This window comes from Cedecea sp. (assembly GCF_036500665.1).
GTDB lineage: Bacteria > Pseudomonadota > Gammaproteobacteria > Enterobacterales > Enterobacteriaceae > Cedecea.
This window is the reverse complement of sequence record NZ_DASYBS010000138.1, coordinates 114,656-161,556: the sequence shown is the minus strand read 5'-3', so window position 1 is coordinate 161,556 and position 46,901 is coordinate 114,656. Positions and strand designations below refer to the sequence as shown.

Below are 46,901 nucleotides of genomic sequence, written 5' to 3'. Positions count from 1 at the left end.
GCGATCGTCGGGAACGAATCGCGAACGACCCCGAATGTTTGGGTGATAGCCGGTGGGTTTACCGCTTCAGCGGCGATGAGCTCGCCGGGCGCCGGGGCTGTTCGGGGGATGGCGTTATCCCCCGGACACGTTCACCGTGCTGCGAACGTGCAGGGGAAAACAGATCTACGGGTGAACGGAATAACTGCGGATCGAAAGACATATCCCGGAATATTTTAAAGGCAAATTTGTATAAGAGAGCCCAAAGGAGAGAGGGTGAGGGGCATTCCTTCCGTCATATTTCTGTCATTTAGTTACCTTACTCTCACTTTCGGTTTAATCATTTGATCTATCTACGCGCGTAGATACACTGAGTGAAATGATTAAAAAATGGCATCTTCGCCGACGGATAACGTTCGATCTCTGTGAGAACCCTAATGACGACAAGCACTTTCCCCCCACCTCAGGCTGACGCGCAGCACGCTGCGGAGGAACGCCTGGCGACCCCTGAAGGTAAACGTGATTTTATTCGAGCCACCTTCTCCTGCTGGCTTGGCACCACCATGGAATATGCCGACTTCGCGCTTTACGGCCTGGCGGCCGGTATCATCTTCGGTGACGTCTTCTTCCCGGATGCCACGCCGGTCATGGCGTTGCTCTCAAGCTTTGCCGCCTACTCCGTCGGGTTCATCGCCCGCCCGATTGGCGCGTTGCTGTTTGGCAGGCTGGGAGACCGCTACGGCAGAAAAATAGTGATGGTCATTACCATCGCGTTGATGGGCTGCTCCACGACTTTAATCGGGCTTATCCCGAGCTACGCGCAAATTGGCGTCTGGGCACCGACCTGTCTTGTGATCCTGCGCTTTGCTCAAGGGTTGGGCGCGGGCGCGGAGCTGTCCGGCGGCACCGTGATGCTGGGTGAGTATGCTCCGGTAAAACGCCGTGGGCTGATATCGTCGATTATCGGGCTGGGCTCGAACAGCGGTACGCTGCTGGCCTCTTTGACCTGGCTGTTGGTGCTGCAAATGGATAAAGACGCGCTGCTTTCCTGGGGCTGGCGCATTCCGTTCCTGTGCAGCATGCTGATTGCCGTTGTCGCCCTGATCATCCGTCAGCATCTGCGCGAGACGCCGGTATTTGAACGTCAGAAAGCGCTGCTGGAAGCCGAGCGCAAACAGGTCCTGGAAAAGGGGCTGGCCCAGCAGCAGAAAGACCCGCGCAGCTTCTGGCGACGCACTCGCGCTTTCTGGACCATGGTCGGGCTACGCATTGGCGAAAACGGTCCGTCTTATCTCGCTCAGGGGTTTATCATCGGCTACGTCGCCAAAGTACTGGCGGTAGATAAATCCGTCCCCACGCTGGCCGTGCTTATCGCCTCGGTGCTGGGCTTCGCGATCATTCCTTTTGCCGGCTGGCTCTCCGACCGCTTTGGCCGCCGTATTGTTTACCGCTGGTTCTGCCTGCTGCTGATTATCTACGCTTTCCCGGCCTTTATGCTGCTGGACTCACGTGAGCCGATGATCGTTATTCCCACCATCGTCGTCGGCATGGGACTGGCTTCGCTGGGGATTTTCGGCGTGCAGGCGGCCTGGGGCGTAGAGTTGTTCGGCGTGACTAACCGCTACACCAAAATGGCGTTTGCTAAAGAACTCGGCTCTATGCTTTCCGGCGGAACCGCACCGCTGGTTGCTGCCGCGCTGCTCTCCTGGACCGGGCACTGGTGGCCAATCGCGCTCTATTTTGCGGTCATGGCAGGAATCGGTCTGGTCACAACCTTCTTTGCCCCGGAAACACGAGGCCGCGACCTGAACCTGCCGGAAGACGCTATTTGATTTGTCACAGAGTTGACGGCGATTTTTACGGAGCAAAGCTTTATGCTGTGGCTCTGTTTACACTCTAAATAATTCGAGTTACAGGCAGGCGGCAAGACCGTAAATCCTCAGGAGCATAGCTCACTATGTGACTGAGGTGAGCGGGTGCAGCCAACGCACCTGTGGCTTGAAGTATGACGAGTATAGCGCCAGCCAAATAAAGCAGGTATTCAGTGACTAAGCCTCATGTACACCGCGTTACCCGCGCTGAAGTCGCCAAAGAAGCAGGCACTTCCGTTGCGGTCGTCAGCTACGTGATTAACAACGGCCCGCGCCCGGTTGCGCAGGCCACCCGCGAGCGCGTGCTCGCCGCTATCAAGAAAACCGGCTATCGCCCGAACGGCATCGCCCGGGCTTTAGCCAGCGGCACCACGCGCACCTACGGTTTAGTCGTGCCCAATATCGCCAATCCGTTTATCTCGTCCATGGCGCACGCTCTCCAGCAGGAGGCCTTTGCCGATGGCCGGGTGCTGCTGCTGGGCGATTCGGGTGATGACCGCGCCCGCGAGCTGGAGCTTATCAACAACCTGCTGCATCGCCAGGTTGACGGGCTGATTTATACCAGCGTCGACAGGCACCCTTATATCGATCTTATCCAGGCCAGCGGCACGCCTTGCGTGATGCTGGACAGGGTCGAACCGGAGCTGAACGTCTGCTCGATTCAGGTAAACGAACAGCACGCGGCCCGGCGGGCAACCCGCCACCTGATTGAGCATGGCTATCGCGATATCGCCATTATTTGCGGGCCGCAGGAGATGCTGAACACTCAGGATCGTATCCGCGGCTGGCGACTGGCGCTGGAAGAGGCAGGTTTGACGCTGCGCCCGGAATGGATTTTTCCAACGGATTACACCCGCCAGGGCGGCTACGACGCAACAAAGCAAATGCTGGCGGGCGAACTGCCTCGCGCGCTGTTTGCCACCAATGAACAACAGGCCTTTGGCTGCCTGAGAGCGCTGTCTGAACACGGGCTTTCGGTGCCAGAGGACCTGGCGTTGGTGTGCTTTAACGGCACCCTTGAGTCGGCCTTTAACGTCCCTTCTTTAACCACCGTGCGCCAGCCGGTCACGCAAATGGCGAAGAAGGCCATCGAAATGCTGAAGACGTGGGACGGGCAGCCGCATAAATATGAATTTGATTTTGAGCTGGAGATTGGCGAGTCCTGCGGCTGCCGATCCCTCACCACAAGCAGGAAGTCATAAGTAACATGAAGCGTTTAATTATCGATTGCGATCCGGGTAACGGCGTTGCCGGGGCTAACGTAGATGATGGCCTGGCCTTGGCCCTGGCGATTGCGGCCCAGGAGATTTCTCTGGAGCTTATCACCACCGTATCCGGCAATACGCCAAGCGAAGTGGGCTACGCCGTCGCGTCTGATTTAGTCGCCCGACTCGGCATGTCCGTTGAGGTCGCCAGAGGCGCCTCGCGCGCGCTGATTGAGCCTTCAGCACCGTGGCGTGAACACCTGGATCATAAGGTCGATAAAGTGGGCCTGCGTCATCTCTGGAAGGACGTGATTGCCCCGCAGATGCTGGCTGAAGTGTCTCCGCTGGCGGTGCATAAAATGGGCGAGCTTATCTGCGCGAATCCTGGCGAAATCTCGCTGATTGCTATCGGTCCGTTGACCAACGTGGCGCTGGCTTTGCAGCTGTATCCGCAGATGGCGAACGCGGTGAAAGAGATAGTGATTATGGGCGGCGTGTTTAACGTTGACGGTTACCTGAAAGACACCAATTTTGGCGTTGATCCGGAGGCCGCACACGCCGTGCTGACCAGCGGCGCAAACATCGTTCTGGTGCCGATGGACGTCACCACCCAAACCATGATGACCCACCGGGATTTGGACACGCTGGCCACCTGCGATAACCGCCTGAGCCGTTTTCTCGTCGAGACCATTCGTCCGTGGATGGATTTTTCCATGCAGACGCGCCAGCTCCCCGGCTGCTGGATCCACGATGTGCTGACCGTCGCCTGGCTGTTAGAGCCCGAACTGGTAAGCTGGACGCAGGATTATGTGGACGTTTCGCTGAGCGGGCTGAGCCGCGGCAGAACGCTACGCTATGGCCCGGAACACCTGAGGTTGGCGGTGAACGTTGACGCCCCGCAGGGCAAGCCGGTGACGCTGCTGCAAACCGTGGATAACCAGAGGCTGCTGGCGCTTATCGACCGGCATATTCGCCAGTTTGCCTGACAATAAGCCAATCCACTGGCGGTGATCACTCTATAGACCAACTCCACGGCGGCTACCCGGCTATCGCTTGTTGAGATAAAAAAGACTACACCGACCATCAGCATAAAAGGGCGTTTTCAATACGGCCCCTTTTACATTGGCCTCCCCGGAGAAAGGATACTGGATAGCGGCTTATCCTATGTAATACCGTATTTTTTCTCGGTTACGAACTTAGGCTCTTTCCAGTTAGGGCCTTTTTTACAGCCAGTACCATACGTCTTAGCTGAAAAAATCTGTCCACTATCTTCCAGTTTTTTTGTCTCGCGAATCAATTTGATGTTATATGATTCATACTTTTCAGCAGCTTTATGCCTGCCAAAAAATAAGTCCATGGTTGGATACCCTATACCGTCTTCCCAACGACCAACCAGAAATAAAATAACATCCGCCATATCTTCGTTTTTAACCATTTCATCAAAATCAATCATATAAATACCTCAATATCTATTCCTGTGAATTCAGAGCTTCTGGTGAATATAAAAGTGTCTCATCAGAACTCAATTTATAATCTTCTAAGGTCGCCGTATGGGTATTGTTCCAAACTTCATGGTCATTTACTGGAATCTCATCATCCTTAATTCCAAGATTTCGGTATCGCTCAAGCTCCCTGATTTCATGCGTATAAAACCGTTTATCGGTATCAGTTGCCCGGAGTTCTCCGTTCAGAATTTTATCCAGGCGGTAAATCATTATCTTATTAGCCTCAAACTCTCCAAAACGCCCGGTATGTACCCTGACCTTATCCACACCTTCCCGGTCTATGGTTGCCGTGCGCCAGTCAAGCTCCTGAATCGGGCCTCCTGCCCTGTCCGTATGGTAGTCCCGGCCGCTGTATTTACCTTTAGCGTTCGTTTCACCATAGGGATTGCTCAACATCACATACACCGGCTCCACGCCGGTACCGGCCGCGTTTGGACGCCAGTAGATAAAATCCCGTAATCCGCCCGGACTGATATCGCCCGACGGCGGTGTCACGACAAGCGTTTCCACCGGTGTGACATTCGTCCCTGTGTGTACCGGCGTCACAGGCACCGGACGATGATGACCGGTATCCGAAGGGCCTGCCGGGACCGGTGCCGGATTAATCAGAATGGACCGCGGCGGCTCGCCTGCCATCGTCGGCAGGGTGATAATATCCAACCCGGTCGCCGTATCCCGCACCGCATGCAGCACCTGTACCGCCGCCGGTATACCGCTCCCGGTTTTCAGCAGCTCCAGCGCCAGCTCGCCGTTACGGTTAACCAGTGCGCCGCGTACCGGCAGGTCAATGTGCGTTGCTCCCGGCCCGCCCGTGACGTTCTTCCCTGCCAGCAGCTTCGCGTTCAGCGCGAACATCGCCTCCAGGTTACGCCCCGGTACCCGGCCGCTGCCTTCCCCCGCCGGGGAGGAAAACAGCAGCGTCGAGGCCGCCATTGCCATCGGCCCTGCCGTGCTGGCCGTCAGCAGCGCCATCCCGCGCCTGATGGCCGCAGTCAGCGCGCCGGCAAGCGTGTCGCCGAACGTCATGACGCCTTCCCCGGCCACCGACAGCTGCATACTCCACTGTCCACCGCTCAGCGCCAGCGCACCGGGTGCGCCCAGCATCAGCATAGCGGCATCCGCCTGCTCCGCCGTGTATTCCGGGGCCGGCATCAGGCCCGTCATCAGCCGCACCGCCACCTGCTTTTCCTCTTCCGTGGCAAAGCAGGCCGCCACGCCACCGTCATCCCGGTTCATCGTCCAGGTCGACCCCAGGGCGTTGATGTTCATCAGATAGCAGGCTTTTTTTTGTGATTTGAACTGAAAACTACCGTCACCGAGGTCGGTTACCAGGGGCGGCGGGGTATCGCCGGGTGGGAGCGTGACGGCCTGCCCGTTGGCATCATAGGGCACGCCATCCCTGTAGTACGCAGGGGGTTTCATCGTTACGGTTCCTTCGTCTGTGGTGTCTGTCATCCGGTTTAAACGCTGCTCATAAATCAGCGTCAACCGACAATCACACAGGACCTTTTATCCAGGGAACCGATAAGGCCTTATTAAGTCTCATTTTTTCTTTTAATCAGAGAAGTATCGCCGGATGAAACCCTATACCGGGGAGATATCATGCGAAGAGAATGTAGCGGAGGTTTAAGATAAAACAAACTGAACCCTGCATTAGAAACAATGCCGGCCACCTAAAGCGGCCGACGTCAGAAAAAACCTTAAAGTACCTTGCTCAGGAAGGCCTGAGTCCGTGGGTTTTGCGGCGCGCTGAAAAGCTGCGCGGGCACGCCCTGCTCCTGAATCACGCCCTGGTCAATAAAGATAACCCGATCGGCTACTTCGCGGGCGAAGCCCATTTCATGAGTCACGATGATCATCGTCATCCCTTCCTGCGCCAGCTGCTTCATCACCGCCAGCACTTCGCCAACCAGTTCAGGATCCAGCGCAGAGGTTGGCTCATCGAACAGGATAATCGACGGTTCCATCGCCAGCGCTCGGGCAATGGCCACTCGCTGCTGCTGGCCGCCGGACAGGCTTGAAGGCCAGGCGTCGATTTTGTCCAACAGCCCCACCTTTTGCAGCAGCTTCTCGGCGCGGCTCACCGCTTCCGCTTTTGACAGCCCTTTCAGCGACATCGGCGCCATAATCAGGTTTTCCAGCACCGTCATATGCGGGAATAAATTGAAGCGCTGGAACACCATGCCTACGCCTTCGCGCAACGTATTAAGGTTGGTTTTTGGATCATGCACCGCGAAACCGTTGACCACCACTTCACCGCCGTCCGGCTTTTCCAGCGCGTTCAGGCAGCGCAGAAACGTACTTTTGCCGGAGCCGGAAGGGCCAATCACGCAAACCACTTCCTGAGGCGCGATATCACAGGAGATGCCACGCAATACGTGAGTTTTGCCAAACTGTTTCTGTAAATCCTTAACGTGAATCACTTTTGCCAAGCCTCTTTTCCATATGTTGCACCAGCAGCGAAAGCAGGAACGTCAGAACCCAGTACACCACGGAGATGGTCAGGTACGGTTCCCAGTAGGTCGCGTAAGCGCCGGAAACGGTACGCGCCGCATAGGCCAGGTCGGCAAGGCCGATAGCGGAAGCCAGCGACGAGTCTTTCACAATGGCAATCGCGTTGTTGCCCAGCGGCGGCAGGATACGACGGAACGCCTGCGGCAGGATAACCTTACGCATCGTTTTGCCCCAGCCCATGCCGAGCGCGCGCGAAGCTTCCATCTGCCCTTTATCAATGGACTGAATACCGGCGCGGAAAATCTCGGACACATAGGCACCGGCATTCAGGGTGATCGCCACCACGCAGGAGAGAAACGCGCCGTATTCGGAACGCAGCTCGCGCGCGAAGTCCACGGACATCATCCCGCTGGTAATCATTATTCCGTCACGCGGGTTAATAAACAGCGGTACCAGCGCAAAGTGAACCACCATGATCTGCACGAACAGCGGCGTGCCGCGAAACGCGCTGACGTAGACGCGCACCGGCCACTGCACGGCATAACGCAGCACGAGCTTCCACGGGCCGTCGTCGGCGTGAGCCATACGGCCAAGCCCCAGCAGCAGCCCCCACGTTGTGCCTAAAATCACGCAGATAATGGTGCACTTGATGGTCATCAGCGCGCCTTGCATAAATAACGGCGCGTATTCTGAGATTATCTCCCAGCGAAATCCGGTCATACCTGTCCTTGTTGGGGCCGGAGCGGCCCCGATTGAAAATTACTCTGCCGGGAGGGTTGGAACGTTGTTGTCGAACCAGGTGGCGTAAATTTTAGCGTAGGTGCCGTCGGCGATGATTTTCTTCAGGCCAGCGTCGATTTTACCCTTCAGTTCGGAGTTGCCTTTGGCCACCGCAATGCCAAAGTACTGGCGCTCGAACTTGCTGTCCGGGACCAGCTTCAGCGGTTTTTCCGGGTGGGATTTGATGTAGTATTTCACCACGCCTACGTCACCCACTGCCGCGTCGATACCGTCTTCGGTCAGTTCCTGCATCAGCGGCGTGTTATCAAAACGTTTGATATCGGTACTGTTTTTACCCAGCACGTCGGACACCACGATGTCGCCGGTGCTGGAGTTAACCACGCCCACTTTTTTGCCTTTCAGGGCGGTAACAGAGTCCACTTTTGAGTCGGTCGGTACCACGATGGACTGCTCGGCCGGGAAGTACGGGGTAGAGAAGTCGACCATCGCTTTACGCTTGTCGGTGATGGTGATGCCGGAAATGATGATGTCGCGGTCGCCGGAGTTCAGCGTGGCAAAAATACCTTCCCACGGGGTGTTAACCAGCTTGATATCAAACCCTTCGGCTCTGGCGACGGCTTTGATGATGTCGATATCAAAACCTTCCAGCTGTTTCTGGCTGTTTTCGTATTCAAAAGGACGATAGGTGCCGCCGGAACCCACTACGTAGGTCTGCGCCATCACCTGTGCAGAACTGAACACTGCCGCGAGCAAGCACCCGCCAACTACTACTGATTTCATCGCTTTAGTTAACATAGAAGCCCCTGGATATATGATGTTTTTATGCAGTTAATGTGCATAAAAATACATAATTACCCGAAATGCAGCAACAGATAATTCACGATGGAGGATAATTACTGGCACTGAGGCTTAAGAATGGCGTCCAGCACCGGTGCCATATCCGTCCGCCAGGCCCCCTCTTCACCGTCGTAGAATTTTTCATCGCCGTTAACCGCGAACGGGATCTGCGCCTTTTGCAGTTCACAGGCGACAAACGTTGCCATCGCAACCTGCTGATCGACCGACAATTTGCTGCCTGGTGACCAGTTGCCAACCCAGGAAAGGTGGCCGGTTTTCTGCTGCCAGCGCACCGCGGTTTCAATGCGGGCGTGGATCGCCGCTTTTTCCGCATCCGTACCGGTACTCCACTGGCTTTTACCGTTCAAGGTTTTTGGACCGCCCGGCATCAGATGCCAGTCCGCCATCACCAGTCCGTGACGGGATTCAGGAATTTTGAGGGTGGCAAGCGCTTCCGGAGAGGCATGATAACGAGGGGCAACAAAGATGTGGCGCTGCGGGCTGATTTTATGAATCGCCTTCACGGTTTTATCGTACACCTGGTTAAGCAGCTGAGGGTTGGCGCTGAGCTTTTCTTCCGGCTGCCCGATGATGTCGAAGACCAGCGAGTCGTCATTTTTGGCAAAGAAGCGCGCGACGGTGGTCCACCACTCAACAATATCCTCGACGTTGTCCGCCCCTGGCTTCGCCTTTAGCTCCGCCGCCCGGTAGCTGATGACCGGCACGATATGGTACTGCTCACAGGCATCCACGATGCGCCGCAGATGCACCAGCTTCTGGTGCGTTATCGGCCCCGCGACGCGAATGCGAACGTGGCCAAACCCGCGCTGCTGAAAGTCACGGACAGCCAAAGGATCGAACTCACGGATCCCTCGCTCGGTCACCGCCCAGTCAACGTTCATCCCTACCCCAAGCTGGCTGGTCCAGCTTGGCGGCAGGGCTTCCTGTTGCGCAGCAAACGAGCTGGCACAGAAAGAGAGAGCAATCAGGGCAAGGGTCGGCTTTAACATTGGCGGCACGTTACTTAGCGAAGGAAAACTAATATTTAGCATGCTTTTACCGTTTGCGGGGAGTGTGGATTGCAATAAAAAATGAATGGTGATGCCGAGTGTGAAGGATTGCCTGAAAGGATCGTGCTTCGTTTAACAGAATGCAGGGACTGCTTACCATAAAAAAAGCGCGACGTCTCCGCCGCGCTCCGTGATTATTCAGGAAAACTTATTTCAATTCAGGCCAGTACTCTTTGTTCGCCTCAACCAGGTCGTCCAGGATAGCCTTGGCGACGGACGCGCTGGGCACGGTTTTCGACAGGGTGATCGCCTGCCACAGTTTCTGGTAGGAGCGGTGCTCCCAGGCATCTACCACCAGTTTTTCCACCGCAACCTGCTGGCTCATCAACCCTTTCTGGAACTGAGGGATATTCCCCACCACCAGCGGCTCCGGCCCGTCTTTGCCGACCAGGCAAGGAATTTCCACCATCGCTTCCGGGTCGAAGTTATTGATGGCCCCGTTGTTCGGCACAATCAGCAGCATCCGCTCCTGGGTGTTAAAGGCAATCGCCGTCGCCAGGTCAACGATGTAGGAGGCGTGTTCATCAATTTCCAGCTCGCCTGCAGAGGATTTCCCGGCGCTAATAATGGCGTTACAGGAGCCAAACACATGTTTCTCACGGTGATCCATCACCTCATTCGCCCTGGTACGCTGCGGGTTGGAGTGCTGCACCACGTAATCCGGATACAGGTAGTATTTCAGGTAGGTGTTCGGCAGCGTATCGGGGTCGAGCGCCCAGACATCCTTCGCTTTGGCAAAGGTGTCATTCCAGCTTGCTTCTGTGCCATGCTCGTCCGTTGGCGGCACATAACCATGTTTAGCAACATGTTCGCGAATTTTCGGCATCAAATCGTTGCCGTCTTTATCTTCAACGTGGGTCCACCAGCCAAAGTGGTTCAGGCCGTAGTAACGCACCTTCATCTCTTTGCGATCCTTCAGACCCACAATCTGCGCCATGCGGCTTTCAATGCCGATAGGCATATCGCAGATATTGAGGATTTTTGAATTCGGGCGCAGGCGACGGGTCGCTTCCGCCACGATAGCCGCCGGGTTGGAGTAGTTAAGCATCCAGGCGTTTGGCGAATATTTTTCCATGTAATCCACCAACTCCAGCACGCCGCCGATTGAGCGCATGCCGTAGGCTATCCCGCCAGGGCCGCAGGTTTCCTGACCCAGCACGCCGTGGCGAAGCGGGATTTTCTCGTCCTTTTCGCGCATCGGATATTTGCCCACGCGAATGTGCGCCATCACAAAATCCACGTCGCTGAACGCTTCCTGCGGGTCGGTGGTATAGCTGAAATCGATATCCGGCGCCTGTTCTTTCAGGATGATTTTGCAGGCCTCGGCGATGGTCTCCTGACGCGCACCGTCATTGTCATAGAATTTCAGCGCCCGCAGCGGAAAGCGGTGTTGGTTTGCCAGCAGCATCAGCACGATGCCTGGGGTAAAAGTACTGCCGCCGCCTGCTACAACTACCGAGAATTTTTTCATGATACTGCCTCCGTCATGGATGGATGTTCGTCTGAGACTTGCTGCTTAATAAGGGTTTCAATCTGGTCGCGAATTTGCGGGACATGCAGCCCGACAATCACCTGAATGCCGTTGCCGCTGCGCACCACGCCGTGGGCGCCAAGGGCTTTAAACACTTCGTCGGCTTCGGTCAGCGCCATGTCGGCGAGCGTGATACGCAGGCGAGTGGCGCAGTTATTGAGGCTGGCGATGTTCGCCGCGCCGCCAAGCGCCTGCAGGAAGCCATAGGCCTGGCCGTGTTTTGCGTCCTGGCTCACCGCCGCGCTGGTTTGCTGGCGAGCGGCCTGGTAATCAGCCTTGCTGTAGAGTTTGATTTCGCTGTCTTCCCGGCCCGGCGTTTTCAGGTTGAAGCGCAGGATTAAGGCGCGGAAAACCACGAAGTAGACGCCGGTAAAGGCGATGCCGATGCCTATCTGGGTAAAGACCATCGACGCGTGGTTATGGAACATCGGGATCCAGTTTTGCGGCAGGAACTGGTCAAGCAGGCCGCCGCCCATGTTGCCTACCACGCCCGCCATGTACATCACCGTTGCCATCGAGGCAGCCAGGAAGGCATGCACCGCGAACAGCAGCGGGGAGATAAACAGGAAGGTGAATTCCAGCGGTTCGGTAATACCGACCAGCATGGCGGTTAGCGTCGCGGGGATAAGCAGCCCGGCAACCTTCACGCGGTTCTGCGGCGAGGCGGTGTAGTAGAGCGCAAGCGCGATGCCCACCGAGCCAAACACTTTCGAGTTACCGTGCAGGGCAAAACCACCTTCCGGGAACAGGGATTTCAGCGACGCGGTGCTCTGGCTGAACGCCTGCAGATGCTGCGCCCAGTAGACCTGAATGCCGCCTTCCACCGCCGCCGGGCCGAAGATGAACGGGCCGTAGACAAAGTGGTGCAGCCCGGTGGGGATCAGGATGCGCTCAAGAAAGGTGTATACCCAGACGCCAAGCGCCCCGGCACCGCGCAAAAATGCCTGCAGCGATTCGATGCCGAGCTGCACTTTTGGCCAGCCGAGCAGCGTCAGCCAGGCGCAGGGGATCATCACCAGGAAAGCCACAATCACCACGAACGAACTGCCCTGGAATATCCCCAGGAAGACCGGCAGCGGCTTGTCGAAGTAGCGGTTGTGAATGGCGGTGACGATGCCGGAGATTACAATCGCGCCAATAATGCTGGTATCCAGCGTTTTAATGCCGGCCATCATCGTCAGGCCGCTGCCTGCCGTAGGTTCGAGGCTAAAATCGACGCCGAAGTAGTGCCCCCACGTCATCCCCATCGCGTTGATGAAGTAGTTCCAGGTCAGGAAACTGACCAGCACCGCCAGACAAGCGCGCCCCTGGGCCTGTTTCGCCAGGCCAATAGGCAGACCCACGGCGAAAATCAGCGGCATATTGCGGAACACCGTCCAGCCGCCTTCTTCGATGATATGAACAATTTGAGCAAACAGGGTGTCAGGTGCGGTGAGCGCCTCCCCGACAAACAGCGGGTTGCGCAGCATGATGGCGAGCCCGACCACGATCCCGGCAAAGGGGAACAGCAGGACCGGGGTAAACATTGCACCACCAAAGCGTTGTATTTGACTGAGCATTTTTAAATCCTCATGTAACAACTTCATAGGGTAAGAGGCGGCCTTATTTTTTTAGTCTGGCCTGAAGCTGAGAATAAGAAGGCCCAGGAATATTCGCTGGTTCAGCCGCGCTGAATCGTGATCGCTTTCATGGTTTTTATTTGGCTAAAGTTGTCTACTTTTTGATATAAAACTAGACAATTAGCGTGTGGAAAACGGTGAGATGGCGCCTGAAGAGGTCTACAGATGATCTACAAATCAATTGCCGACAGGCTGCGTATTCGCCTTAATTCCTCTGACTACACCATTGGTAGCCCGCTGCCCGGGGAAAAGAAGCTCGCTGAAGAGTTCGGCGTGTCACGCATGACTATTCGCAAAGCGGTGGATTTACTGGTGGGTTGGGGTCTGGTAAACCGCCGCCAAGGCAGCGGAACCTGGGTCACCAAAAAAGATGTTCACCATGAAACCACTAACCTGACGGGGTTTGTGGAGGTGATGCGCAGCCAGGGTAAAGACGTGATGAGCGAGGTGCTTGAGTTTAACGTCATGCCCGCGCCACCGGCGATTGCCAGCCTGCTGCGTATTAAGATAGACGAGAAGATTTACTACTCCCGCCGCGTGCGTGCCGTCGGCGGCAAGCCGCTGATGGTGGAAGACAGCTACATGCCGGTAAAGCTTTTCCGTAACCTGTCGCTTGCGCATCTCGAAGGATCAAAATTCAGCTATATCGAAGACGAATGCCAGATAATCATCAGCGGCAACTATGAAACGCTGACGCCGGTTCTCGCCGACGCCAAAACGGCGAAACTGCTGAATATCGCCGAGGCAACGCCTATTTTGCGTATCACGTCGCTCTCCTACAGCGACAAAGGCGAGTTTCTTAACTATTCGGTGATGTTCAGAAACGCCAGCGAATATCAGGTGGATTATCACCTGCGCAGGGATCATACGAGGATGCCGCCCGACCAGCCGGGCGGCGATGAGCTATAGGCCCCAGAACAGCAGCGCCAGCAGCTGGGGTGTAATAATGCGCAGGAACATCACCAGCGGGTAAACCGTGGCGTACGAAAGCGCCGCGGCGCCGCTGGTCGCATGCAGCCCGTTGGCAAAGGCCAGCGCGGGTGGATCGGTCATCGAGCCCGCCAGCATGCCGCACAGCGTCAGGTAGTTCATTTTCGCCAGCAGGCGAGCAAGCAGGCCAACGGTAATCAGCGGAATAGCCGTAATCAGAATGCCGTAGCCAATCCAGCTGACGCCGTCGCCCGCCAGCAGCGTGTCGATAAAATCCCCGCCGGACTTAAGCCCCACCACCGCCAGAAACAGCACGATGCCCAGCTCGCGCAGCGCCAGGTTCGCGCTCGGCGGCATAAACCAGTACAGCTTGCCGATGCTGCCGATGCGCCCGAGGATCAGCGCCATAATCAGCGGCCCGCCGGCCAGACCAAGCCGCAGCGCGGCCGGGAAACCGGGGATAAACAGCGGAATGGAGCCCAGCAGCACGCCAAGCCCGATGCCGATAAACACCGGCAGCATTTGCACCTGCTGAAGTTTATGCTGCGCGTTACCGACTTCTGCGGCCACCGCGTCTATCGACTGCGGGCGGCCCACGAGGTTAAGGATATCGCCAAACTGCAGGCTGGCATTGCTGCTGGCCACCAGCTCTACCCCGGCGCGATTAAGCCGTGAAATCACTACATCGTATTTTTGTTTTAAATGCAGATCGCGGATCTTTTTGCCTAAAACCTTCTCGTTGGTCACCACCACGCGTTCAACCCGCAGATCCGTGCCTCGCGTCGAAAGCGAGGTATCCACCTCGTTACCGATAACCAATAGCGCTTTGTGCAGATCCTTTTCCGCCCCGACCAGGTGCAGCAGGTCGCCGGTCTGAACCAGGGTGCCTGGCGAAGGCACCATCAGCAGGTCACCACGCTTGAGGCGGGAGCAAATTATCTCGTCGCTATTAAGAATAGGGATGTCCTGAATCGCCAGGCCGTTCAGATTTGGGTTGGCGACGCAGATATTGATGGTCTGCAGCTGAGCGTGATTTTGGCCGCTGCTGGCCTCAAACTGCTGCGCTTCTTTGTCGACGCTGACGCGAAATGCTATGCGCAGCAGCCACATGGTCATCAGGATGCCGCAAATCCCAAACGGGTACGCCATCGCGTAGCTCATCCCCATTTGGTCAACCAATTGCCCCGGCGTACCGAGATCGGTAAGGATCTGCTGCCCCGCCCCCAGCGCGGGCGTATTGGTGACCGCACCGGAGAAGATCCCCAGCACCACCGGCAGCGGAACATCAAACAGCTTATAGACCACGGCGGTGACCAGCGCGCCGAGCACGACGATCAGAATAGCAAACAGGTTAAGCCGCAGGCCGGACACGCGGAGCGAAGAGAAGAAGCCGGGCCCAACCTGAATACCGATGGTATAGACAAACAGGATCAGCCCAAACTCCTGGATAAAGTGCAGCATGTCGCCGTTCAGGCCAATCCCGGCCTGATTAACGAAGTGGCCGACAATAATGCCGCCAAACAGCACGCCTCCGATCCCGAACCCTACGCCACGGATCTTGATGTTGCCGATCCACAATCCCACCACGGCGACCAGCGCCAGCATGCTGACGGTTAACGCTATTCCACTCATATATCATCCCTGTGAATAACATTATTGTTATTATGGATTCTGGCAGAGCTACGGGCAGGATAATGGGGCGCGGAGCACAAAAAAGGCCCCATTAGGGGCCTCAGGTTTGCTGGCAAAATTCACTGTACGATGAAGGGCTGAACATCGACCGAATAAAAACAATGAATGCTTTTCTCTGGTTTGCCCCAAACAGCCGAAAACCACGTTTTTCGGCTGTTTGTCATCAATATTAAGGCCCCATTTTCAGGGGCCTTAATAAGAGAAACTTAATTAGCTATTCAGCGCGGGGCGTTCGCTAATGGCGATCCGCTGTGGCGCAATCTCTTCTGGGATTTCGCGCACCAGGTCAATGTGCAGCAGGCCGTTAGTGAACGTTGCCCCTGAAACCTGCATATGCTCGGCCAGGGTGAAGCTCAGGCTGAACGGCTGAGTCACCAGGCCCTGATGCAGCCAGTTGACCTCTTTTTCCGGTTTAACCGGCGTGCCCTTCACGCTCAGGCGGGTGCCTTCCAGCTCGATATCGAGATCTTCCTGGCGGAAACCGGCCAAAGCCAGCGTGATGCGGTAATGGTTATCGTCGCTTTTTTCGATGTTGTACGGCGGGAAGCCCTGGCTTTCACTGCTGGACTGCAGCGCGTTAGCCAGTTTATCGAAGCCGATCCATTGACGCAGAAGTGGGGATAAATCGTAGTTACGCATAGTGTTTTCTCCTTCTTTGAAGCAAGAAATAACCTGCCCGCATGCGAACGGGCATTGGCTCCCTGACGGCAAGCCAGCTTGATGACGGGCCGCGCGAGGCGCGACCCCACGAATTAGTTGATTTCGATGCGGCGAGGCTTCATCGACTCTGGAATTTCGCGCTCCAGGCTGATGTACAGCAGGCCGTTGACCAGGTTCGCACCGCGAACGTGGATGTTTTCCGCCAGCTGGAATTTGCGCTCGAAATTGCGTTCGGCAATGCCCTGGTAGAGGTAAGTACGCTCTTGCTGCTCGTCCGCGTGCGCGCCTTTAACAATCAGCAGATTGTCCTGGGCGGTGATCTCCAGTTCGCTTTCGGCGAAACCGGCGACGGCAATAGCAATGCGATAGTGGTTTTCATCCACTAATTCAACGTTGTACGGAGGGTAGCCGCCGTTACTTTGGCTCTGGTTGTTTTCCAGCAAATTAAACAGACGGTCAAAACCGATGGCGGACCGATACAGCGGAGAAAGATCGAAGTTACGCATAATAAAAAGCTCCTGAAATCAGCGAGTAAGATGTAAAAGCCTTCCCTTTGGACAGGCCATGAACCTGAGCACCCAATCGGCGTACTCGTTTTGGTTACTCTACTAAAATGTGGCTCGCTTAAAATTTTTCAAGGCGCCTGAACGCAAATTTTTTGCGTGAATGGCTTTCCTTACTTAGACTGGCAAACAGCATAAAAGGTTAAAAATATGCGATAGCCGCCACAGAGCGGAGCGACTGGCATTTTTAAACCACGGGCGAGTGTTATAACTCCGCAGGTGCTGGTACGTCACCGGCCACTTTAGATGACAGCAAGATGATAATGAGAAACTGGTTTTCAACTCTGGTGCTTAGCAGCGGGCTGTTCTTACTCACCGGCTGCTCAAGTATGATGTCGCACAGCGGCGGTAAAGAAGGTCTTTACCCCGGTACTCGTGCCAGCGCAGAAACGCTTGGCGATGACGAGACAAGCTGGGCCATTAAACCGCTGGTCGCGCTGGATCTGCCTTTTACCGCCGTACTGGATACGGTGCTGTTACCGTGGGATATGTTCCGCAAGGACAATTCGGTGAGATCCCGCGTTGAAGCCAGCGAGAAACAGAATCTGGCGACCAACGCCGTTATCCCACCGGCTGAGCTTTCTCACTGAACAACTTAAAGCCCGGTTTCCGCGCACCAAAGCTGGCGGAAACCGTCAATCTCCTGCATCCAGGCAACTTGCTTGCCGTTCGGGGAGAAGACGATTGCATCACCGGAAGGCACTTCTCCCTCCGCTCCGCTTAATGGAGTAATCTCGCCGCTTTGCGCATCACACAGCACCACGCGTCCCTGCTGCACAAACCCCAGAACCTTCCCTGAAGGATGCCAGTTAAAGGCCGACTGGACGTCGTGTTCGCCGTGGGTGACCTGCCGTGGCTCGCCGCCGTTCGGGGAAAGCGTCCAGAGCTGTACCACGCCGCTGTCGTCCCGCATCAGGAAGGCAAGCTGGCTGCCGTCCGGGCTGCTGCGCACCCAATGCCGAGGCTGATTCACCAGGCCCGGATAGCGGCGCTCGTGGGTAAAGGTCAGCCTACGCTGCATCACGCCTTTTGGCGGGGCTGGCAGCGTGGTGTCGGTACCGCACAGCGGTTCGCCTCCGGCCTGCTGATAAGCCTGCGCTTCGTCAGGCAGATCCACGATAAACAGCTCAGGCACTTTTTCGCCGCTTGCCGACCGGGTATCGCCGATAAACGCCAGCGCCCAGCGCTGGAGGCTGCCGTCTGGCTTGCGATAACCATACTCACCGACCCAGCCTTCTTCGTAGGCGCGGTTAATCTCATCGCTGCCGGGCTTCGGCTCCGGCGTTGTGCGGCTCACCAGCACGCAATAATGGCTGCCGTCATATTCGCGAGGATGCTGTCTGGTTGGCGTTACGGGGCCAAAAGGCAGCGCGACGCCGACGTTGCGCAGATCTAAGCGCTCATCAAGCTCGTGCATCACATGGTCGTTGTAGGTGAAGCTCAGACGGCTGCCGTCCGGGCTCCAGACGTGAACGTGGCTGCCGCCGCGCAGCGCGCCGGGGGTATAAGGCGAGGTAATGTCCATCGCATCAAGATTGCTGGCTTCGCCCTGGTCCACAACCACGCCGCGGCGGTGGTGAAAGTCATAATGCCAGTCGGCGTCCGGGTTTTCCGGGCCGTGGATGAAAACGTAACGCTCCGGCAGCTGTGGATTCACGGTCACCACGCCAACGTGGGCGCCTTCAGGCGCGCGATACACCACTTCAATATCGCCGTTCAGAATATTGACTCGCTCAATGGTTGCGCCGGTAAAAGAGGCGCCCGATGGCCGCACGTCGAAGGCCAGCCACTGGCTGTCCGGCGTCCAGGTGTTAACGTTGGTAAGCTGATGATGACGCGGTGCGAAGGTGAGTTGTTTAATCACGGTTTTGCCCTGAAGCGCTGAGTACGCTTCAGGGTAAAAGAATGAGTCCGGCCTTTCCACTTTGCCCCGCAGCCACGTACAAAACTGGCGGGTTAACGGGTTATTTTCGCTGTCACGATGGATGAGCCACGCCCAGTCTGCGCCGCGCACGGTTTGCTCCGATAGCGGGATGAGCTGCTGGTTTGCTCTTTTTCTTTCCGCCAGCAGCTGGCTAACAAGCGCGATACCCAGCCCGTCTGTGGCCGCATCCAGCAACAATCCTGGGTCAGAGAAGTTCATCCCCTGACTTTTCTGGCCGACGTCCGCGCCTCCGGCCACGCTCCAGTGCTCCCAGCTCATCTCGCGCTCGCCATGCAGCGTTGTTCGCTGCGCTACCGGCGTCGCCAGCACATTGGGGTGGCAGGCCGGATAAAGTCTATCCTTGTACAACACCTCGAAAATACATTCCACCTGCTGGCTGACGTCGTCCCGGATAGCCACATCGATGGTTTCGCCGGCCATATCCGGCGGGTCAAAGCTGGTAAACAGCCACAGATCCGTTTCCGGGTGCTGGCGGTTAAAGTCCGCCAGGTTGGGCAGCAGCCAGTGCCTGGCGAAGGCTGGCGTGGTGTTCACGATAAGCTGGTTCGGCTTGCGGTACTGATCGAGGCGGCGGATGCCCACAGCCAGCTGTTGCAGCATAACCTGCGCGGTGCTGTAGAGATCCTGTCCGGCGTCCGTCAGGCTGACGCTGCGCCCGCTGCGAAAGAACAGCGGCTGTTCCAGATAAGCCTCCAGGCTGCGGATCTGCTGGCTAATAGCCGACTGGGTAAGATGCAGTTCAGACGCAGCCTGGTGAAAGCTTCCCAGGCGCGCGGCGGCTTCAAACCCGCGCAGGGCATTTAACGGTGGCCAGTGTTTTAACATTTCGATAAGCCAGGCTAATCAGACGTGCACTAAATATATCGTTGGAAGCCGAATTCAGCCAGTGGTGAAATATCCATCTGCCACACTGAGCAGAATTTCTTACGTTAAAACAGCTATACGGGAGTCCGGTATGTCAACACGTCGTGAATTTATTAAATGTGCTTCGGTGCTGGCCGGGATGGGCATGGCGGGCTCTCTGGGGCTGCCGTTATCAGCCCTCGCGGCGGCGAGCGCAGGCTGGCGCATGCCGGACGAAGGAGAACAGCAGCAGCGGGCGTTTATCGCGTTTGGCGCCCAGCGAGCCATCTGGAAAGATTTTACCCCTGGCGTGCAGGATGCTCTGGGCCGCATCGCGCACGCTATCGCCGGTTACCAGCCGCTGACGGTCTTTTGCCGCGAACACGAACGCGAGCTGGCGGAGGAAAAATGCGGCAGCCACAACGTGACCTACGTGGTGACCGAGCTGGACGACATCTGGATGCGGGATACCGGGGCATGCTTTGTCACTTCGCCGGAAGGAAAGCTCGGCGCGGTGGGCTTCAACTTCAACGGCTGGGGCAATAAACAGCGGCACAGCAAGGACACTTTGCTGGCGGCGTTTATGGCAGAAAAATACGGCGCGACGCCGTTTATCCGCAGCGCCCTGGTGGGCGAAGGCGGCGGGATTGAGGTGGACGGACACGGAACCGGCATCATGACCGAAAGCAGCTGGGTCAACGGCAACCGCAATCCGGGCTGGAGCCGCGACCGGGTCGAACAGGAGCTGAAAACACAGCTTGGCCTGAGAAAAATCATCTGGCTGCCGGGCATAAAAGGGAAAGATATCACCGGCGCCCACGTCGATTTTTACGCCCGTTTTGTTGAGCCAGGGGTGGTGATCGCCAACCTCGATCCCGACCCGGATTCCTGGGACCACAAGGTGACCCAGGCGCATCTGGAGATCCTCAGGCAGGCAACCGACGCCGACGGCCGCAGGCTACAGGTGCATAGCGTCACGCCGCCACAGGAACCGCGCGAGAGCCGCTTTAGCGAAGAGAACCCGGATTTTGCCGCCGGGTACATCAACTACTTCGCGATCAACGGCGCGATTATCGCCCCGGAATTTGGCGATGAAGAAACGGATGAGGCGGCGTTTCGCCTGCTGTCGACGCTTTACCCGGACCGTGAGGTCGTGCAGCTGAACATCGACGCGATTGCCGCCGGAGGCGGGGGTATTCACTGCGTTACCAATCAGTTACCCGCAGTGAAATAACAAAAGGGAGCGCACCTGTCGCTCCCTTTTCTCTCATTAACCGACCCTTTCCACTTTCCCCACCAGCAGGATGTAGGAAAGTGCGCCCAGCAGAGCGACCGCCGCGATATACACCAGCGCCGGAGCAAAACCGTGACTTTGGGCGAGATAGCCAATCACCAGCGGTACGGTAATGCCGCCCAGGCCGCCGACAAAGTTAAACACGCCGCCCGTCAGCCCAATCAGGCGCATTGGTGCAAGGGAGGACACCAGTGACCAGGTGATGGACGCAAAGCCGTTGCCGAAGAAGGCAATCGCCATCAGGGTCATAATCCACACCGGATCCTCAGTATAGTTAGCGCCCATAATGCAGGTGGAGAGCAGCAGGCCGCAGATAATGGGCGTTTTACGCGCAACCCCCAGCGAATAGCCTTTGCGTACCAGACGGTCGGCAACCCAACCGGACAGCAGTACGCCAAAGAAGGCGGCGAGGAACGGCACGGTTGTCATAAAGCCTGCCTTCAGCGCGGTAATGCCTTTTTCCTGAGTCAGGTAGTTGGGGAACCAGGTCAGGAAGAACCACAGCGTCGATGCTACCGCAAACTGCCCCAGATAAACGCCCACCAGCTTACGGTGGAACACCAGTTTCCAGTCAGCCAGGCTTAACGGCTTACGCGCTTTCTTTTCGACGGGAGCATCGCCATCGACCAGTCCACCGCCCTCGCGAATGTATTCAAGCTCGGCGGAGTTAACACCTGTGCTTTTACGCGGCGGCTGATAAACCTTGAACCAAATCAGGGACCAGATAATGCCGATGCCGCCGGTCACAATAAACACCCAGTGCCAGCTTAAAATTTCCTGGATCCAAATCAGCAGCGGCGTGAGAAACGCGAGGCCAACAAACTGCCCGGAGGTGTAAAAGCCTACTGCAGAAGCACGTTCGTGCTCCGGGAACCAGCTCGTGACCATGCGGTTATTGGTCGGGAACGCCGGTGCTTCAAAGATGCCGGTGATAGCGCGCAGGCCAATCAGCGACATGAGTCCGGTTGCGAACCCCTGGAACAGCGTGGCGACGGACCAGCCGAAAATAGCAATAAAGTAGGTCAGACGGGAGCCTACGCGATCGAGGAACCAGCCGCCGGGGATCTGGCACAGGGTATAAAGCCAGGCAAAGGCCGAGAAGATATAGCCCATTTCCGTTTTGGTGATGCCAAACTCTTCCTGAATATGGGCCGAGGCGACCGCGAGGTTGGCGCGGTCAACGTAGCAAATCACCACCGTAATAAAGATCATCACCAGCGTTAAATAACGGCGGCGCGTAGGTTTCACCGCAGTTGCAGAAATATCCATGATATTTCGTCTCCAAAATTTGGCATGGCGAAGCTACTCACCATGCCCTGTTATACAGAGGGTGTTTATAAAGTTTTATTTTTTACTACTGAGATTTAGATATTAATTACCATTCAGCCACGGAGCCGTCAGCGTGACGCCATAATGGGTTACGCCAATCAGTAGCATTTTGACTTCTCGCGATCACTTGCTCTTCATCAATTTCAACGCCAAGACCCGGCTTCATCAACGGCAGGAAGTAACCGCCGTCCATTTTGAAATCATCTTTATTCTTAACAAAGTCGAGCAGCTCGGCGCCTTTGTTATAGTGAATGCCCATGCTTTGCTCCTGGAATACCGCATTGCGGGAAACAAAGTCGATGTGCAGGCAGGCCGCGAGCGCAATTGGCCCCAGCGGGCAATGCGGTGCCAGGGAAACATCATAAGCTTCTGCCATTCCGGCAATTTTGTAGCATTCGGTGATGCCGCCTGCGTGAGAGAGATCGGGCTGCAGAATGGCAATCCCGCCTGCTTCCAATACACGTTTAAATTCGAAGCGAGAGAACATGCGTTCCCCGGCCGCAATAGGTATATGCGTTTGTGCCGCCAGACGTGGATAATATTCAGCCTGCTCTGCCAGAACCGGCTCTTCAATAAACAGCGGACGATACGGTTCAAGCTCTTTAATTAATACTTTTGCCATCGGGGCGCTTACGCGACCATGAAAGTCGAGACCAAATTCAATTTCATTGCCGAAGGCTTCACGAATTTGCGCCACGGTATTTACGGCGGCGTCAACGGCGCGGGAATTATCAATAATGCCCATTTCCTCGCAGCCGTTTAATTTAAAAGTATCAAAACCAATTTTGCGTAAAGATTTAATCCCGTCAATCACTTCCGCCGGGCGGTCGCCGCCTACCCAGCTGTAGGCTTTAATTTTATCCCGCACCAGGCCGCCCATCAGCTGCCACACCGGCGCGTTGAGCACCTTACCTTTAATGTCCCACAGCGCCTGATCGATACCGGCAATCGCGCTCATCAGAATCGGGCCACCGCGGTAGAACCCGCCGCGATACATCACCTGCCACAGGTCGTTAATGCGGGCCGGATCCTGGCCAATCAGGTATTCACTTAGCTCATGAACCGCCGCCTCAACGCTGCGCGCCCGGCCTTCGATAACCGGCTCACCCCAGCCCACTACGCCCTCGTCAGTCTCAATTTTCAGGAACATCCAGCGCGGCGGTAAACGGTACGTCGTCAGTTTGGTAATTTTCATTGCACGGCCTCTTGATACGCTTTAACAAATGCTTTTGCCCTTTCGCTGGTGCGGCTTACCGGCTGCCCGGCGCGGTATAAATCACTGCCCAGCCCTGCTCCCGCGCAGCCAGCCTGCAGCCAGATATGCAGGTTTTCCGGCGTGACGCCGCCGACGGCAAATACCGGCACTTCCGGCGGAAGCACGGCTTTCAGCGCCTTGATGTAATCAGGCCCGAAGGCGGAGGAAGGGAAAATTTTCAGCGTCTGAGCGCCCGCATCCAGCGCGGAGAAAGCCTCGGAGGCCGTCGCACAGCCTGCACAAACCGTCATCCCGTTTGCTACGGCGCGGCGTATCACCTCGGGCTGGGTGTTCGGCGTGACCATGAGCTTGCTGCCCATCGCCGCCAGCTCATCCACCTGCTCCGTCTTGAGCACCGTACCCGCCCCGATTAGCGCTTTATCGCCGAACTCCGTGACCATAGAAGCGATGCTTTGCTGCCACTGGGGGGAGTTGAGGGGAATTTCCACCGCGTCAAAACCGGCGTCCAGCAATGCGCTCACGTGCGCCTGAACCTCCAGCGGGGTGATGCCGCGTAAAATCGCGATCAGCGGAAGCTTAGTTTGCCACTGCATTTGCAATACTCCTTATTCCTGCCTGGAAAGCACTGTCGCCATCCACTACCTGGCTGCTAAAGCCGAGCAGGGATAAGGCCGCCTGGTAGCGGGCGCTGAGCGCAGGATTGGCGACAATAGTGACGGGCTGCCCGGTTGAACAGGCGAAGCGGCGCGTCATCGTTGCGGCTTCGCTGCCAATCAGCAGCCCGGAAAGGAAATCGCTAACCTGCTCTCGCGGTAGCTTGCCCAGCACGTGAGCGGCGCGTACTTCAAACAGCTGCGGCAGCAGGTCGCCGCCGTTAACCCCGTGCTCAAGCCCGGCGTTGAACGCCTCGGGGCTGGCCTGTTGTTCTGGCAGGCCGGTGCCAATCAGGGAGTGCTGAAGCAGCAGGTGGTGCAGCTCGCCGGTCAATACGGTGCGGAAATCGAGCACCGCCTGTTCATCGGTCTGCACCCATTTGCAGTGGGTGCCGGGCATAATATAAAGCGGAGCAGGATGCAGTGAGCGGGCACCCAGCAGCTGGGTCTCTTCGCCGCGCATCACATTTTGATTGTCATCGCGTTGCACGCACAGGCCAGGAATGATCCACGCCTGTTCGGCTACCGCCGTCATCTGTTCACTGAAAGTGGCAAAACGTGCAGGGCACGGCAGATATGGGGCAATTTTCCAGCCCGCGTTGCTGCCCACCATCCCTGCCATCAGTACCGGCGTGGGCGTCTCTCGCCAGCCTGCAACAACCTCGCTAAACACCGCCTCCGGGGACCTGCCGCCCAGGCGCGTGACGCCTGAAGTACTTTTGCGGCTGTCGATGCACTCTCCGTCCTGGTAGAGCCAGGCGCGAAGGTTGGTCGATCCCCAGTCAATGGCGATGTAGCGAGATGTCATGTAATGTCCTTCAGTCGTTTGGTGGAACTGGCGATCATGGTAAGTGCCGCCTGCTCCGCTGCCGCGCTGTCCTGATGACGGATAGCGTCATACAGCGCCTTATGTTCCTGGAGCGTTTTCGGCATATTGGCCTCATCACCCATCCAGGTACGCTCAAAAACGGCTCGCTGCAGGGAGCTAATTGCAATGCTCAACTGCTGCAAAACGGGGTTATGCACAGACTCAAGCACCGCCTCGTGATAGCGAATGTCGGCCTCGTTAAACGCGTCGCGATTCTGGTTATTCGCTACCATGTCGTTCAGGGCGCTTTCAATTCGGGCCAGGTCATTCGAGGTGGCTCTCTCCGCCGCCCAGCGGGCAATCGCGGGCTCCACCAGATTTCGTACTTCGCTCATCGCGGCTATCAGGCGCGGGTCGTAGTCGTTCGCCAGCACCCACTGCAGCACCTCTGTGTCGAGGTAGTTCCACTGGTTGCGGGGCTGAACAAACGCACCGCGATAGCGCTTCATTTCAATCAGCCGCTTTGCCATCAGCGAGCGGAACACTTCCCGAATGATGTTGCGGGAAGTTTCAAACTCTTCGCACAGCTCGGCCTCTGCCGGAAGCGGTGCACCAGGTGCATATTTTCCGCTAACGATTTGCTGCCCCAGCGTAACGATGATGCGGTCGGTTTTATTGAGGGTCATACCCGGTTCCTTATTAAGAGAGCATTACCCGCTACTTTACCGCTACCGCCGGTTTTCACCGCATGTTTGAAGTACAAATGTGAATTCAGTGTCAGTACCAATGCCGACAATGTAGTACAATATATTCATGTTGTACTACAATATGGATCACATAATAAGCAATTGGCGAAGGAATGGATAAAAAAAGCCCCGGCAGAGCCAGGGCAGCAGGAGAGAGAAGAAGGGGTTAATTCAGGACAAACTTCTCGATAGCGTAGGCTACGCCGTCCTCCAGGTTGGATTTGGTGACAAAGTTGCTGACTGCTTTCACTTTATCGATAGCGTTGTCCATCGCCACGCCCATGCCCGCATATTCCAGCATCGCGATGTCGTTTTCCTGATCGCCGATAGTCATCACTTCTTCAGGCTTAATACCCAGCGTCTCCGCCAGCGACTTCACGCCGGTGCCTTTGTTGACGCGCTTATCGAGAATTTCCAGGAAGTAAGGCGAGCTTTTCAGCAGGGTATAGCGTTCAAAGACTTCGGCAGGAATTTTGGCGATCGCCCTGTCGAGCACCGCTGGCTCATCAATCATCATGACCTTCAGGAACTCGCCGTTCTTATCCATGTTTTCCGCTTCGCAGAACACCAAAGGAATGCTGGCAATGAAGGACTCATGCACCGTGTAGTAGCTGATATCGCGGTTAGCGGTATACAAGGTATGGCGGTCGAGCGCGTGGAAATGCGAGCCCACTTCACGGGACAGGTTTTCCAGGAAGCGATAATCATCATAGCTCAGTGCGGTCTGAGCAACGGTGCTGCCGTCGCTCGCCTTCTGCACCAGCGCCCCGTTGTAGGTGATGCAGTAATCGCCTGGCTTATCCATATGCAGCTCACGCAGATAACTCTCCACGCCAGCAAAAGGACGTCCGGTACAGATAACCACGTTAACGCCGCGCTCACGCGCTGCCGCAACGGCCTGTTTTACCGCCGGGGAAATGGTGTGGTCTGGTAGCAGCAGCGTACCATCCATATCAATTGCAATCAGTTTTATGGCCATGGGATCTTCAGAGGTAATGGGTTTACCTCATGCTAACGCGATTCCGCTCAAAAAACAGCAGCAAACGGCGGGGAAAAGGGGGATGAGAGGCGGCAGGCAAACTCCTCTTTTAAAAGCCCCGGACATAAAGCCGGGGCCAACAAAAAGGTCAGCTGAAAAGCTTACCTTTCAGTAAGTTAACACCTGCACTGAGCAGGTCATTATGGGCTTCCGGCGTGACTTCGCCGTTTGGCGACAGCGCGTCGATCACCTTCGGCAGGTATTCCGCCAGTAAAGCGGAAGCCGAGCCGGTATCCACGCCCAGTTTTTCCCCCAGCGCCGCAACGGACGGCGAACCCAGCGCCTGGGTTATCTGGTCGCCGCTCAGCGACTGATTTGTACCGTTGCTGCTCAGCCACGAGGAGACGATTTCGCTTAAGCCCCCCTGGCGCAGCTTGTCCAACAGCGCCTGAATACCGCCCTGCTGTTCTACCCAGCTTAGAATGGCCTGATATTTACCGGCGTCGCCGTTTAACAGCGAGCCCGCAACCTGATCAAAAAGCCCCATGGTGTTTCCCTCTGTGATGTAGAAATTCGACAACGCAAAGTATAGCGCCCATAAAAAAAGCCGTGCTAAAAGCACGGCTCCATCACGGTAGTAAGTCAAGGGTATAGAAGAAATACCAGAGAACATCAAAAAATAAACCAGGAAAATCAATTCATTGATTTTCACCTGCTAACCACAAAGAAGGAAAAACCACGTTTTTTCCTTCTTTGTCAGAAAGATAAAGCCGTGCTAAAAGCACGGCTCTTCAACCTGGCGGGGCTCGCCTTAGATATCGATGTTCGCAGCCTTCAGGGCGTTCTCTTCGATAAACGCACGGCGTGGTTCTACCGCGTCGCCCATCAGGGTGGTGAACAGCTGGTCTGCTGCAATCGCGTCTTTAACGGTAACGCGCAGCATGCGGCGGCTGTCCGGATCCATGGTGGTTTCCCACAGCTGCTCCGGGTTCATCTCGCCCAGACCTTTATAACGCTGGATAGCCAGGCCACGACGGGACTCTTTCTGCAGCCATTCCAGCGCCTGCTCGAAGCTGGTTACCGGCTGACGACGTTCGCCACGTTCGATAAACGCATCTTCTTCGATCAGGCCACGCAGCTTCTCACCGAGTGAGCAAAGACGGCCGTATTCGCCCCCTTCAACAAACTCTTTTTCCAGCACGTAGTCGGTGTCCACGCCGTGAGTACGCACGCGCACAATCGGCTCAAACACGTTCAGCTCGCTGTTGCGGTGGATAGCGTATTTCCAGGTGCTGCCGTGCTCCTCTTTCTCGTTCAGCGTAGTCGTCAGCGTGGAAATCCACTGCGTCACTTTCGCTTCATCAGTCAGGTCAGCCGCCTGCAGTGTTGGGTGATAAACCAGGTTGTTCAGCAGGTTGCGCGGATAACGACGCTCCATGCGGCCAATCATTTTCTGCGCGGTGTTGTACTCGGCCACCAGCTTCTCAAGCGGCTCACCGGCCAGAGCAGGTGCACTTGCGTTGGTGTGCAGGGTTGCGCCGTCAAGCGCGATGGAGATCTGATACTGATCCATCGCCTCATCGTCTTTGATGTACTGCTCCTGCTTGCCTTTCTTCACCTTGTACAGCGGCGGCTGCGCAATGTAGATGTGGCCGCGCTCAACGATTTCCGGCATCTGACGGTAGAAGAAGGTCAGCAGCAGGGTGCGGATGTGCGAACCATCCACGTCGGCATCGGTCATGATGATGATGTGGTGATAGCGCAGCTTGTCCGGGTTGTATTCGTCACGGCCGATGCCGCAGCCCAGGGCGGTGATAAGCGTCGCCACTTCCTGAGAGGAGAGCATCTTGTCGAAGCGCGCCTTCTCAACGTTCAGGATTTTCCCTTTCAGCGGCAGGATCGCCTGGTTCTTACGGTTACGCCCCTGTTTTGCAGAGCCGCCCGCAGAGTCCCCTTCCACAAGGTACAGTTCAGACAGCGCCGGGTCGCGTTCCTGGCAGTCCGCCAGCTTGCCCGGCAGGCCTGCAAGATCAAGCGCGCCTTTACGGCGGGTCATTTCACGTGCGCGACGTGCGGCTTCACGGGCACGCGCAGCGTCGATAATTTTGCCGACAACGATTTTCGCGTCGCCAGGATGTTCAAGCAGGTATTCGGCCAGCAGTTCGTTCATCTGCTGCTCAACCGCGGATTTCACTTCCGAAGAAACCAGTTTGTCTTTGGTCTGGGAAGAGAACTTCGGATCCGGCACCTTCACGGAAACCACGGCAATCAGGCCTTCACGCGCATCGTCACCGGTGGCGCTGACTTTGGCTTTTTTGCTGTAGCCTTCTTTGTCCATGTAGGCGTTCAGGGTACGGGTCATCGCCGCACGGAAGCCCGCAAGGTGAGTCCCGCCGTCGCGCTGCGGAATGTTGTTGGTGAAGCAGTAAATGTTTTCCTGGAAACCGTCGTTCCACTGCAGCGCCACTTCTACGCCGATACCGTCTTTTTCAGTGCTGAAATAGAACACGTTCGGGTGAATAGGCGTTTTGTTCTTGTTGAGGTACTCAACAAACGCCTTAATGCCGCCTTCGTAGTGGAAGTGATCCTGCTTGCCGTCGCGCTTGTCGTTCAGGCGAATAGACACGCCGGAATTCAGGAACGAAAGCTCACGCAGGCGCTTAGCCAGGATGTCGTACTCAAATTCCACCACGTTAGTGAAGGTTTCATGGCTCGGCCAGAAACGCACCTGGGTGCCGGTCAGTTCGGTTTCGCCGGTGACCGCCAGCGGAGCCTGCGGCACGCCGTGCACGTAGGTTTGCTGATGGGTTTTGCCTTCGCGGCGGATCAACAGTTCCAGCTTCTGGGACAGGGCGTTAACAACGGAAACGCCTACGCCGTGCAGGCCGCCAGAAACTTTATAGGAGTTATCGTCGAATTTACCGCCGGCGTGCAGTACGGTCATGATAACTTCCGCAGCCGAGACGCCCTCTTCCGGGTGAATGCCGGTTGGAATACCACGGCCGTCATCGGTTACCGAAACGGAGTTATCCGCGTGGATAGTGACCACGATGTCTTTACAGTGGCCCGCGAGCGCTTCGTCGATAGCGTTATCCACGACCTCAAATACCATGTGGTGCAGACCGGTGCCGTCATCCGTATCGCCGATATACATGCCCGGGCGTTTACGTACCGCATCCAGCCCCTTAAGGACTTTGATACTGGAGGAGTCATAAGAATTCGACATCAACGTTTCTCGCTCATTTAATCTTGGGTTAATCCGCTATTTTACCCTGATCCACGGCGAACATCTTTGAATTTTTGTCCGCCATATCCATCACATGTTCGGCGCTAATCGCGCTAACAAAAACCTGTGATTCCGTGGCCTTTAACCGGTTGGCCAACAGGCCGCGCCTGGCATCATCCAGTTCAGAGGCAAAATCATCTATCAGATACAGGCAACGCCGCCCGTTCTGCCGGGTGAGAAACTCACCCTGCGCCAGTCGTAAGGCGCACATCAGTAATTTAAGCTGCCCACGCGAGAGCGTATCTTCTACCGGCGCACCGTCGGCGCGAATACGAAAATCCGCTTTATGAGGGCCGTGTGCGGTATAGGTCAGCATCCGGTCGCGTTCGAAATTACGCTCCAGCACTTCGCTGTAGTCGCTCTCTTTCTCCCAGCCGCGCTGGAAGGAAAAGCTCAGAGCGAATTCCGGCAGAAATTGCGCACAGGTATCGGCCATATCTTCCGCAATGGCGGCGCTATAATCGGCGCGCCAGCGGCTGATTTGTTCGGCCAGCGGAATCAGTTCCTGATCCCACGGGCGCAGCTGCGCATAGCGTGTCACCTGGCGCAACGCGGCGTTGCGTTGCTTCAGCAGGCGCTTGAGGTTACTCCAGGCGACAAAAAAGCCCGGTTCATTGTGAAAACAGCCCCAATCAAGGAAAGCTCTACGGTATTTGGGGCCACCGCCCAGCAAAGTAAACCCCTCAGGGGTAATCAACTGCATCGGCATCATCATCGCCAGCTCGGCGATTTTGTGGCCGTCGCTGCCGTCAATGCGCACTTTGCTGTCGCCGGTGCGGTCTTTGGTCAGGCCGATTGAGGTTTCCCTTTCACCGTCCTGCAGCCGCCCGTGCAAAACAAAAGCGTTCTGCTCATGGCGGATCACGCGTTCAATTTTCAGGCTGCGAAAAGCGCGACCGTGCCCGAGGGTATAAATCGCCTCAAGCACGCTGGTTTTGCCGCTGCCGTTAGCACCGACCAGAAAATTAAAGCCAGGAGAAAGAGCGAGATCCGCGTTTTCGATGTTGCGAAAGTCTTTAATCAGTAGGCGCGTCAGTGACATATATCAGAGCATCTTTTCAGGGGCGTAGGTGTCGCAGCCAGTTCGTTTATCGCCAGCGCACAGAAAGCGGAGCGTACACGAAGTACGTGAGCATTTCGAGCACTGCCGGGAGACGAAATGGCAAGTAAACCAGCCCCTTTTCAAGCGCTATAAACGCATCGGCATAACAACATAGGCCGCCGCCTGACTCGCCGCATCTTCAATCTGCACGCTGGAAACGGAGTCGGTCAGCAGGATGCGGACGTTCTCACACTTCAGGGCGTTCAGCACGTCCAGCACATAGCTGACGTTGAAGCCGATTTCCATCTCGGTACCGTCGTAGGAAACGTCCAGAATTTCTTCTGCTTCTTCCTGCTCCGGGTTGTTTGCCGTGATTTTCAGCTGGTTTGCGCTGACGAACAGGCGCACGCCACGGAATTTCTCGTTCGACAGGATAGCCGCCCGGGCAAACGCCTGTTTCAGCAGGTCACAGCCTGCATCGAGGTGTTTATCCGGGTTCTTCGGCAGCACGCGACGATAGTCCGGGAAGCGGCCATCCACCAGCTTAGAAGTAAAGATGAAATCGCCGACGTGAGCGCGAATGTTATTGCTGCCGATCTGCACGCGCAGCGGGGTTTCGCCGCCGTCGAGCATACGCATCAGCTCAATCACGCCTTTACGCGGCACGATGACCGAATGATTTGGCAAAGGCTGCCCAACCGGCATCGAACAGACCGCCAGGCGGTGGCCGTCCGTTGCGACGGTACACAGGTCTTCACCTTCGGTTTCGAACAGCATGCCGTTCAGGTAATAGCGAACGTCCTGATGCGCCATCGAGAACTGCGTGGCTTCTATCAGGCGCTTCATGGTCGCCTGCGGCAGGGTAAATTCTACCTCGCTCTGCCAGTCGTCCAGGTTAGGGAAGTCCGCCGCCGGCAGCGTGGAAAGCGAAAAGCGGCTACGCCCGGAGCGCACCAGCATGCGGTCGCCCTCCAGCTGTACCGCAATTTCAGCCCCTTCCGGCAGGCCACGGCAGATATCGAAGAATTTACGTGCCGGTACGGTCGTTGCCCCAGGTTCATGAGGCTGTACCAGCGCAACGCGCGCCACCATCTCCATTTCCAGATCGGTACCGGTTAAAGAGAGTGCACCTTCAGCCACCTGCAGCAGCAGGTTGCCCAGGATAGGCAGGGTCGGGCGGCCTCCGAGGGGGCCACTTACCTGCTGTAGCGGTTTTAATAAATGTTCACGTTCAACGGTAAATTTCATAGCGTCACGAAGATAATGTTCTGATTAAATTGGAGAAATCTTCTTTGATATCGTGGCTTTCTTCACGCAACTGCTCAATCTTACGGCAGGCATGCAAAACCGTGGTGTGGTCGCGTCCACCAAAAGCATCGCCAATTTCCGGCAGGCTATGGTTGGTCAGCTCTTTTGCCAGCGCCATCGCCATCTGGCGCGGACGGGCAACGGAACGAGAGCGACGCTTGGACAGCAGATCAGCGACCTTAATTTTATAATACTCGGCCACCGTTTTCTGAATATTATCGATGGTGACCAGCTTCTCCTGAAGCGCCAGCAGATCGCGCAGCGCTTCACGAACGAAGTCGATGGTAATTGCCCGGCCGGTAAAGTTGGCGTTGGCAATTACGCGGTTCAGCGCCCCTTCCAGCTCGCGGACGTTAGAGCGCAGTCGCTTGGCAATAAAGAAGGCCACTTCACCCGGCAGACGGATATCGTTCTCGTCGGCCTTTTTCATCAGGATCGCCACACGCGTTTCAAGTTCAGGTGGTTCGATCGCCACCGTCAGCCCCCAGCCGAAACGGGATTTCAAACGATCCTCAACGCCGTTGATCTCTTTTGGATAGCGATCCGACGTCAGAATGATCTGTTGATTGCCTTCCAGCAGGGCATTAAAGGTGTGGAAAAACTCTTCCTGAGAACGCTCTTTATTGGCAAAAAACTGAATGTCATCGATAAGCAGCGCATCCACCGAGCGGTAGTAGCGTTTGAACTCTTCGATGGCGTTGTTCTGCAACGCTTTAACCATGTCCTGAACAAAACGCTCAGAGTGCATGTACACCACTTTGGCATTCGGCTTGCGCGCCATGATGCCGTTACCCACCGCATGTAAAAGGTGCGTTTTACCTAAACCGGTGCCGCCATAAAGGAAGAGTGGGTTATACGCGCCGCCTGGGTTATCGGCCACCTGACGTGCCGCTGCGCGGGCCAGCTGGTTCGATTTACCTTCAACGAAGTTATCAAAGGTGTGTTTCAGGTTAACGTTAGAACGGTAGGACGGCTCAGCGGGCGCAGGCATGTTATCCCAGCTTGGGCGCATCGGCGCCGCAGCGCGCGCAACCTGAGCTGGCGCCGCAGTAGTTGCCAGTTCGGCAACGGGCTGAGTCACGGGCTTACTGCCGACTTCGAAGCGCAGCAAAGGCGCGTCGGTGCCGCAGAAATCATTGAGCAGTCCATTGATATTATTAAGGTACTTATCACGCACCCAGTCGAGCACAAAACGATTAGGCGCGTACAAAGCCAGCGTGTTATCGCTCAGTTCCGCCTGTAGGGGGCGTATCCACATACTGAATTCTGTGGCTGGTAACTCATCCTGCAATCGGGCAAGACACTGCTGCCAAAGCGAAAGTGACACGGCGGACTCCACTCGAACAAAGTCGATAAAAAGACGAAGACTGAAAGTTATACATTCATGATTGTTGACACGCGCTCTCAGGCTGTGGGAGGCGCGCGAACCGCTATTTGCGGTTTCCCCGGTGAAGGCTGGATCACGATCGGGACCGCGGATCATAGCCTAAAGCGCGGCAGAGATCTTCTGTTTCTCACAGATTCTTCACGAATTATCCACAGGGAAGTTTTGAGCGGGTTAAGTGTAATCGATCCTGGCACACGTGCAGTGTATAACCGTCTCATATTGGAAAATTTAATGACTAGCGCACAAATATCGCTAAAGGGATCTGATGAAGATCCGCGCGGATCCTTGCGCTTTCGCCGCAAGCCCGTATAATTCTTCACCCGCCGCGTAATGCCGCTGTACTTCAGCGAAGATCCGGGCCTCTTTTCGGGGTCAAAAAGGGCGCAGCAGTAAGGGAATTGAATTGACTCCGGAGTGTACAATTATTACAATCCGGCCTCTTTAATCAGCCACACTGAAGCGTAAGTCGTTCGCAGACCCTGTAGGGCATTACGCAAATCCAGTGAAATTTAATAGTTTAGGTAGAAATCGCCATGAAACGCACTTTTCAACCGTCCGTACTGAAGCGCAACCGTTCTCACGGCTTCCGTGCTCGTATGGCTACTAAAAATGGTCGTCAGGTTCTGGCACGTCGTCGTGCTAAAGGCCGCTCCCGTCTGACCGTTTCTAAGTAATAAAAGCTAACCCCTGCGTGGTTAAGCTAGCTTTTCCCAGGGAGTTACGTTTGTTAACTCCCCATCATTTCACATTCGTCTTCCAGCAGCCTCAACGGGCTGGCACGCCGCAAATCACCATCCTCGGCCGCCTGAATACGCTGGGGCATCCCCGCATCGGTCTCACCGTCGCTAAGAAAAACGTTAAACGCGCCCATGAACGCAATCGGATTAAACGTCTGACGCGTGAAAGCTTCCGTCTGCGTCAACACGAACTGCCACCAATGGATTTCGTGGTAGTAGCGAAAAAAGGGGTTGCCGACCTGGATAACCGGGCTTTATCGGAAGCATTGGAAAAGTTATGGCGCCGCCATTGTCGCCAGGCTCACGGGTCCTGATAGCCCTTATCAGGGTCTATCAACGCCTGATTAGTCCGCTTCTCGGGCCGCATTGTCGTTTCACCCCAACCTGTTCTCACTACGGAATTGAGGCCTTACGCAGGTTTGGAGTGTTAAAAGGCAGTTGGTTAACGATGAAACGCGTACTAAAATGCCACCCTTTGAACCCCGGTGGAGACGATCCCGTTCCGCCCGGACCTTTTGATACCAGAGAACACTAACGATGGATTCGCAACGCAATCTTTTTCTCATCGCTTTGTTGTTCGTGTCTTTCATGATCTGGCAAGCCTGGGAGCAGGACCACGCTCCTCAACCTCAGGTGCAGCAGACCACGCAGACCACGAACAGCCAGGGTAACGCCGCTAACCAGGGTGTGCCGGCCAGTGGCCAGGGAAAACTCATTACGGTTAAAACTGACGTTCTTGAACTGACCATCAACACCCGCGGTGGTGATGTAGAACAAGCGCTGTTGCCAACCTACCCGAAAGAGTTGAAATCCGCAGAGCCTTTCCAGCTGCTGGAAACCACGCCTGAATTTATCTACCAGGCGCAGAGCGGCCTGACCGGTCGTGATGGTCCGGATAACCCGGCGAACGGTGAACGTCCTCTGTATAACGTCACCGCCGATACCTTCGCGCTGGCTGAAGGCCAGAACGAGCTGGTTGTTCCGCTGACGTTTACCGACGCGGCAGGCAACACCTTCACCAAGACCTTCACCCTGAAACGCGGTGAGTTCTCCGTGGGTGTCGACTACAACGTGAAGAACGTGGGTGAGAAGCCGCTGGAGCTGGCGACCTTTGGTCAGCTGAAGCAGTCCATCAACCTGCCTACTCATCGCGATACCGGCAGCAGCAACTTTGCTCTGCACACCTTCCGTGGTGCGGCCTACTCCACCCCGGATGCGAAGTACGAAAAATACAAGTTCGACAAGATTGCCGACGGCGAGAACCTGAACCTCAGCGCCAACAGCGGCTGGGTGGCAATGCTGCAGCAGTACTTTGCTACCGCATGGGTGCCACACACTCAGGGCGCGAACAACTTCTATACCACCAAGCTGAACAACGACGTGGCGGCAATTGGCTATAAGTCTGCCTCGCAGATCGTTCAGCCTGGCCAGACGGCTCAGATGGGCAGCACCCTGTGGGTAGGTCCGGAGATTCAGGACAAAATGGCGGCCGTTGCGCCACACCTTGACCTGACCGTGGATTACGGCTGGCTGTGGTTCATCTCTCAGCCGCTGTTTAAGCTGCTGAAATTTATCCACAGCTTCATCGGTAACTGGGGCTTCTCCATTATCGTTATCACCTTTATCGTTCGTGGCATCATGTACCCGCTGACCAAAGCGCAGTACACCTCGATGGCCAAAATGCGTATGCTGCAGCCAAAACTGGCGGCCATGCGTGAGCGTATCGGTGACGACAAGCAGCGTATGAGCCAGGAAATGATGGCGCTGTACAAAGCTGAGAAGGTTAACCCGCTGGGCGGCTGCTTCCCGCTGATCGTTCAGATGCCAATCTTCCTGGCGCTGTACTACATGCTGATGGGCTCCGTTGAACTGCGCCACGCGCCGTTCGCACTGTGGATCCATGACCTGTCTGCACAGGACCCGTACTACATCCTGCCGATTCTGATGGGCGCCACGATGTTCTTCATCCAGAAGATGTCGCCGACCACCGTAACCGACCCGATGCAGCAGAAGATAATGACCTTTATGCCGGTCATCTTCACCGTGTTCTTCCTGTGGTTCCCGTCAGGTCTGGTGCTGTACTATATCGTCAGCAACCTGGTGACCATCCTTCAGCAACAGCTGATTTATCGCGGTCTGGAAAAGCGTGGCCTGCATAGCCGCGACAAGAAAAAGACCTGATAATATTTAGCGTTATGTACATGAAAGGCGGTCACTGACCGCCTTTTTCTTTTTGATTCAAGGTCTGAGATAAACGATGAGCAATCATGACACGATTATTGCCCAGGCTACTCCGCCGGGGCGTGGCGGCGTAGGTATCCTGCGTATTTCCGGCCGTCAGGCGCGCGAGGTCGCAGAAGCGGTCCTCGGCAAACTGCCCAAGCCGCGCTACGCGGACTACCTTCCGTTCCGCGATGCCGACGGCAGCGCGTTGGATCAGGGCATTGCGCTGTGGTTCCCCGGCCCGAACTCCTTCACCGGTGAAGACGTGCTTGAGCTGCAGGGACACGGCGGCCCGGTTATCCTCGACCTGCTGTTAAAACGCATCCTGACGCTGCCTGGCCTGCGTATCGCAAATCCCGGTGAGTTTTCTGAACGCGCATTCCTGAACGATAAGCTCGACCTGGCGCAGGCAGAAGCCATTGCCGACCTGATCGACGCCAGCTCTGAGCAGGCCGCCCGCTCGGCGCTCAACTCGCTACAGGGAGCTTTCTCCGCACGGATTAACCATCTGGTGGAAGCGCTGACTCACCTGCGCATCTACGTGGAAGCGGCTATCGACTTCCCGGACGAAGAGATCGACTTCCTCTCTGACGGTAAAATCGAAGCCCAGCTGCATCGGGTCATTGGCGACCTCGATGCGGTACGCGCCGAAGCGCGCCAGGGCAGCCTGCTGCGTGAAGGCATGAAGGTGGTTATCGCCGGGCGTCCTAACGCCGGTAAATCCAGCCTGCTGAACGCGCTGGCCGGGCGCGAGGCCGCTATCGTCACCGATATCGCCGGCACCACGCGCGATGTCCTACGCGAGCATATCCACATCGACGGGATGCCGCTGCATATCATCGATACCGCGGGCCTGCGCGAAGCCAGCGATGAAGTCGAACGCATCGGGATTGAACGCGCCTGGAAAGAGATTGAGCAGGCGGATCGCGTGCTGTTTATGGTGGATGGCACCACCACCGACGCCGTTGACCCGGCCGCCATCTGGCCAGATTTTATCGCTCGTCTGCCGGAGCGTTTGCCGATTACCGTGGTGCGCAATAAAGCAGACGTGACCGGGGAGACGCCTGGACTAAGCGAAGTAAATGGTCACTCACTTGTTCGCCTTTCCGCACGTACCGATGAAGGCGTAGATGTGCTGCGCGCGCATCTTAAAGAAAGCATGGGCTTTGAAACCAACATGGAAGGTGGATTCCTCGCCCGTCGCCGTCACCTGCAGGCACTTGAGCAAGCCGCTGAACACCTGCAGCAGGGTAAAGCCCAGCTGCTGGGTGCCTGGGCCGGTGAACTGCTGGCAGAAGAGCTGCGCCTGGCCCAGCAGAACTTAAGTGAAATTACCGGTGAATTCAGCTCTGACGATCTGTTAGGGCGCATCTTCTCGAGCTTCTGTATCGGGAAATAACGCCTCACCACCGTCCCGCGTCACACTTCAGGATGCGGGACGTTTTCCTCATTTCCAAAATACTTCACCCTTTCAGGATGATGTCTTTTGAACGACATTTTTAATGTGTTTCACTGACGCAAACCACTAAGAATTTTCCCAAGTTTAAATATATAATATATTGCTCAAAAAATAGGTCACTCTATTGAAGAGCGTCAATGACAACGCACTGAACCAGAGATTACTATTCGATGCCTGACGACGTGCAGGATCGGAAGCGGAGCGCTGTTTCAGCCACCCGAAACAGCATGACATCGACTGACCATTATCAAGGAGCGACAAATGGCGACGCATTTTGCAAGATGGGCTCTGAACCCTCCCAACCTCACCTCACCCCGACTGAACGACGAAACCCTTAACGCGGCCAGCCTGATGCCCGAACATCGCCGCACGCGCTATCTCGCGTCGCGCACGCTGGTCGCCGAGATGATGTTTATGCTGTACGGCACCCAACGCCTGCCGCAAATCATCACCTCTACGGCGGGCCGCCCGCGTTTTGCCGATGCTGAACTACCGGACTTCAGCATCGCCTATGCCGGTAACATGGTCGGCGTGCTGCTTGCCACCGAGGGGCGCTGCGGTCTGGACATGGAGCTCCGCCGTAGTTTCCAGGCACCCTCACCGGTAGTGCCACCGTCTCAGTCCAGCAGCAGCGAAATTACCTGGATCAACAATCAAAACGATCCCAACGAAGCGCGCACCCAGCTGCATACTCTGCGCAGAAGCATACTAAAACTAACCGACAACCCCCAGATCAGCCTGAGCACACTACAATTATTGCCGGGCTCCGGTCGCCTGCGCGTCACAAACGAGCCGCATATTGAGGCGATGAGCGATGCGGAAGATATTCTTATCTGGGGCTGCACCGTGGCGCCTGGCGTGGAACGCCTGAAGCTTTGGGAGTTTGACGGGCAGCAGGGCTGGAACGCGCTACCGGATGCAGAAGCACGCAGCCGTAGTGCCCAGGGGAGTATGATACGTTTAACCGGCATACCGTCCGAAATCGCTACGCCGCATAACACATTTTCCCGAACGTCCTGACACATAAGGAGTACCAATGTCTGATTCGTTGAAGATAGTGACTTTACTGGGGAGCCTGCGTAAGGGTTCATTTAATGCGATGGTCGCTCGTACGCTGCCAAACATCGCGCCGGCAGGTATGCAGATAGACGCCCTGCCTTCCATCGGCGACATCCCGCTGTACGATGCAGACATCCAGCAAGAAAAGGGTTTCCCGAAGAGTGTGGAAGCCATTGCCGAACAGATTCGCCAGGCGGACGGCGTGGTGATTGTGACGCCAGAGTATAACTATTCGGTGCCGGGTGGCCTGAAAAACGCCATTGACTGGCTCTCGCGCCTGCCTGAGCAGCCGCTGGCCGGCAAGCCGGTGCTCATTCAAACCAGCTCAATGGGCGCTATCGGCGGCGCGCGCTGCCAGTATCACCTGCGCCAAATCCTCGTCTTCCTTGACGCGATGGTAATGAACAAGCCGGAATTTATGGGCGGGGTTATCCAGAACAAAGTTGACCCGCAGAGCGGCGAAGTAGTCGATCAAAGCACCCTCGACCATCTGACCGGGCAGCTCACCGCCTTTGGCGATTACATCAAGCGCGTGAAAGCCTGATTCCGGGCCAAAAAAAAAACGCCAGTCGCATAACTGGCGTTTTTATTTCTGCTGTCGCTTTAGTCAACAAACACAATTTTCAGCACAAACAGCAGCGCCACGATGATGACGCACGGGCTCAGCTCGCGCCAGCGGCCGGTACCCAGCTTCATGATGCAGTAGGAAATAAAGCCGAGAGCGATACCTTCGGTGATAGAAAAACTGAACGGCATCATCACCGCGGTAATAAACGCAGGAACCGCTTCGGTCAGGTCGTCCCACTTCACGCGGGCAAGACTTGACGTCATCAGCACGCCGACGTAAATCAATGCACCTGCGGCCGCGTAAGCCGGTACCATGCCCGCCAGCGGCGACAGGAAGATAACCAGCAGGAACAGCAGGCCAACCACGATAGCGGTCAGGCCGGTACGCCCACCGACGGAAACGCCGGAGGAGCTTTCGATGTAGGCGGTAACCGATGAGGTGCCAAAGAAGGAACCGGTCACGGAGGAGATACTGTCAACGAACAGCGCCTGCTTCATGCGCGGGAATTTGCCCTTCGCATCGGTTAACCCGGCTTTATCCGTCACGCCAATCAGGGTGCCGGAGGAGTCAAACAGGTTGACCAGCATGAAGGAGAAGATAACGCCCGCCAGCCCCAGGTTCAGGGAACCGGCCAAATCCACCTGGCCCACAACGCTGCTCACGCTTGGCGGCGCAGAAACGATGCCATGATACTGCACGTCGCCCAGCAGCCAGCCCAATAGCGTGGTAACCACGATAGAGACCAATACCGCCGCGTGGATATTGCGGGACGCGAGAATAGCGATGATAAAGAAGCCCAGCGCGCCGAGCAGTACGCTGTGGGAAGTCAGGTTCCCGATGCTGACCAACGTCTCTTTATTGGCCACGATAATCCCGGCGTTTTTCAGCCCCATCATACCGATAAACAGGCCGATACCGCTGGTGATCCCCACGCGCAGGCCAAGCGGGATATTGGCAATCATCCAGTAGCGAACGCGGAAGATGGTCAGCAGCAGCAAACCGACTGCCCCCCAGAAAATCGCGCCCATACCCACTTGCCAGGAAATGCCCATCGCACCGACCACGACAAAGGCGAAGAAGGCGTTCAGGCCCATCGCCGGTGCCAGCGCAACCGGCAGGTTGGCGAAGATACCCATCAGGATGCTGCCAAAGGCCGCAATCAGGCAGGTGGTAACAAACACGGCCTGGGTGTCCATACCGGCGGCGCCGAGGATCTGTGGGTTAACAAAGACGATGTACACCATCGTCAGAAAGGTGGTGAACCCGGCGATCACCTCGGTACGGGCGTTAGTACCGTGTTCGCGTAATTTGAACGCGCGTTCGAGCAGCCCCGGCGTTGTTTCCGGAGTGGACTGTGGTTGGCTCATTATCGGTTTCCGAACTAAAAGAGGAAAAAATACGCCGCTATCCTATACCAAAAATGGCAGGGGATAACGCAAATCATCCACTTTTTTCGCTGAAATTCCCGCAACGGGATCGATTGCGTTGCGCAAAAAGCATAGAGTAAACGTTAAACCTGAGAGAAAGGAAATGGCATGTCCCGGATAGAAGCGGTGTTTTTTGACTGCGATGGAACGCTGGTCGATAGCGAGGTCATCTGCTCTAAAGCCTACGTGCATATGTTTGCGCAATACGGCATTCAGCTTGCGCTCGAAGAGGTATTTAAGACCTTTAAAGGCGTCAAGCTCTACGAAATTATCGACACCATCAACGCCGAGTACGGCACCAGCCTGCCTAAGCCCGAGCTTGAGGCGATTTACCGTGCCGAAGTCGCCCGCCTGTTTGACAGCGAGCTTCAGGAAATCGCCGGGGCAAACACATTGCTGGCACAGATCAAAAAGCCGATGTGCGTGGTATCCAACGGCCCGGTCAGCAAGATGCAGCATTCTCTCGGCAAGACCGGGATGCTCGACTACTTTCCGGATGCCCTGTACAGCGGTTACGACATTCAGCGCTGGAAGCCGGATCCGGCCCTGATGTTCCACGCGGCAGAGCAGATGAAGGTGGGCGTGGAGCACTGCATTCTGGTGGATGATTCTATGGCAGGTGCGCAATCGGGCGTTGCGGCGGGAATGGAGGTGTTTTACTTCTGCGCCGACCCACATAACAAGCCGATCGATCACCCAAAGGTAACAACGTTTACCGATTTGGCTGAATTACCGGCGCTGTGGAAAGCACGGGGCTGGGAAATTACTGCGTAGGTTTTTTTAATCCCCTCTCCCTTTTAGGGAGAGGGTTAGGGTGAGGGTCAAAAACTAAAGGAACATCCCGCCGGACACTTCAATCCGCTGCGCATTCATCCAGCCGGTCTCATCGCTGAGGATCGCCGCAATCGCATCGCCAATATCATCCGGCTGCCCTACGCGCCCCAGCGCGGTTTGCGCGGCGATAGCTTTCGACACATGCTCGTTATCTCGCACGATACCGCCGCTGAAATCGGTAGCAATAGCGCCCGGTGCGATGATATTCACCGCAATCCCGCGTGAGCCCAGCTCTTTGGCCTGATACTTAGTCAGCACTTCCATCGCCCCTTTCATCGTGGCGTAGGCGGCTTTACCCGGCAGCGAGAAACGGGTCAGCCCGGTAGACACATTCAGAATGCGGCCGCCGTCTTTAATCAGCGGCAGAAGGCGCTGGGTCAGGAAAAAAGGCCCTTTCAAATGGATGTTCATTATTTCATCGAACTGCGCTTCGGTGGTCTCGGCAAACGACGCTTCAAGACCGATTCCTGCGTTGTTCAATAAATAATCAAACGTATCTCGTTGCCAGACGTTACTCAGCGTCTCTTTCACCTGCTCAACGAACCCTGCAAAAGTGGATGAATCGCCGACGTTGAGCTGTATTGCTGCGGCTCTCACGCCTTTTTGCTCAATTTCACGCACAACATCTTCGGCTTCCTGCTGCTTACTGTTGTAAGTCAGAAGAACACCGATTCCTCTTGCGGCCAGCTTCAGCGCTGCGTTTTTACCTAATCCACGGCTGCCGCCGGTCACTAAAGCGATACGTTGACTCATGATAAACCCTTTATTTGGCTGTCAGGACATTGAGGTACAGCTTATTAGCTGATACATAATCAATAAATACGGCCAGGTGCGCCTCACTGTTTCAATTTCAACAACAATGTGGTGATAAGATGGATAAAATACACGCAATGCAGCTTTTCGTGAGAGTCGCAGAGCTGGAGAGTTTTACCCGCGCCGCAGACACGCTTGGGCTGCCAAAAGGTAGCGTCTCGCGCCAGGTTCAGGCGCTGGAAACCTCGCTCGGCACGCGCCTGCTGCACCGCACCACGCGCCGGGTTCAGCTCACCCAGGACGGCATGGTTTATTACGAACGCTGCCGGGACCTGCTAACCAATCTCGACGAGCTGGATGGCCTGTTCCAGCACGATCCTGCCAGCGTCAGCGGGCGAATCAGGGTCGATATGCCCGTCACGCTGGCGCGCGGCCTGATTATTCCTAAACTGCCGGGATTTCTGCAGCAGTATCCGGGCATAGAGCTGGAGCTTAGCAGCAGCGACAGAATGGTAGATGTTGTCCGGGAAGGGTTTGACTGCGTGGTACGCGTGGGCCACCTCAAAGACTCGGGCCTGGTAGCAAGACCGCTTGGGAAATTCACCATGATTAACTGCGCCAGCCCGGACTACCTCAGCCGCTTTGGCTACCCTGAAAACCTGGACGATCTGGCTTCGCACGCGCTGGTGCATTACGCCCAAAACCTCGGCACTCGCCCGCAGGGCTTTGAAGTCTGGCTGGATAAAACAACGCAGTGGGTGAAAACCGGCGGCCTGATTACCGTCAACAGCACGGAAACTTACCAGGCGGCCTGCGCTGCCGGGCTGGGTATTATTCAGGTCCCACGCGTGGGCGTGAAAGCCCAGCTAAAAGAAGGCAGCCTCGTGGAGATTCTACCGCAGTACCGCGCCGAGCCGATGCCGATTTCGCTGCTTTATCCGCATCGCCGCAACCTCTCCCGGCGGGTACATTTGTTTATGGAATGGCTAACCGGCGTACTCAAAGCCTATGTAGATTAGCGTTATGGCTATAATTTCCTTAAGATCCTGCCACTGCAAAAGGAAAATTGACCCGATGACGACGCCGGATAACCGTGAAAAACGCCCAACCAACGAGCTCGAATACGAGCCTGTTGTACCTATCGAGACTCAGCAGGATGAAGCTCAAAGCGACCCCGCAGAAAACGAACCGCTGGTGAAGCTTAAAACCAGCAACGCCGCGGTGAACAGCACCATATCCGCGGTCAACAAAACGGTCAGACAGCCGATGATTGCTCACCTGCTGCGTGCGGCCGAACGCTTTAATGACCGGCTGGGGAACCAGTTTGGCGCCGCCATTACCTACTTCTCGTTTCTGTCGCTGATCCCCATCATGATGGTGGCGTTCGCGGCGGGCGGCTATGTGCTTGCCTCACACCCGACGCTGCTCGAAGATATTTTTGCCAAAATCCTCGAGAACGTCAGCGACCCAACGCTTGCCGCCACGCTTAAAAACACCATCAACACTGCGGTTCAGCAGCGCACCACCGTTGGCCTGGTCGGGCTGCTCATTGCCCTCTACTCCGGCATTAACTGGATGGGCAACCTGCGTGAAGCGGTGCGCGCCCAGTCGCGGGATAAATGGGAACGCAGCCCGCAGGATCAGGAAAAATTCTGGATTAAATACCTGCGTGACTTTATTTCATTGATTGGCCTGCTGATTGCGCTGATCGTCACCCTGTCGATAACCTCGATTTCCGGGTCGGCCCAGACGCTGCTGATTGGCCTGCTGCACCTGGGCGATATCGAATGGCTAAAACCGGTCTGGCATCTGGTCGGTCTGGCGATTTCAATTTTTGCTAACTACCTGCTGTTCTTCTGGATTTTCTGGCGCTTACCACGCCACCGCCCGCGCCGCAAAGCGCTGATCAGGGGAACCCTGATCGCGGCAATAGGGTTTGAGGTGATAAAAATCATCATGACCTACAGCCTGCCGAAGCTGGTCAGTTCGCCTTCCGGGGCCGCTTTTGGTTCGGTGCTGGGGCTGATGGCCTTCTTCTACTTCTTCGCTCGCCTGACGCTGTTTTGCGCGGCCTGGATTGCCACTGCGGAATACAAAGACGACCCGAGAATGCCCGGCAAAACACATAAATAATCCTGTCATGATTTCCGGTCAGGATAGGTGGCCTGCCGACCTTCAGGTTAGCAGGCCCACTTGTCTAAACCTCCGACCAGAGAACATGCCATGACAACTGCCTCCGTTCCCAAACTTCAGAAAACCGTTATTGACCCCAGCGTTCGCCTGCGGGAAACACACGTCGGCGACCAGTGCGAAATACTCGCCCACAGCGTGCTGGAATACAGCATCCTCGGCGACTTCTCCTACCTCGGCGAACACTGCTGCGTGGCCGACAGCGTTATCGGCAAGTTCACCGCTATTGCCAACCACGTGCGGCTGGGCGCGCCAAATCATCCGATGGATCGCCCCTCTCAACATCGTTTCACCTACTGCCCGGAGTACTACGCGCCCGACGTTGGCCGCGATACTTCATTCTTTGCCCATCGCCGTGAGGATCGGGTGGTGATCGGTAACGACGTATGGATTGGCCACGGTGTTATCGTCCTGCCCGGCGTGACGGTTGGCGACGGCGCAGTGCTTGCCGCCGGGGCGGTGGTCAGCAAAGACGTGCCGCCGTACACCATCGTTGGGGGTGTGCCGGCAAAACCCATTCGCAGCCGCTTCCCACAGGGAATAGCCGAAAGCCTGCAGCGCATCGCCTGGTGGGACTGGCCGCTGGCGAAATTAATGGCGCACCTGCCGGAATTTCAGTCAGGGGAGACAGCAAGTTTTTGCGCTCGCTGGGACAAGTCGGCCAACTTAGCAGATAAATCTAACTGGTAACTTTTATTTAACCTGAAACCAGTTTTATTCACTGTTTTGAAATTTTTGTGAAGCATTTCATGGAAGCTTACGCGCAGGCTTAAAAATTATTCACTTAATGCCTGTTTTTTGAGCATGCCCGCCCGCCGTGGCGCGTTGAAATGCTTCTTTTGCTATGCGTAAATGGACTTTCGTTCGCCATAAATAAGAAAAAACTATGCAAGCATCCGTTGCCACAACTCTCGATACCGGGGCTGACGCCACGCCCGTAAACTCACGCGGAAAAGTCGTTGTCGCTTCGCTGGTCGGCACGGCCATCGAATTCTTCGACTTCTATATCTATGCCACCGCGGCGGTAATTGTTTTCCCGCACATCTTCTTCCCGCAGGGTGACCCGACGGCCGCCACGCTACAGTCGCTGGCAACGTTCGCTATCGCTTTTGTCGCCCGCCCGATTGGCTCGGCGCTGTTTGGCCACTTCGGCGACCGCGTTGGCCGCAAAGTGACGCTGGTTGCTTCCCTGCTAACGATGGGCGTTTCTACCGTGCTTATCGGCCTGCTGCCGGGTTATGCCACAATTGGTATCTTCGCACCGCTGCTGCTGGCGCTGGCCCGTTTTGGTCAGGGCCTTGGTCTGGGCGGTGAATGGGGCGGCGCAGCTTTACTGGCAACAGAAAACGCCCCGCCGCGCAAGCGCGCGCTGTATGGCTCGTTCCCGCAGCTGGGTGCGCCTATCGGCTTCTTCTTCGCCAACGGCACCTTCCTGCTGCTCTCCTGGCTGCTGACCGACGAGCAGTTCATGTCCTGGGGCTGGCGTGTGCCGTTTATTCTTTCGGCGGTTCTGGTCATTATCGGGCTTTATGTCCGCGTTTCGCTGCATGAAACCCCGGTATTCGCGAAGATTGCTAAAGCCGGCAAGCAGGTTAAAGTGCCGCTGGGCACGCTGCTGACCAAACACCTGAAGGCGACCATCCTCGGCACCTTCATCATGCTGGCAACCTATACGCTGTTCTACATCATGACGGTCTACTCCATGACCTTCAGTACCGCGCCGGTTCCGGCAGGCCTTGGCTTCTCACGCAATGACGTGCTGTGGATGCTGATGATGGCGGTGATTGGCTTTGGCGTGATGGTGCCGATTGCAGGCTACCTGGCGGATGCTTTTGGCCGCCGCAAGAGCATGATAGTGATAACCAGCCTGATGATTCTGTTTGCGCTGTTCGTCTTCCCGCCGCTGCTGGGTTCAGGCAGCCAGGCGCTGGTGATGGCCTACCTGCTGATCGGCCTGAGCCTGATGGGGCTGACCTTTGGCCCGATGGGCGCGCTGCTGCCGGAGATGTTCCCAACGGAAGTCCGCTATACCGGCGCCTCATTCTCCTACAACGTCGCGTCCATTCTTGGCGCTTCCGTCGCACCGTATATCGCGACCTGGCTACAGGCTAACTACGGCCTGTTCTACGTCGGCGTTTATCTGGCCGCGATGTCCGCG

The 46,901-nt window shown here is 56.2% G+C and carries 43 protein-coding genes and 2 pseudogenes (1 of these 45 cut by a window edge); 19 read left to right on the top strand and 26 right to left on the bottom strand.

Annotated features, from left to right (window positions below; translation table 11 throughout):
* The 4 genes from VGM55_RS22360 to VGM55_RS22345 all read left to right on the top strand — a co-directional run.
* On the top strand, positions 1-219 hold a 219-nt coding region (locus VGM55_RS22360), incomplete at its 5' end, for a hypothetical protein (protein ID WP_331636730.1).
* Between the two features lie 197 nt (positions 220-416).
* Positions 417-1,811: an MFS transporter gene (locus VGM55_RS22355; RefSeq protein WP_331636729.1), complete on the top strand. Its 1,395-nt coding sequence runs from the start codon at positions 417-419 to the stop codon at positions 1,809-1,811.
* Between the two features lie 212 nt (positions 1,812-2,023).
* Positions 2,024-3,052: a LacI family DNA-binding transcriptional regulator gene (locus tag VGM55_RS22350; protein ID WP_331636728.1), complete on the top strand. Its 1,029-nt coding sequence runs from the start codon at positions 2,024-2,026 to the stop codon at positions 3,050-3,052.
* A 5-nt stretch (positions 3,053-3,057) separates the two neighbouring features.
* On the top strand, positions 3,058-4,041 hold the full coding sequence (locus tag VGM55_RS22345) for a nucleoside hydrolase (RefSeq protein WP_331636727.1): 984 nt from the start codon (positions 3,058-3,060) through the stop codon (positions 4,039-4,041).
* A 176-nt stretch (positions 4,042-4,217) separates the two neighbouring features.
* On the opposite strand, the gene VGM55_RS22340 is transcribed toward VGM55_RS22345, so the two are convergent.
* From VGM55_RS22340 to VGM55_RS22305, 8 genes are all read right to left on the bottom strand, one after another.
* Positions 4,218-4,508: a hypothetical protein gene (locus VGM55_RS22340; protein ID WP_154187407.1), complete on the bottom strand. Its 291-nt coding sequence runs from the start codon at positions 4,506-4,508 to the stop codon at positions 4,218-4,220.
* Positions 4,509-4,524: 16 nt separating this feature from the next.
* The gene (locus VGM55_RS22335; RefSeq protein ID WP_331636726.1) at positions 4,525-5,982 is read right to left on the bottom strand and encodes an S-type pyocin domain-containing protein; all 1,458 of its coding nucleotides are present in this window, start codon (positions 5,980-5,982) and stop codon (positions 4,525-4,527) included.
* Positions 5,983-6,260: 278 nt separating this feature from the next.
* The gene (locus VGM55_RS22330) at positions 6,261-6,983 is read right to left on the bottom strand and encodes an amino acid ABC transporter ATP-binding protein (protein ID WP_331636734.1); all 723 of its coding nucleotides are present in this window, start codon (positions 6,981-6,983) and stop codon (positions 6,261-6,263) included.
* A complete protein-coding gene (locus tag VGM55_RS22325) occupies positions 6,970-7,734 on the bottom strand; it encodes an amino acid ABC transporter permease (protein WP_154187403.1) in 765 nt (254 codons plus the stop codon). Before VGM55_RS22325 ends, VGM55_RS22330 begins: the two co-directional genes overlap by 14 nt.
* Positions 7,735-7,773: 39 nt before the next feature.
* Complete coding sequence (locus VGM55_RS22320; RefSeq protein WP_331636733.1) at positions 7,774-8,535, bottom strand: basic amino acid ABC transporter substrate-binding protein; 762 nt, start codon at positions 8,533-8,535, stop codon at positions 7,774-7,776.
* 113 nt (positions 8,536-8,648) lie between these two features.
* Positions 8,649-9,602 carry a cellulase family glycosylhydrolase gene (locus tag VGM55_RS22315; protein ID WP_154187401.1) on the bottom strand — a complete coding sequence of 318 codons (954 nt, stop codon included), beginning with the start codon at positions 9,600-9,602 and terminating at the stop codon, positions 8,649-8,651.
* A 208-nt stretch (positions 9,603-9,810) separates the two neighbouring features.
* On the bottom strand, positions 9,811-11,133 hold the full coding sequence (locus VGM55_RS22310) for a 6-phospho-alpha-glucosidase (protein ID WP_154187400.1): 1,323 nt from the start codon (positions 11,131-11,133) through the stop codon (positions 9,811-9,813).
* Positions 11,130-12,752: an alpha-glucoside-specific PTS transporter subunit IIBC gene (locus VGM55_RS22305; RefSeq protein WP_154187399.1), complete on the bottom strand. Its 1,623-nt coding sequence runs from the start codon at positions 12,750-12,752 to the stop codon at positions 11,130-11,132. Before VGM55_RS22305 ends, VGM55_RS22310 begins: the two co-directional genes overlap by 4 nt.
* A gap of 225 nt (positions 12,753-12,977) precedes the next feature.
* On the opposite strand from VGM55_RS22305, the gene VGM55_RS22300 reads away from it, so the two are divergent.
* Positions 12,978-13,721 (top strand): GntR family transcriptional regulator, encoded by a 744-nt coding sequence (locus VGM55_RS22300; protein WP_331636724.1) that lies wholly within the window; start codon positions 12,978-12,980, stop codon positions 13,719-13,721.
* On the opposite strand, the gene VGM55_RS22295 is transcribed toward VGM55_RS22300, so the two are convergent.
* The 3 genes from VGM55_RS22295 to ibpA all read right to left on the bottom strand — a co-directional run bounded on the left by VGM55_RS22295 (position 13,716) and on the right by ibpA (position 16,600).
* A complete protein-coding gene (locus tag VGM55_RS22295; RefSeq protein WP_331636723.1) occupies positions 13,716-15,374 on the bottom strand; it encodes a putative transporter in 1,659 nt (552 codons plus the stop codon). The two genes, VGM55_RS22300 and VGM55_RS22295, sit on opposite strands and share 6 nt — an antisense overlap.
* A 270-nt stretch (positions 15,375-15,644) precedes the next feature.
* Positions 15,645-16,073, bottom strand: a complete 429-nt coding sequence (gene ibpB, locus VGM55_RS22290; protein ID WP_154187396.1) for a small heat shock chaperone IbpB — start codon at positions 16,071-16,073, stop codon at positions 15,645-15,647.
* A 113-nt stretch (positions 16,074-16,186) separates the two neighbouring features.
* Positions 16,187-16,600, bottom strand: a complete 414-nt coding sequence (gene ibpA / locus VGM55_RS22285; RefSeq protein ID WP_061273390.1) for a small heat shock chaperone IbpA — start codon at positions 16,598-16,600, stop codon at positions 16,187-16,189.
* Between the two features lie 314 nt (positions 16,601-16,914).
* Between ibpA and VGM55_RS22280 the strand changes: the two genes are divergently transcribed.
* Complete coding sequence (locus VGM55_RS22280; protein ID WP_154187395.1) at positions 16,915-17,247, top strand: YceK/YidQ family lipoprotein; 333 nt, start codon at positions 16,915-16,917, stop codon at positions 17,245-17,247.
* 5 nt (positions 17,248-17,252) lie between these two features.
* Here the strand turns inward: VGM55_RS22280 and VGM55_RS22275 are convergent, their stop codons facing one another.
* Both VGM55_RS22275 and VGM55_RS22270 read right to left on the bottom strand, forming a co-directional pair.
* Positions 17,253-18,518 (bottom strand): DUF3748 domain-containing protein, encoded by a 1,266-nt coding sequence (locus tag VGM55_RS22275; protein WP_331636732.1) that lies wholly within the window; start codon positions 18,516-18,518, stop codon positions 17,253-17,255.
* Positions 18,519-18,596: 78 nt separating this feature from the next.
* Positions 18,597-19,427: pseudogene (locus VGM55_RS22270) on the bottom strand (LysR family transcriptional regulator); the annotation flags it as partial.
* A 130-nt stretch (positions 19,428-19,557) separates the two neighbouring features.
* On the opposite strand from VGM55_RS22270, the gene VGM55_RS22265 reads away from it, so the two are divergent.
* On the top strand, positions 19,558-20,679 hold the full coding sequence (locus VGM55_RS22265) for an agmatine deiminase family protein (RefSeq protein WP_331636721.1): 1,122 nt from the start codon (positions 19,558-19,560) through the stop codon (positions 20,677-20,679).
* Positions 20,680-20,715: 36 nt separating this feature from the next.
* On the opposite strand, the pseudogene VGM55_RS22260 reads toward VGM55_RS22265, so the two are convergent.
* From VGM55_RS22260 to dnaA, 11 genes and pseudogenes are all read right to left on the bottom strand, one after another.
* Positions 20,716-22,052 (bottom strand): annotated as a pseudogene (locus tag VGM55_RS22260) (MFS transporter).
* Positions 22,053-22,114: 62 nt separating this feature from the next.
* On the bottom strand, positions 22,115-23,263 hold the full coding sequence (gene dgoD, locus VGM55_RS22255) for a galactonate dehydratase (RefSeq protein WP_331636720.1): 1,149 nt from the start codon (positions 23,261-23,263) through the stop codon (positions 22,115-22,117).
* On the bottom strand, positions 23,260-23,877 hold the full coding sequence (locus VGM55_RS22250) for a 2-dehydro-3-deoxy-6-phosphogalactonate aldolase (protein WP_038477603.1): 618 nt from the start codon (positions 23,875-23,877) through the stop codon (positions 23,260-23,262). Before VGM55_RS22250 ends, dgoD begins: the two co-directional genes overlap by 4 nt.
* Positions 23,861-24,745: a 2-dehydro-3-deoxygalactonokinase gene (locus VGM55_RS22245; protein ID WP_331636718.1), complete on the bottom strand. Its 885-nt coding sequence runs from the start codon at positions 24,743-24,745 to the stop codon at positions 23,861-23,863. The genes VGM55_RS22250 and VGM55_RS22245 overlap by 17 nt, the downstream gene beginning before the upstream one ends.
* Positions 24,742-25,431, bottom strand: coding sequence for a D-galactonate utilization transcriptional regulator DgoR (gene dgoR / locus VGM55_RS22240; protein ID WP_331636716.1), 690 nt, complete (start codon positions 25,429-25,431; stop codon positions 24,742-24,744). The genes VGM55_RS22245 and dgoR overlap by 4 nt, the downstream gene beginning before the upstream one ends.
* Before the next feature lie 226 nt (positions 25,432-25,657).
* On the bottom strand, positions 25,658-26,470 hold the full coding sequence (gene yidA, locus VGM55_RS22235; RefSeq protein WP_154187388.1) for a sugar-phosphatase: 813 nt from the start codon (positions 26,468-26,470) through the stop codon (positions 25,658-25,660).
* 148 nt (positions 26,471-26,618) lie between these two features.
* A complete protein-coding gene (locus VGM55_RS22230; protein ID WP_154187387.1) occupies positions 26,619-27,017 on the bottom strand; it encodes a YidB family protein in 399 nt (132 codons plus the stop codon).
* A gap of 264 nt (positions 27,018-27,281) precedes the next feature.
* A complete protein-coding gene (gyrB, locus tag VGM55_RS22225) occupies positions 27,282-29,696 on the bottom strand; it encodes a DNA topoisomerase (ATP-hydrolyzing) subunit B (RefSeq protein WP_154187386.1) in 2,415 nt (804 codons plus the stop codon).
* Between the two features lie 28 nt (positions 29,697-29,724).
* Positions 29,725-30,798, bottom strand: coding sequence for a DNA replication/repair protein RecF (recF, locus tag VGM55_RS22220; protein WP_154187385.1), 1,074 nt, complete (start codon positions 30,796-30,798; stop codon positions 29,725-29,727).
* Between the two features lie 147 nt (positions 30,799-30,945).
* Complete coding sequence (dnaN, locus tag VGM55_RS22215; protein ID WP_331636714.1) at positions 30,946-32,046, bottom strand: DNA polymerase III subunit beta; 1,101 nt, start codon at positions 32,044-32,046, stop codon at positions 30,946-30,948.
* 4 nt (positions 32,047-32,050) lie between these two features.
* Positions 32,051-33,433, bottom strand: coding sequence for a chromosomal replication initiator protein DnaA (gene dnaA, locus VGM55_RS22210; RefSeq protein ID WP_038483077.1), 1,383 nt, complete (start codon positions 33,431-33,433; stop codon positions 32,051-32,053).
* Between the two features lie 593 nt (positions 33,434-34,026).
* Here dnaA and rpmH point away from each other — a divergent pair.
* The 7 genes from rpmH (at position 34,027) to VGM55_RS22175 (ending at position 39,515) form a co-directional block, all read left to right on the top strand.
* On the top strand, positions 34,027-34,167 hold the full coding sequence (gene rpmH, locus VGM55_RS22205) for a 50S ribosomal protein L34 (RefSeq protein ID WP_003849659.1): 141 nt from the start codon (positions 34,027-34,029) through the stop codon (positions 34,165-34,167).
* Positions 34,168-34,184: 17 nt separating this feature from the next.
* Positions 34,185-34,544, top strand: a complete 360-nt coding sequence (rnpA, locus tag VGM55_RS22200) for a ribonuclease P protein component (protein WP_071842958.1) — start codon at positions 34,185-34,187, stop codon at positions 34,542-34,544.
* A complete protein-coding gene (gene yidD / locus VGM55_RS22195) occupies positions 34,508-34,765 on the top strand; it encodes a membrane protein insertion efficiency factor YidD (RefSeq protein WP_071530513.1) in 258 nt (85 codons plus the stop codon). The genes rnpA and yidD overlap by 37 nt, the downstream gene beginning before the upstream one ends.
* Before the next feature lie 2 nt (positions 34,766-34,767).
* Positions 34,768-36,411, top strand: coding sequence for a membrane protein insertase YidC (gene yidC / locus VGM55_RS22190; RefSeq protein ID WP_331636713.1), 1,644 nt, complete (start codon positions 34,768-34,770; stop codon positions 36,409-36,411).
* A 76-nt stretch (positions 36,412-36,487) separates the two neighbouring features.
* Complete coding sequence (gene mnmE, locus VGM55_RS22185) at positions 36,488-37,852, top strand: tRNA uridine-5-carboxymethylaminomethyl(34) synthesis GTPase MnmE (RefSeq protein WP_331636712.1); 1,365 nt, start codon at positions 36,488-36,490, stop codon at positions 37,850-37,852.
* A 321-nt stretch (positions 37,853-38,173) separates the two neighbouring features.
* Positions 38,174-38,932, top strand: coding sequence for a 4'-phosphopantetheinyl transferase family protein (locus VGM55_RS22180; RefSeq protein ID WP_154187381.1), 759 nt, complete (start codon positions 38,174-38,176; stop codon positions 38,930-38,932).
* A gap of 16 nt (positions 38,933-38,948) precedes the next feature.
* Positions 38,949-39,515 carry an NADPH-dependent FMN reductase gene (locus VGM55_RS22175; RefSeq protein ID WP_331636711.1) on the top strand — a complete coding sequence of 189 codons (567 nt, stop codon included), beginning with the start codon at positions 38,949-38,951 and terminating at the stop codon, positions 39,513-39,515.
* 59 nt (positions 39,516-39,574) lie between these two features.
* On the opposite strand, the gene VGM55_RS22170 is transcribed toward VGM55_RS22175, so the two are convergent.
* Positions 39,575-40,906 (bottom strand): NCS2 family permease, encoded by a 1,332-nt coding sequence (locus VGM55_RS22170; RefSeq protein ID WP_154187380.1) that lies wholly within the window; start codon positions 40,904-40,906, stop codon positions 39,575-39,577.
* 168 nt (positions 40,907-41,074) lie between these two features.
* On the opposite strand from VGM55_RS22170, the gene yieH reads away from it, so the two are divergent.
* Entirely contained in the window at positions 41,075-41,740 is a 666-nt protein-coding gene (gene yieH, locus VGM55_RS22165; protein WP_154187379.1) for a 6-phosphogluconate phosphatase, read from the top strand.
* A 54-nt stretch (positions 41,741-41,794) separates the two neighbouring features.
* Here the strand turns inward: yieH and VGM55_RS22160 are convergent, their stop codons facing one another.
* The gene (locus VGM55_RS22160) at positions 41,795-42,553 is read right to left on the bottom strand and encodes an SDR family NAD(P)-dependent oxidoreductase (RefSeq protein ID WP_331636710.1); all 759 of its coding nucleotides are present in this window, start codon (positions 42,551-42,553) and stop codon (positions 41,795-41,797) included.
* Positions 42,554-42,672: 119 nt separating this feature from the next.
* Between VGM55_RS22160 and VGM55_RS22155 the strand changes: the two genes are divergently transcribed.
* From VGM55_RS22155 to VGM55_RS22140, 4 genes are all read left to right on the top strand, one after another.
* Positions 42,673-43,572 (top strand): LysR family transcriptional regulator, encoded by a 900-nt coding sequence (locus tag VGM55_RS22155; protein ID WP_038477559.1) that lies wholly within the window; start codon positions 42,673-42,675, stop codon positions 43,570-43,572.
* A 55-nt stretch (positions 43,573-43,627) separates the two neighbouring features.
* Positions 43,628-44,686, top strand: a complete 1,059-nt coding sequence (gene yhjD, locus VGM55_RS22150; RefSeq protein WP_331636709.1) for an inner membrane protein YhjD — start codon at positions 43,628-43,630, stop codon at positions 44,684-44,686.
* 90 nt (positions 44,687-44,776) lie between these two features.
* The gene (locus VGM55_RS22145) at positions 44,777-45,433 is read left to right on the top strand and encodes a DapH/DapD/GlmU-related protein (RefSeq protein ID WP_154187375.1); all 657 of its coding nucleotides are present in this window, start codon (positions 44,777-44,779) and stop codon (positions 45,431-45,433) included.
* A 196-nt stretch (positions 45,434-45,629) separates the two neighbouring features.
* A protein-coding gene (locus VGM55_RS22140; protein WP_154187374.1) for an MFS transporter crosses the window boundary here: on the top strand, positions 45,630-46,901 show its 5' portion. Its footprint extends 54 nt past the window's final position; the window shows 1,272 of its 1,326 coding nt (coding positions 1-1,272); its start codon is at positions 45,630-45,632; its stop codon lies off the right edge, out of view.

What these genes read in the sequence shown, in the direction of transcription:
- VGM55_RS22355 (WP_331636729.1), top strand. Translation starts at nt 417, where the DNA reads ATGACGACAAGCACTTTCCCCCCACCTCAGGCTGACGCGCAGCACGCT.
- VGM55_RS22345 (WP_331636727.1), top strand. Translation starts at nt 3,058, where the DNA reads ATGAAGCGTTTAATTATCGATTGCGATCCGGGTAACGGCGTTGCCGGG.
- VGM55_RS22340 (WP_154187407.1), bottom strand. Translation starts at nt 4,508, where the DNA reads ATGATTGATTTTGATGAAATGGTTAAAAACGAAGATATGGCGGATGTT.
- VGM55_RS22335 (WP_331636726.1), bottom strand. Translation starts at nt 5,982, where the DNA reads ATGAAACCCCCTGCGTACTACAGGGATGGCGTGCCCTATGATGCCAAC.
- VGM55_RS22325 (WP_154187403.1), bottom strand. Translation starts at nt 7,734, where the DNA reads ATGACCGGATTTCGCTGGGAGATAATCTCAGAATACGCGCCGTTATTT.
- VGM55_RS22320 (WP_331636733.1), bottom strand. Translation starts at nt 8,535, where the DNA reads ATGAAATCAGTAGTAGTTGGCGGGTGCTTGCTCGCGGCAGTGTTCAGT.
- VGM55_RS22315 (WP_154187401.1), bottom strand. Translation starts at nt 9,602, where the DNA reads ATGTTAAAGCCGACCCTTGCCCTGATTGCTCTCTCTTTCTGTGCCAGC.
- VGM55_RS22310 (WP_154187400.1), bottom strand. Translation starts at nt 11,133, where the DNA reads ATGAAAAAATTCTCGGTAGTTGTAGCAGGCGGCGGCAGTACTTTTACC.
- VGM55_RS22305 (WP_154187399.1), bottom strand. Translation starts at nt 12,752, where the DNA reads ATGCTCAGTCAAATACAACGCTTTGGTGGTGCAATGTTTACCCCGGTC.
- VGM55_RS22300 (WP_331636724.1), top strand. Translation starts at nt 12,978, where the DNA reads ATGATCTACAAATCAATTGCCGACAGGCTGCGTATTCGCCTTAATTCC.
- VGM55_RS22295 (WP_331636723.1), bottom strand. Translation starts at nt 15,374, where the DNA reads ATGAGTGGAATAGCGTTAACCGTCAGCATGCTGGCGCTGGTCGCCGTG.
- ibpB (WP_154187396.1), bottom strand. Translation starts at nt 16,073, where the DNA reads ATGCGTAACTACGATTTATCCCCACTTCTGCGTCAATGGATCGGCTTC.
- ibpA (WP_061273390.1), bottom strand. Translation starts at nt 16,600, where the DNA reads ATGCGTAACTTCGATCTTTCTCCGCTGTATCGGTCCGCCATCGGTTTT.
- VGM55_RS22280 (WP_154187395.1), top strand. Translation starts at nt 16,915, where the DNA reads ATGATAATGAGAAACTGGTTTTCAACTCTGGTGCTTAGCAGCGGGCTG.
- VGM55_RS22265 (WP_331636721.1), top strand. Translation starts at nt 19,558, where the DNA reads ATGTCAACACGTCGTGAATTTATTAAATGTGCTTCGGTGCTGGCCGGG.
- dgoD (WP_331636720.1), bottom strand. Translation starts at nt 23,263, where the DNA reads ATGAAAATTACCAAACTGACGACGTACCGTTTACCGCCGCGCTGGATG.
- VGM55_RS22250 (WP_038477603.1), bottom strand. Translation starts at nt 23,877, where the DNA reads ATGCAGTGGCAAACTAAGCTTCCGCTGATCGCGATTTTACGCGGCATC.
- VGM55_RS22245 (WP_331636718.1), bottom strand. Translation starts at nt 24,745, where the DNA reads ATGACATCTCGCTACATCGCCATTGACTGGGGATCGACCAACCTTCGC.
- dgoR (WP_331636716.1), bottom strand. Translation starts at nt 25,431, where the DNA reads ATGACCCTCAATAAAACCGACCGCATCATCGTTACGCTGGGGCAGCAA.
- yidA (WP_154187388.1), bottom strand. Translation starts at nt 26,470, where the DNA reads ATGGCCATAAAACTGATTGCAATTGATATGGATGGTACGCTGCTGCTA.
- VGM55_RS22230 (WP_154187387.1), bottom strand. Translation starts at nt 27,017, where the DNA reads ATGGGGCTTTTTGATCAGGTTGCGGGCTCGCTGTTAAACGGCGACGCC.
- gyrB (WP_154187386.1), bottom strand. Translation starts at nt 29,696, where the DNA reads ATGTCGAATTCTTATGACTCCTCCAGTATCAAAGTCCTTAAGGGGCTG.
- recF (WP_154187385.1), bottom strand. Translation starts at nt 30,798, where the DNA reads ATGTCACTGACGCGCCTACTGATTAAAGACTTTCGCAACATCGAAAAC.
- dnaN (WP_331636714.1), bottom strand. Translation starts at nt 32,046, where the DNA reads ATGAAATTTACCGTTGAACGTGAACATTTATTAAAACCGCTACAGCAG.
- rpmH (WP_003849659.1), top strand. Translation starts at nt 34,027, where the DNA reads ATGAAACGCACTTTTCAACCGTCCGTACTGAAGCGCAACCGTTCTCAC.
- yidD (WP_071530513.1), top strand. Translation starts at nt 34,508, where the DNA reads ATGGCGCCGCCATTGTCGCCAGGCTCACGGGTCCTGATAGCCCTTATC.
- yidC (WP_331636713.1), top strand. Translation starts at nt 34,768, where the DNA reads ATGGATTCGCAACGCAATCTTTTTCTCATCGCTTTGTTGTTCGTGTCT.
- mnmE (WP_331636712.1), top strand. Translation starts at nt 36,488, where the DNA reads ATGAGCAATCATGACACGATTATTGCCCAGGCTACTCCGCCGGGGCGT.
- VGM55_RS22180 (WP_154187381.1), top strand. Translation starts at nt 38,174, where the DNA reads ATGGCGACGCATTTTGCAAGATGGGCTCTGAACCCTCCCAACCTCACC.
- VGM55_RS22175 (WP_331636711.1), top strand. Translation starts at nt 38,949, where the DNA reads ATGTCTGATTCGTTGAAGATAGTGACTTTACTGGGGAGCCTGCGTAAG.
- VGM55_RS22170 (WP_154187380.1), bottom strand. Translation starts at nt 40,906, where the DNA reads ATGAGCCAACCACAGTCCACTCCGGAAACAACGCCGGGGCTGCTCGAA.
- yieH (WP_154187379.1), top strand. Translation starts at nt 41,075, where the DNA reads ATGTCCCGGATAGAAGCGGTGTTTTTTGACTGCGATGGAACGCTGGTC.
- VGM55_RS22160 (WP_331636710.1), bottom strand. Translation starts at nt 42,553, where the DNA reads ATGAGTCAACGTATCGCTTTAGTGACCGGCGGCAGCCGTGGATTAGGT.
- VGM55_RS22155 (WP_038477559.1), top strand. Translation starts at nt 42,673, where the DNA reads ATGGATAAAATACACGCAATGCAGCTTTTCGTGAGAGTCGCAGAGCTG.
- yhjD (WP_331636709.1), top strand. Translation starts at nt 43,628, where the DNA reads ATGACGACGCCGGATAACCGTGAAAAACGCCCAACCAACGAGCTCGAA.
- VGM55_RS22145 (WP_154187375.1), top strand. Translation starts at nt 44,777, where the DNA reads ATGACAACTGCCTCCGTTCCCAAACTTCAGAAAACCGTTATTGACCCC.